General features: G+C 63.2%; 50 protein-coding genes and 3 pseudogenes (1 of these 53 running past the window's edge). 30 read left to right on the forward strand and 23 right to left on the reverse strand.

Annotated elements, in window-relative coordinates; genetic code table 11:
- The first annotated feature begins 257 nt into the window (after nt 1–257).
- Entirely contained in the window at nt 258–2,303 is a 2,046-nt protein-coding gene (locus WS68_RS10795) for a TonB-dependent receptor (RefSeq protein WP_059570820.1), read from the forward strand.
- Between the two features lie 215 nt (nt 2,304–2,518).
- Here the strand turns inward: WS68_RS10795 and WS68_RS10800 are convergent, their stop codons facing one another.
- From WS68_RS10800 to WS68_RS10815, 4 genes are all read right to left on the reverse strand, one after another.
- A complete protein-coding gene (locus tag WS68_RS10800; RefSeq protein ID WP_059570822.1) occupies nt 2,519–3,577 on the reverse strand; it encodes an AI-2E family transporter in 1,059 nt (352 codons plus the stop codon).
- Nucleotides 3,578–3,818: 241 nt separating this feature from the next.
- The gene (locus WS68_RS10805) at nt 3,819–4,403 is read right to left on the reverse strand and encodes a BPSL1445 family SYLF domain-containing lipoprotein (protein ID WP_059570823.1); all 585 of its coding nucleotides are present in this window, start codon (nt 4,401–4,403) and stop codon (nt 3,819–3,821) included.
- A gap of 59 nt (nt 4,404–4,462) precedes the next feature.
- Nucleotides 4,463–4,849: a DUF883 family protein gene (locus WS68_RS10810; protein ID WP_059570824.1), complete on the reverse strand. Its 387-nt coding sequence runs from the start codon at nt 4,847–4,849 to the stop codon at nt 4,463–4,465.
- Between the two features lie 508 nt (nt 4,850–5,357).
- The gene (locus WS68_RS10815; protein WP_059570825.1) at nt 5,358–7,178 is read right to left on the reverse strand and encodes an ExeM/NucH family extracellular endonuclease; all 1,821 of its coding nucleotides are present in this window, start codon (nt 7,176–7,178) and stop codon (nt 5,358–5,360) included.
- Nucleotides 7,179–7,407: 229 nt separating this feature from the next.
- Here WS68_RS10815 and WS68_RS10820 point away from each other — a divergent pair, with 229 nt between their 5' ends.
- The 8 genes and pseudogenes from WS68_RS10820 (at nt 7,408) to WS68_RS10855 (ending at nt 14,625) form a co-directional block, all read left to right on the forward strand.
- On the forward strand, nt 7,408–7,761 hold the full coding sequence (locus WS68_RS10820; RefSeq protein WP_059570826.1) for a YciI family protein: 354 nt from the start codon (nt 7,408–7,410) through the stop codon (nt 7,759–7,761).
- 222 nt (nt 7,762–7,983) lie between these two features.
- A complete protein-coding gene (locus WS68_RS10825; protein WP_059570827.1) occupies nt 7,984–8,397 on the forward strand; it encodes a YciI family protein in 414 nt (137 codons plus the stop codon).
- A 199-nt stretch (nt 8,398–8,596) separates the two neighbouring features.
- Nucleotides 8,597–9,862 carry an RNA polymerase sigma factor gene (locus WS68_RS10830; protein ID WP_059570828.1) on the forward strand — a complete coding sequence of 422 codons (1,266 nt, stop codon included), beginning with the start codon at nt 8,597–8,599 and terminating at the stop codon, nt 9,860–9,862.
- Nucleotides 9,863–10,086: 224 nt separating this feature from the next.
- The gene (locus WS68_RS10835; RefSeq protein WP_059570829.1) at nt 10,087–11,124 is read left to right on the forward strand and encodes an N-acetylmuramoyl-L-alanine amidase; all 1,038 of its coding nucleotides are present in this window, start codon (nt 10,087–10,089) and stop codon (nt 11,122–11,124) included.
- 375 nt (nt 11,125–11,499) lie between these two features.
- Entirely contained in the window at nt 11,500–11,922 is a 423-nt protein-coding gene (locus WS68_RS10840) for a rubrerythrin family protein (RefSeq protein ID WP_059570830.1), read from the forward strand.
- A 145-nt stretch (nt 11,923–12,067) separates the two neighbouring features.
- A pseudogene (locus WS68_RS26030) lies at nt 12,068–12,878 on the forward strand (hypothetical protein); the annotation flags it as partial.
- A 17-nt stretch (nt 12,879–12,895) separates the two neighbouring features.
- Nucleotides 12,896–13,057, forward strand: a pseudogene (locus tag WS68_RS27575) (DUF3501 family protein); the annotation flags it as partial.
- A gap of 575 nt (nt 13,058–13,632) precedes the next feature.
- Nucleotides 13,633–14,625 carry a transposase gene (locus WS68_RS10855; RefSeq protein WP_059570833.1) on the forward strand — a complete coding sequence of 331 codons (993 nt, stop codon included), beginning with the start codon at nt 13,633–13,635 and terminating at the stop codon, nt 14,623–14,625.
- A gap of 164 nt (nt 14,626–14,789) precedes the next feature.
- Here the strand turns inward: WS68_RS10855 and WS68_RS26035 are convergent.
- Nucleotides 14,790–15,720, reverse strand: a pseudogene (locus WS68_RS26035) (hypothetical protein); the annotation flags it as partial.
- Nucleotides 15,721–16,169: 449 nt separating this feature from the next.
- Between WS68_RS26035 and WS68_RS10865 the strand changes: the two are divergent.
- The 9 genes from WS68_RS10865 (at nt 16,170) to WS68_RS10905 (ending at nt 28,670) form a co-directional block, all read left to right on the forward strand.
- A complete protein-coding gene (locus WS68_RS10865) occupies nt 16,170–17,573 on the forward strand; it encodes an undecaprenyl-phosphate glucose phosphotransferase (protein ID WP_059570924.1) in 1,404 nt (467 codons plus the stop codon).
- 42 nt (nt 17,574–17,615) lie between these two features.
- Complete coding sequence (locus WS68_RS10870) at nt 17,616–19,040, forward strand: UDP-glucose dehydrogenase family protein (protein ID WP_059570835.1); 1,425 nt, start codon at nt 17,616–17,618, stop codon at nt 19,038–19,040.
- Between the two features lie 150 nt (nt 19,041–19,190).
- Nucleotides 19,191–20,366 (forward strand): polysaccharide biosynthesis/export family protein, encoded by a 1,176-nt coding sequence (locus WS68_RS10875; protein ID WP_059570836.1) that lies wholly within the window; start codon nt 19,191–19,193, stop codon nt 20,364–20,366.
- Between the two features lie 49 nt (nt 20,367–20,415).
- Entirely contained in the window at nt 20,416–22,644 is a 2,229-nt protein-coding gene (locus tag WS68_RS10880) for a polysaccharide biosynthesis tyrosine autokinase (protein ID WP_059570837.1), read from the forward strand.
- A gap of 32 nt (nt 22,645–22,676) precedes the next feature.
- Nucleotides 22,677–23,621 carry a glycosyltransferase family 2 protein gene (locus tag WS68_RS10885; protein ID WP_059570838.1) on the forward strand — a complete coding sequence of 315 codons (945 nt, stop codon included), beginning with the start codon at nt 22,677–22,679 and terminating at the stop codon, nt 23,619–23,621.
- A 60-nt stretch (nt 23,622–23,681) separates the two neighbouring features.
- Nucleotides 23,682–24,821 carry a glycosyltransferase gene (locus WS68_RS10890; protein WP_059570839.1) on the forward strand — a complete coding sequence of 380 codons (1,140 nt, stop codon included), beginning with the start codon at nt 23,682–23,684 and terminating at the stop codon, nt 24,819–24,821.
- Between the two features lie 11 nt (nt 24,822–24,832).
- Complete coding sequence (locus WS68_RS10895; RefSeq protein ID WP_059570925.1) at nt 24,833–26,308, forward strand: glucose-6-phosphate isomerase; 1,476 nt, start codon at nt 24,833–24,835, stop codon at nt 26,306–26,308.
- The gene (locus WS68_RS10900; RefSeq protein WP_059570840.1) at nt 26,305–27,501 is read left to right on the forward strand and encodes a glycosyltransferase family 4 protein; all 1,197 of its coding nucleotides are present in this window, start codon (nt 26,305–26,307) and stop codon (nt 27,499–27,501) included. The genes WS68_RS10895 and WS68_RS10900 overlap by 4 nt, the downstream gene beginning before the upstream one ends.
- Entirely contained in the window at nt 27,498–28,670 is a 1,173-nt protein-coding gene (locus WS68_RS10905; protein ID WP_059570841.1) for a glycosyltransferase family 4 protein, read from the forward strand. Before WS68_RS10900 ends, WS68_RS10905 begins: the two co-directional genes overlap by 4 nt.
- Nucleotides 28,671–28,867: 197 nt before the next feature.
- On the opposite strand, the gene WS68_RS10910 is transcribed toward WS68_RS10905, so the two are convergent.
- Together WS68_RS10910 and WS68_RS10915 are read right to left on the reverse strand one after the other, a co-directional pair.
- Nucleotides 28,868–29,629 carry an AraC family transcriptional regulator gene (locus tag WS68_RS10910; RefSeq protein ID WP_059570842.1) on the reverse strand — a complete coding sequence of 254 codons (762 nt, stop codon included), beginning with the start codon at nt 29,627–29,629 and terminating at the stop codon, nt 28,868–28,870.
- A gap of 131 nt (nt 29,630–29,760) precedes the next feature.
- Complete coding sequence (locus WS68_RS10915) at nt 29,761–30,102, reverse strand: FKBP-type peptidyl-prolyl cis-trans isomerase (RefSeq protein WP_059570843.1); 342 nt, start codon at nt 30,100–30,102, stop codon at nt 29,761–29,763.
- Nucleotides 30,103–30,408: 306 nt separating this feature from the next.
- Here WS68_RS10915 and WS68_RS10920 point away from each other — a divergent pair, with 306 nt between their 5' ends.
- From WS68_RS10920 to WS68_RS10930, 3 genes are all read left to right on the forward strand, one after another.
- Nucleotides 30,409–31,323: a metal-dependent hydrolase gene (locus WS68_RS10920; protein WP_059570844.1), complete on the forward strand. Its 915-nt coding sequence runs from the start codon at nt 30,409–30,411 to the stop codon at nt 31,321–31,323.
- Nucleotides 31,324–31,550: 227 nt separating this feature from the next.
- The gene (locus WS68_RS10925) at nt 31,551–31,970 is read left to right on the forward strand and encodes an MbcA/ParS/Xre antitoxin family protein (RefSeq protein ID WP_059570845.1); all 420 of its coding nucleotides are present in this window, start codon (nt 31,551–31,553) and stop codon (nt 31,968–31,970) included.
- The gene (locus tag WS68_RS10930; protein WP_059570846.1) at nt 31,961–32,668 is read left to right on the forward strand and encodes an RES family NAD+ phosphorylase; all 708 of its coding nucleotides are present in this window, start codon (nt 31,961–31,963) and stop codon (nt 32,666–32,668) included. Before WS68_RS10925 ends, WS68_RS10930 begins: the two co-directional genes overlap by 10 nt.
- A gap of 25 nt (nt 32,669–32,693) precedes the next feature.
- On the opposite strand, the gene WS68_RS10935 is transcribed toward WS68_RS10930, so the two are convergent.
- Entirely contained in the window at nt 32,694–33,425 is a 732-nt protein-coding gene (locus WS68_RS10935) for a metallophosphoesterase (protein ID WP_059570847.1), read from the reverse strand.
- Nucleotides 33,426–33,548: 123 nt separating this feature from the next.
- Between WS68_RS10935 and WS68_RS10940 the strand changes: the two genes are divergently transcribed.
- Complete coding sequence (locus WS68_RS10940; protein WP_059570848.1) at nt 33,549–34,202, forward strand: DUF1345 domain-containing protein; 654 nt, start codon at nt 33,549–33,551, stop codon at nt 34,200–34,202.
- Here WS68_RS10940 and WS68_RS10945 read toward each other — a convergent pair.
- The gene (locus WS68_RS10945) at nt 34,142–34,954 is read right to left on the reverse strand and encodes an N-acetylmuramoyl-L-alanine amidase family protein (RefSeq protein WP_082709954.1); all 813 of its coding nucleotides are present in this window, start codon (nt 34,952–34,954) and stop codon (nt 34,142–34,144) included. The two genes, WS68_RS10940 and WS68_RS10945, sit on opposite strands and share 61 nt — an antisense overlap.
- Nucleotides 34,955–35,245: 291 nt before the next feature.
- Here WS68_RS10945 and WS68_RS10950 point away from each other — a divergent pair, with 291 nt between their 5' ends.
- On the forward strand, nt 35,246–36,895 hold the full coding sequence (locus WS68_RS10950; RefSeq protein ID WP_059570849.1) for a DUF3459 domain-containing protein: 1,650 nt from the start codon (nt 35,246–35,248) through the stop codon (nt 36,893–36,895).
- A gap of 30 nt (nt 36,896–36,925) precedes the next feature.
- On the opposite strand, the gene WS68_RS10955 is transcribed toward WS68_RS10950, so the two are convergent.
- From WS68_RS10955 to WS68_RS10980, 5 genes are all read right to left on the reverse strand, one after another.
- Nucleotides 36,926–37,516, reverse strand: a complete 591-nt coding sequence (locus WS68_RS10955; protein ID WP_059570850.1) for a thiamine phosphate synthase — start codon at nt 37,514–37,516, stop codon at nt 36,926–36,928.
- Between the two features lie 221 nt (nt 37,517–37,737).
- Nucleotides 37,738–39,078 (reverse strand): hemolysin family protein, encoded by a 1,341-nt coding sequence (locus WS68_RS10965; protein WP_059570852.1) that lies wholly within the window; start codon nt 39,076–39,078, stop codon nt 37,738–37,740.
- 102 nt (nt 39,079–39,180) lie between these two features.
- Entirely contained in the window at nt 39,181–39,969 is a 789-nt protein-coding gene (locus WS68_RS10970; RefSeq protein WP_059570853.1) for a sensor histidine kinase, read from the reverse strand.
- Between the two features lie 59 nt (nt 39,970–40,028).
- Entirely contained in the window at nt 40,029–40,961 is a 933-nt protein-coding gene (locus tag WS68_RS10975; RefSeq protein WP_059570854.1) for a DMT family transporter, read from the reverse strand.
- A 58-nt stretch (nt 40,962–41,019) separates the two neighbouring features.
- Complete coding sequence (locus tag WS68_RS10980; protein ID WP_059570855.1) at nt 41,020–41,895, reverse strand: LysR family transcriptional regulator; 876 nt, start codon at nt 41,893–41,895, stop codon at nt 41,020–41,022.
- 96 nt (nt 41,896–41,991) lie between these two features.
- Between WS68_RS10980 and WS68_RS10985 the strand changes: the two genes are divergently transcribed.
- From WS68_RS10985 to WS68_RS10995, 3 genes are all read left to right on the forward strand, one after another.
- Nucleotides 41,992–42,375, forward strand: coding sequence for a tautomerase family protein (locus tag WS68_RS10985; RefSeq protein ID WP_059570856.1), 384 nt, complete (start codon nt 41,992–41,994; stop codon nt 42,373–42,375).
- Nucleotides 42,376–42,663: 288 nt separating this feature from the next.
- Nucleotides 42,664–44,751: a CHAD domain-containing protein gene (locus WS68_RS10990; RefSeq protein WP_059570857.1), complete on the forward strand. Its 2,088-nt coding sequence runs from the start codon at nt 42,664–42,666 to the stop codon at nt 44,749–44,751.
- A gap of 43 nt (nt 44,752–44,794) precedes the next feature.
- Nucleotides 44,795–45,676, forward strand: coding sequence for a TOBE domain-containing protein (locus WS68_RS10995; RefSeq protein WP_059570858.1), 882 nt, complete (start codon nt 44,795–44,797; stop codon nt 45,674–45,676).
- Nucleotides 45,677–45,732: 56 nt separating this feature from the next.
- Here WS68_RS10995 and WS68_RS11000 read toward each other — a convergent pair whose 3' ends face one another.
- The 4 genes from WS68_RS11000 to WS68_RS11015 all read right to left on the reverse strand — a co-directional run bounded on the left by WS68_RS11000 (nt 45,733) and on the right by WS68_RS11015 (nt 49,114).
- A complete protein-coding gene (locus WS68_RS11000) occupies nt 45,733–46,434 on the reverse strand; it encodes a sulfate/molybdate ABC transporter ATP-binding protein (protein WP_059570859.1) in 702 nt (233 codons plus the stop codon).
- Nucleotides 46,435–46,612: 178 nt separating this feature from the next.
- Nucleotides 46,613–47,287 (reverse strand): molybdate ABC transporter permease subunit, encoded by a 675-nt coding sequence (gene modB / locus WS68_RS11005; protein ID WP_059570860.1) that lies wholly within the window; start codon nt 47,285–47,287, stop codon nt 46,613–46,615.
- A gap of 54 nt (nt 47,288–47,341) precedes the next feature.
- The gene (gene modA / locus WS68_RS11010; RefSeq protein ID WP_059570861.1) at nt 47,342–48,157 is read right to left on the reverse strand and encodes a molybdate ABC transporter substrate-binding protein; all 816 of its coding nucleotides are present in this window, start codon (nt 48,155–48,157) and stop codon (nt 47,342–47,344) included.
- A 252-nt stretch (nt 48,158–48,409) separates the two neighbouring features.
- Nucleotides 48,410–49,114, reverse strand: a complete 705-nt coding sequence (locus tag WS68_RS11015; RefSeq protein WP_059570862.1) for a phosphatase PAP2 family protein — start codon at nt 49,112–49,114, stop codon at nt 48,410–48,412.
- A 300-nt stretch (nt 49,115–49,414) separates the two neighbouring features.
- Here WS68_RS11015 and WS68_RS11020 point away from each other — a divergent pair, with 300 nt between their 5' ends.
- Nucleotides 49,415–50,467, forward strand: coding sequence for an extracellular catalytic domain type 1 short-chain-length polyhydroxyalkanoate depolymerase (locus WS68_RS11020; protein WP_442857161.1), 1,053 nt, complete (start codon nt 49,415–49,417; stop codon nt 50,465–50,467).
- Between the two features lie 95 nt (nt 50,468–50,562).
- The gene (locus WS68_RS26040) at nt 50,563–50,718 is read left to right on the forward strand and encodes a DUF3563 family protein (protein WP_082709966.1); all 156 of its coding nucleotides are present in this window, start codon (nt 50,563–50,565) and stop codon (nt 50,716–50,718) included.
- A 108-nt stretch (nt 50,719–50,826) separates the two neighbouring features.
- Here the strand turns inward: WS68_RS26040 and WS68_RS11025 are convergent, their stop codons facing one another.
- The 5 genes from WS68_RS11025 to WS68_RS11045 form a co-directional block, all read right to left on the reverse strand.
- A complete protein-coding gene (locus WS68_RS11025) occupies nt 50,827–51,246 on the reverse strand; it encodes an organic hydroperoxide resistance protein (RefSeq protein WP_059570864.1) in 420 nt (139 codons plus the stop codon).
- Nucleotides 51,247–51,387: 141 nt separating this feature from the next.
- Nucleotides 51,388–51,840 carry a MarR family winged helix-turn-helix transcriptional regulator gene (locus tag WS68_RS11030; protein WP_059570865.1) on the reverse strand — a complete coding sequence of 151 codons (453 nt, stop codon included), beginning with the start codon at nt 51,838–51,840 and terminating at the stop codon, nt 51,388–51,390.
- Between the two features lie 114 nt (nt 51,841–51,954).
- The gene (locus tag WS68_RS11035) at nt 51,955–52,761 is read right to left on the reverse strand and encodes a BPSS1780 family membrane protein (protein ID WP_059570866.1); all 807 of its coding nucleotides are present in this window, start codon (nt 52,759–52,761) and stop codon (nt 51,955–51,957) included.
- The gene (locus WS68_RS11040; protein ID WP_059570867.1) at nt 52,752–53,750 is read right to left on the reverse strand and encodes a homoserine kinase; all 999 of its coding nucleotides are present in this window, start codon (nt 53,748–53,750) and stop codon (nt 52,752–52,754) included. The genes WS68_RS11035 and WS68_RS11040 overlap by 10 nt, the downstream gene beginning before the upstream one ends.
- Nucleotides 53,751–53,847: 97 nt before the next feature.
- Entirely contained in the window at nt 53,848–54,237 is a 390-nt protein-coding gene (locus WS68_RS11045; protein WP_059570868.1) for a hypothetical protein, read from the reverse strand.
- A 181-nt stretch (nt 54,238–54,418) separates the two neighbouring features.
- On the opposite strand from WS68_RS11045, the gene WS68_RS11050 reads away from it, so the two are divergent.
- Together WS68_RS11050 and WS68_RS27580 are read left to right on the forward strand one after the other, a co-directional pair.
- Nucleotides 54,419–55,945: an AMP nucleosidase gene (locus tag WS68_RS11050; RefSeq protein WP_059570869.1), complete on the forward strand. Its 1,527-nt coding sequence runs from the start codon at nt 54,419–54,421 to the stop codon at nt 55,943–55,945.
- Nucleotides 55,946–56,501: 556 nt separating this feature from the next.
- Nucleotides 56,502–57,305, forward strand: partial view of a hypothetical protein gene (locus WS68_RS27580; protein ID WP_156429464.1) — the 5' portion only. It continues 456 nt past the right edge of the window; 804 of the gene's 1,260 nt are visible here — the first part of the coding sequence; its start codon is at nt 56,502–56,504; the stop codon falls past the right edge of the window.

A 57,305-nucleotide genomic window follows, 5' to 3' on the forward strand; every position in this document is an offset into this window, starting at 1 on the left:
CGTACGGCTCCTTTCATACTGAAAAAGTCCGCCGAAAACTCGACTACATCATGGCACTGTTTGCTGGGGGCCGATCAAATAGCCCATTGCGTTCAATGCTGTTATTACGACCTGGAATTGATACATTATATCATATCGTTTCCGGTGCGAGGCAGCCGGCGAATCTCTGTCTCACCTTCCACTCGCTATCGATGAATCCAGCAGACTCGTTCCATATCGTTCCACCCTTCGTGCGCAGGTTTTCGCCGCTTCATCCATTGCCGCTGCTGCTTGCCGCCGGCCTCGCGCACGGCCAGGACGCCGCGCCGGGCGCAGCCCTCGCGTCCACCGAGGCGCCCGCTGCGACACTGCCTCCAATCTTCGTGACCGCGAACCCGCTTGGCTCCGCCGCGCTGAGTTCGCCGACTGCGTCGCTGTCCGGCGACGCGCTGACCCTGCGCCGCACCGATTCGCTGGGCGATACGCTCAACGGTTTGCCCGGCGTGTCGACGACGACCTATGGGCCGATGGTCGGCCGCCCGATCATCCGCGGAATGGACGGCGACCGGATTCGTCTGCTGCGCAACGGCGTCGCGGCGTATGACGCATCGTCGCTGTCATACGATCACGCTGTTCCGGAGGACCCGTTGTCGATCGAGCGCATCGAGATCGTGCGCGGGCCGGCCGCGCTGCTGTATGGCGGCAATGCGGTCGGCGGCGTCGTCAACACGATCGATAACCGGATTCCGCGCGAACCGGTCAAAGGCGTGTCGGGCGCGCTCGACGCCAGCTATGGCGGCGCGAACAACGCGCGTTCGGGCGCGGCGCTCGTCGAAGGCGGCAACGGCCGCTTCGCGTTTCACGCGGACGCGTTCGATCGCCAGACGAGCGACCTGCGCATTCCCGGCTTCGCACATTCGGCCCGCCTGCGCGCGCTCGACGGCACGGACGCGGACGAGCCGTCAGGCCGCCTGCCGAATAGCGACGCCCGGCGTTATGGCGGCGCGGCGGGCGGCTCGTACACGTGGGCCGACGGTTACGTCGGCGCGTCATATAGCGGCTACGAGTCGAACTACGGCTCGGTCGCGGAAAGCGACGTGCGGCTCAAGATGCGCCAGCAGCGCGTGGCGATAGCATCGCAGGTGCGCAACCTGAGCGGCCCGTTCTCTCAATTGAAATTCGATTTCGCGTATACCGACTACGAGCACAAGGAAATCGAGGGCGGCGTGACTGGCACGACGTTCAAGAATCACGGCTACGAGGCGCGCATCGAGGCACGGCATCGTAAGCTCGGTCCGTTCGAGGGCGCGCTCGGCGTGCAGGTCGGCCAGAACACGTTCTCGGCGCTCGGCGACGAGGCGCTCGCGCCGACCACGCGCACGACGAGCGTCGCGCTGTTCGGCCTCGAGCAATGGCAGGCAACGAGCGCGCTGAAATTCTCCGCCGGCGTGCGTTACGAACACGTGAGCCTCGATCCCGCCGTAATCGACGGCACCCGGTTCGCATCTGCGCGCTCGCGTTCGTTCAATGCGGGCAGCGTATCGGCGGGCGCGCTGTATCAACTCGCGCCGGCGTGGGTGCTTGCGGGCAACGTCTCATATACGGAGCGCGCGCCCACGTTCTACGAGCTGTACTCGAACGGTCCGCACGGCGCGACGGGGCAGTTCCTGATCGGCAATCCGGATGCGCAGAAGGAAAAAGCGATCTCGACCGACCTATCGCTGCGCTATGCGAGCGGTCCAAACAAAGGCAGCATTGGCGTGTTCTATAGCCGCTTCAAAAATTATCTGACCGAATACAACACGGGCCGCGTCGTCGACGACAGCGACGAGCCAGTGCCGCCCAGCGCAGACGGCGCGTTGAACGAAGCCGTCTATCGCGGCGTGCGCGCGGAATTTTACGGCGTCGAACTGGACGGCAAGTGGCGCGTGTTCGATAAGCGCGGGCATCGCGTCGATATCGAGGCGACGGCCGACTACACGCGCGCGCGCAACGCCGATACCGGCGAGCCGCTGCCGCGTATCGCGCCGCTGCGCGCGACGCTCGCGGCCGATTATGGTTACGGGCCGTTCGGCGCGCGCGCGCAGCTTACGCACGCGTGGGCGCAGCATCGCGTGCCGCAGAACGATTTGCCGACCGACGGCTATACGTCGTTGGGCGTGGTGCTGACGTATAAATTCCGTGTCGGCGCGACGAACTGGCTTGCGTACTTGCGTGGCGACAACCTGACCAATCAGGACATTCGCTACGCGAGTTCGGTCGTGCGCGATATCGCGCCGCAAGGCGGGCGCAGCGTGATGGTCGGGATACGCTCGACGTTCTGAGCGGCGGCGTGCGTGCGGGGGCTGTCTGGCGGGCACGGCGAAGACGGCGGGTGGGCCGGGGCCGAAGGGCGTGCGTTGCGGGCCGTGCGTCGTGGGCCGTGCGTCGCGCCGGTGCCGTGCATCCGGCTTTTTGCCGCCGCTCGCGCGACGCGCGATTGCGCGATTTCATGCGGCGCGCGTTGCACGCGGCGCTCGCCGCAGGCCGGCGGCAGTGCTTACGATTCGTCGCCCTGTTCGGTGCGCGCGTAGATGTCCCAGCTTGCCATGAACAGCGCGGCAACGAGCGGGCCGATCACGAAGCCGTTGATGCCGAAGAGCGCCATGCCGCCGAGCGTTGAGATCAGCACGACCCAATCGGGCATTTTCGTGTCCTTGCCAACCAGGATCGGCCGCAGCAGATTGTCGACGAGTCCGATCACGCCGACGCAGAACGCAACGAGGATCACGCATTTCCAGATTTGCCCCGTCACTGCGAAATAAGCAGCGGCCGGCAGCCAAACGAGCCCCGCGCCGATAGCGGGCAGCAGCGACAGGAACGCCATCAGCGAGCCCCACAAAATCACGCCCTGGATTCCAAGAATCCAGAAGATGAGACCGCCGAGCGCGCCTTGCACGGCCGCGACCGCGATATTGCCTTTCACGGTCGCGCGCACGACGGTCGTGAACTTCGTCAGCAGATGCTGCTTGTGCTCGTCGTTGAGCGGCAGCGCGCGCCGCACGCGGCGGCCGATCTCGCCGCCGTCGCGCAGCAGGAAGAAAACGAGATAAAGCATCACGCCGAAGCTGACGACGAATTGAAACGTGTTCTGCCCGATGCTGAGCGCCTGCGATGCGACGAACTGGCTGATTGCCGCCGCGCCGTCGGTGAGTTTTTTCTGGATGCCTGCAATGTCGGTCAGCCCATAATTGCGCAGTACGCGCTGAACGGAGTTCGGCAGCGCGTGCATGATGTCGTGGAAATACTGCGTCATGTTCGGCTGCATCGCCTTGATCTGCTGATACGCATACGCGATTTCCTGCACGAGTGTGCCCGTGACGAACACGAGCGGCAGAATGACGATCAGGATGATCAGCGAAAGTGTGATGAGCGCCGCGAGGTTGCGCCGCTTGCCAAGGCGTGCTGCGAGCCAGCGCTGCACCGGCTGGAACAGGATCGCGAGAATGGTGCCCCAGAAGATCGCACCAAAAAACGGCATCAGGATCCAGCAGAGGCCGGCGGTGACGACGAACAGCAGCAGATGGAAGAATTTTTGATGATCGTTCCCGCTATCCATGGTGTGCTCGGGGAGGAAGGTTGATCGGATGGGCAAAGCCGCGCCGCCCCGATTATGCCTGCGACTGGGTTCGCACGGCATTAGGAATGCCGCGCGCCGAACGTGCATCGTTCGGGCTCCGATGGAAAAAAGGGAAAAGGTGCGCCGCCGCGTCGTGGCGGGCCGTGCATGAGGCGGCGTGATGCCAAGCGGCTGCCGCGCCTGCCCGGCGCATTGGCAGCCGTTTGGTAATGGTTCGACGTCAGAGTTTCAGCCGCGTCACTTTAGTGCCGTTTACCGACAGATCGCCCATCAGGCCGGCGTTCGTCAGCACGATCACTTCGACGGGCGAGGTCGCGCTCGACGAATCGACCGCGCCGTTCGCGCCCATCTTCACGAGCGCGACCGATGCATCGGCGCCGGCGGCCCAGCCGTCCGAGCTGCGGAATTTGTCGAGCGCGTCCTGCGTCATGAATAGAAATATGATCGCTTTCGACTGCGCGCCCGCCTGCAAGCCGACCGATACCGACGACGTATTGTAGTAGCCGACTGTTGCGCCGCCGACGCGCAACGCGCCATTGCCGCTCTGGCCGCCGACGATGAAGCCGGCTTGCAGCACGCTCGGGAACACAAGTACGCCGCGTGCTTTCGCGACCAGCTCGCGCGAGCCGGGCACGGTCGAGTACAGGCGCGAGAGCGTCGCGTTCACGCGTGCGTCGATCGCTTCGCGCGTCGATGCGTCGGATGCCGACGTCGACGGCTTGTCGGGCGTGGTGGTGCAGCCGGCGAGCGCCAAGCTGCCGAGCATGACCGCTGTGACCGCTTTTATCGCAAGTGTTTTACGCATTGCCTCGTCTCCGATAATACAAACGAAATGAAATGCCGGATGCGTTTGCCGACATCAGGTCAACGCCGGGCGAGCAGCAGTCCCGCGACGAACGCGACGCCCGCGAGGATGCCGGCGGTTTGCCACGGGTTGTCGCGCACGGCTTGCGCGGCGCGCTCGGTCGATGCCCGCAGGCGGTCGAGTGCGTCGTCGGACGCATCCTCGAGCGCGCTGCGCGCGGCGTCGATGCGCTGATGAAGGCGCTCGCGCAGTGCCGCGATGTCGCCGTCGTCCTTTTCCTTCAGCAAGTGCTCAAGCTCGTCGATCAACGAGCGCAGATCGTCGTTGACATCGGCATGCAGATCGCGCACCGCCGAACGGGTGCGGCGCGCTACGCGGCGTCCGGTGCGGCGCGCCTCGGAGAAACCGCGGTCCAGTTTATGCTCGATGTGATCGGTCAGTGCCATAAAAATCGTTCTCCTGAGTGATGAATGAACAGTCGAGACAACCAAGCCTTGCAATCAATGCGATCGGCTTTGGCAGGCAGAGTTCCGCAAATCCTGTGCCCGTAACCGTGGCAGATCGTCCCGCTGCGTTGCCGGGTAAAGGCGCGCGGGGATTTCAGGCGAATGGCCTTCGACGAGGAAATGGAAAATTTTCCGGATTATTTGCTTGAGCCGGTAAAAGTGGCGTGGCGCAAATGGGCCGCAGCGTCGGCAGGATGGGTATAGGATTTATCGGTGCTGTTTGATGGCGCGTTGCGTGGCGCTGAGAACGAAGCGCCCTCGTGCGCGCGGCGATGCGGGCCTGAGCGGGGCGGCGCGGCTGCGCGCGCGTGTCATGGTGCTCTGCGTTGCCGGAGTGCGCGGAGGCAATCCGGCAACGAACGTGCGGAGCATGGCTTGAGCCGAAAACGCAGGCGCCACGTTGACTTGCATGCCGCCGCACGATTGAACACGTTCGCTCGACAATCAATCAGCGGCCGCCCGGCAGCGCGATGTCGACCAGCACCGGATCGTGATCCGAAGAGCGATATGCGTCGGGGGCGTAATACGTGCGTTGCTGCTCGGCTGTCTTGTACGCGAGCGGGTACTGCAACGCGATCGGCTCGTCTGCGTTGATGTGCCACTCGTGCACGGCCTTCACGTGCGCCGCGAGCGGCAGCGTCGCGAGCGCGTGGTCGATATAGCCTGCCTCGCCGTTGTACGCGTAGCTATACGCGTCGGCGCCTATCCAGCGCGACACGAGATTCCGGTAGCCGCGCGATTCGAGCAGGCGGACCGGGTCTTCATACGTGTAGCTGTTGAGATCGCCGATCAGCAGCACGCCTTGGCCGGATACACCGGTAGGCGTGTTGGCGAGCCAGTCGGCGAGCTTCGCTGCCGCGCGCGTGCGCGTCGCGTTCCAGCAGCCTTGACCGTCGCCTTGATCGAGATCGTCGGCTGCCGCGCCCGGGCAGTTCTTCGATTTCAGATGATTGACCACGACCGTCAGCGCTTGCTTGCCGCCAACGCGCCGGAATGTTTGCGCAAGCGGCTGGCGGTTCTTGTCGTCGATCGCAAGCGTGGCTGCGCGGCCGATCGGCTCGACCTTGTGGCTGTCGTAGATCAGCGCGACTGCAATTGCGTCGCCGCCGAGTCTGGCCGTGCCCGGATCGACGACGCGCCAGTTGGCGCCAAGCTTCGCCGCGAGCTGGCGCACGGCGCTCAATTCTCCGTAGCCGTTGTTCTGGATTTCCATCAGGCCGATCACATCGGCGTCGAGCGCCTTCAGCGCGCTGACGATCTTTGCATCCTGGCGGAGGAATTCCTGATAGGTCTTCGCGCCGCGATTGGCAGGATCGTCGAAGCCGCCGCCCAGACCGTTGCCGTTGAAATAATTGAGCACGTTGAACGACGCGACCCGCAGGTTCGAATGCGGATCGCGTGCGGGCGCCGCGGTGCGCGGATTGCCGCGTGCGTTGAATGCCGGCGCGCTCGCGCCGGGCACGGGCTGCAGACGCCATGCGCCGTAGCGCATTTCGAGCACGCCTTCGACGTTGCTGACCGTGTAGCCCGTGCGTAGCGTATTGGCGGCGGAGAGCGCGGGCGCCGGATACGGCACGGCTGGCGGGTTTTGCTTGTTCGAGCCGTCGTCGAGGATCAGCCGGTTGCGAGCGTTCGCGTCGGCTTGCGCCTGCGCTTGAGCGGGCGGCGCAACGCTCGTCGGCGTGCGCAGGCGGCCGTTGCTGAGCAGCATGCTGCCGTAGCGGCCGAGTTCGTAGACGTCGGTGACGGTTAGCGTTTGCGGCAGTCGCACCAGCATCCCTTCATACGCGGCGAACGTGTTCGGGTTGTCGACCGGCAGCGTGAGTGTCGCGGGCATGACCGACTGGCCGCTCGCGCAGACCGCGATGCCGCCCGCGAGCGTGAGCTGCGTTTGTCCGTACTTCTCCTCGACCTTGCCTGTCACATGAACGAGATCGCCGGCCTGCGCGCGTGCTTTCGGCGCATAGACGAAGAGCCCCTCGGAGACGCCGGGCTGGTTGCGCCGTTGTGGATCGGCTTGCTGGACGAAGAAGCCGCCGAAACCGTCGGGGCCGCCGAAATCGGCGGTGACCACGGCTTCGATCGACACGTTCTGGCCAGCGAGCGGTGATGGCGTACCGGGGCCTTGAATTTCGGCGATTGGCGTTGCGCTGCCGCCGCAGGTCGAACTGACGGGCGCGGCGGTGGCCGCGACCGCCGGTGAGCACGCGATGGCCGCGACGGCGGGCAGAAGCGACAGGGTGGAGAACAAAGGAATTGGAATGCGCATGACGGATGGTCCGGGTGGTGAGGATTACGAAAGCTTAGCGGCGTATGTTGACAGTTTTTGGTAAAAATTGGACAGGATTGTGTAATTTGGCCGATTTTCATGGATGGACCGATATGCGTCGACCGATCAGAATAGGCGGGTGACAGATTGCACGCGCTGCTGGCCTGGGTTGGCGCGTGTCGCCCCGGCCAGTGCGATACGTTGTCGGATCGTTAGGAGGAGGACGCTGATGAGTTATCTGCTATTGATCGTCGAGCCGCGCGGCCAGCGCGCGGCGCGCACGCGCGAGGAAGGCGAGGCGTTATATGCGCGGATGCGCCACTGGGCGGACGCGCTAAGCTCGCGTGGGGTGTTGCGCTTGGCGGAATCGCTGGTATCGGATGACGATTCGCCGCGCGTGCAGACGCGTAACGGCGAGGTGCATGTCGTTGATGGGCCGTTTGCCGAAGCCAAGGAAATGATCGGCGGCTTCTTTTTGCTCGATGTTCAAACGCAAGGCGAAGCGCTTGCGATTGCGAAGGAGTGCCCGGCTGCCGAATGGTGCACGGTCGAGGTGCGGGAGATCGGGCCGTGCTTTTTGTGACTGACACGGCGGGCGACGTTTGCCGCGACAGACATTCGCCGTGCGTTTGTCGTGGCCAAACGGTGTGATCCCTTCTTTACGCTGCGTTCGTTTGCCGCTGAGGTGGGCAAAATCCGGGTTTCCCCTGATTCGGCGCGCCGCGTGTCGATCTGGCATTGCCTCGTTCGTCGTAGCGATAGGACGCCGCTTCCGGCGTCCGTTCACGATACCAAGGAGAGTGCGATGCGTTTCATGATCATGGTGAAAGCCAATGCGACGAGTGAATCCGGCGTGGTGCCCGACGAATCGCTGATCGCGACGATGGCGGACTATCACGAGGAGTTGGCGAAGGCGGGCGTGCTGCTTGACGCATCGGGGTTGCAGCCGTCGTCCAAGGGTTGGCGTATCCGCTATTCAGACGGCAAGCGCTCGGTCATCGACGGGCCGTTCGCCGAAACAAAGGAACTGATCGCAGGCTATACGTTGATCCAGGTGCGCTCGCGCGACGAGGCGCTCGAATGGACGCGCCGCTTTCCCGCGCCGTTCGGCGACGGCGAAGACGGCGAGATCGAGGTGCGGCAGATTTTCGAACTAGACGATTTCGAGCCGAGCGCCGCGCTCGAACGGTGCCGTGAACTCGAAAGCAAGCTCGGCTGACGTGAGCGCAATACAAATTCGATGGGCGGGGGAGCGAGGTGATGAGCATGGTTGCGTTCGTTGAAGCGTTACCGCGTTGCTCGGTGGTGCGCTCAGGCGCCTTTGGCCGCAGGCGGGCCGTGCTGGGCGGCGCGCGGCGTGTGCCGGCCCTGCCGTACACCGGGCCGGTGAGTGCAAAGGGGCTCGCCGAAGGGCGCACATGACCGAGGCCGCCGTTCACCGTGCCATCGACGCTGTCTGGCGGATCGAGTCCGCGCGGATCATCGCGCATGTCGCGCGGCTCGTGCGTGACGTTGGTGTTGCCGAGGAGCTTGCGCAGGATGCGCTGGTCGCGGCGCTGGAGCATTGGCCCCGCGAGGGCGTGCCCGACAAGCCGGGGGCATGGCTGATGACGGCCGCGAAGCGCCGCGCGCTCGACCATTTGCGGCAAAGCGCGCTGCATGCGCGCAAGCATGAGCAACTCGGCCTCGAACTCGATGCGCTCGGCGCGCACGTCGCACCCGACGTGGCCGACGTGTTCGAGGCCATGCGCGATGACGACATCGGCGACGACCTGCTGCGGCTCGTGTTCACGTCGTGCCATCCGGTGCTATCCACCGACGCGCGCGTGGCGCTGACGCTGCGCCTGCTCGGCGGGCTGACGACGGGCGAGATTGCACGCGCCTTCCTGGTGCCTGAGCCGACGATCGCGCAGCGCATCGTGCGCGCCAAGCGAACGTTGGCCGCGGCGAAGGTGCCGTTCGAGGTGCCGCGGGCGCCCGAGCGCGTGGCGCGGCTTGCTTCGGTACTCGAAGTGATTTATCTCATCTTTAACGAAGGCTATTCGGCGACGGCGGGCGACGACTGGATGCGGCCCGCGTTGACCGACGAGGCGCTGCGGCTCGCTCGCGTGCTGGCCGAACTCGCGCCGCAGGAGAGCGAGGTTCACGCGCTTGTTGCGTTGATGGAGCTTCAGGCGTCGCGCATGCACGCGCGTACCGATGCGCAAGGGCGCCCGGTGCTGCTGCTCGATCAGGATCGCAGCCGCTGGGACCCGCTGCTGATCCGGCGCGGCCTTGCCGCGCTCGCGCGTGCCGAAGCGCTGGGCGGCGCACGCGGCCGCTATGCGTTGCAGGCGGCGCTGGCCGCATGCCATGCACGGGCGCGTAGCGCGGCGCAAACCGATTGGATGGAGATCGTCGCGCTCTACGACGCACTCGCGCAAGTTGCGCCTTCGCCGGTCGTCGAATTGAATCGGGCCGTGGCGCTCAGCATGGCTTTCGGGCCGGCCGCGGGGCTCGAGATTGTCGACGCGCTCGTTGCGGACCCGGCGCTCGCGCGCTATCACTGGTTGCCGAGCGTGCGCGGCGATCTGCTTGCGAAGCTCGGCCGCCGCGATGAGGCGCAAGCGGAATTTCGCCGCGCAGCCGAGCTGACGCGCAATGCGCGCGAGCGCGAGCTGTTGCTTGCACGCGCGGCAGAATGACGGCGCGCATCGCGCGGGATTTCGCGCCGGCCGGCACAGGGGCATCCTCCGTTATCCGTCCTATCCCTCGATGTATCTGCGATGCGTAAACGAGCCGCGCAACGAACTTGAACTTACGTTGAGCTAACGACTCAGAGAGTCGCGCGACACTTTCTTGCGCATGTCATTCGCCCGGCGCAATGCGCCGACCATCAATCGCAGGTGACGACTTGAACGGAAAGGGTATGGCCGAAGAGGAAACGAAAATCATCAATGAAGGCAGGCGCGGGTTTCTCGCGCGTTCGTCGGCATTGCCGGCGGGAGTATTGGCATTGCCGTCGCTCGTGGGATGTGGCGACGGCGTGATCTCGAATGCACATGCAGAGAATTCTGCGTCGGCGGGCGGGGCTACCAGCAACGCTAGCTACACGATCGACAAGTCGATCAAATCGCCGAATCAGGATTCGCGTGTTCGGACGCTGGTGCTGCACTATACCGCACAGACATTGGCGGATTCGTTGGCATCCTTGACGGATCAGAACAAGCAGGTCAGCGCGCACTATCTCGTGCCCGACGCGCCGGACAACGGCCGGCGTTTCAAGGTATTCGAACTCGTGCCCGAAGCGTGCCGCGCATGGCATGCGGGGCTCAGTTACTGGCAAGGCGACCGGATGCTCAACGCGGGCTCGGTTGGCATCGAGATCGTCAATCTTGGCTTTCCGCCGGAGGATGAAACGCTGCCGCTGATGAACCGGCGCTGGTATCCGTATCCGGATGCACAGGTGGCCGTGTTCGGCAGGCTTGCCGCGGACGTGGTCGCGCGGCACCAGATTTTGCCGCACAAGGTCGTCGGTCATTCGGACGTCGCGCCTGGCCGCAAGACCGATCCGGGCCCGCTGTTTCCGTGGAAGCGGCTTTACGACGAATTCCGTATCGGTGCGTGGCCGCAGGCCGAGGCCGTCGCATATTACCGGAGCAGCAGGCCGTTCGCGGGCGATATCGCGAGCTTGCAATCGAAGCTGCTTGCATACGGCTACGACACGCCGCAAACCGGCCTGCTCGATGCGCAAACGGTCAACGTCGTGTCGGCGTTCCAGATGCACTTCCGGCCGTCTCGCTACGACGGCGTGCCCGATGTCGAGACCGTAGCCATTCTCGATGCATTGCTCGAGAAATACTTCAACCGGCCGCGCTCGCTCAGTATCAATCGGCAACTGCTGCCGAGCGTGCCGGCAGGCGAAAAGGGCGGCGATGTGTGGCCGCTTCCTGCCGCGCCGCGCTGACCCGCTGCCGATAGGGCGCGCGCCGCATGACAGCGGCGCGCGTCGTGCGATCCGGCGGCACGAATCGGCAGCGCGGCCGATGCTCGCGCGAGCGCCACCAGGTTGCCGTTGCGCGCCAAAGCCCGCGAATTCGTTCGTTTTTGACACGGCCATTTCCGCCGTTGCGCGGATATCGCAGCCATCGCCGCGGCTTTGCCGTTTCAAGCTACCTCCACCACTATTGCCGCGCTATCACCGGCATTAAAAGTGCCTATTGGGAACGCGCGTGCGACCGTCTAGATTGGAATGCACGATGGCGGACGCGCATTGATCGTTCTCCGCAATAATCGTTCCCGTCCGGTGTCGCCTGCGCGGGTGCTCGATTCGTAGGCTTAAATGGCACCGCTCAAGGGCAGCAAGACCGGGCAGAACTTGAAGCACGCATTCGTGGGCGAGTCGCAGGCGATTCGCCGCGACCTGTATTTCGCGGCCAAAGCGGACGTCGAGGGGCAGAACGATGTCGCTATGTTGTTTCGTTCGACTGCCGAAGGCGAGACCGGCCATGCGCACGGCCATCTTGAATATCTGGAGGCGGTCGGCGATCCGGTAACGGGTTTGCCGTTCGGCACGTCGCGGTTGAACCAGCAATCGGCAATCGCCGGAAAAACACGCGAATACACTGCTATGTATCCGGGCGTAGCGAAGAGCGCACGCGAAGAAGGTTTCGATGAAATCGCCCACTGGTTCGAAACGCTGGCGAAGGCGGAGCGTAGTTATGCGAACCGGTATGCGAAGGCGTTGGATGCTTTGGTCGACTGATAGCCGACCGCTCTCACGCGCGAGCCGGCGCGCGAACATGCTGGTTAACCAGATTTTGCATAGGCGGGAGTGAACCGGCGCTGGGTTGCCGCGCTCAAAGTGGCCGCGGTCCGGCCGAGGCGGCTGCGACACGATGGAGCCTGCGATGTCTCACCGAGAAGGCTGTCTGGAGGCCCCACCCGGCATCCGCTCGATTGGCGCTCGGATGCGTTCTGCAATCAAGCCGCGATCGACACCGAACTCGCGTGAGTGTTCGATATTTGCGCCGGCTGCTGGCGTTGAGTGTCGCTATGCGGTGCGTTTCCGGCTTTGTTCGACCTCGTCGATGAAACCGATACGGGCGAAGCGCATGATATCGGTCCGAACTCATTCGGCAAGGTCGCCGATCAGTGTTATTTATGCGACCTTTGCTATATGACCAAATGCCCATACGTGCCGTCGCATCCATGGAACGTCGATTTTCCGCACCTGATGCTGCGTGTGAAGGCGGCGGGCCACAAACGCAATGCAGTCCGGTTGTGCGATAAGGTAATGCCGAACACCGATGCGCTCGGTTATTTCGCGGGCATTCCGATTGTCACGCGGGCGGTCAATGCCGCCAATCGCACAAGCACTGTGCGCGGTGGGCCCGACGCAACGCTCGGTGTCGATCGACGCATAGCTGCCGGAATCCGCGCGACATGAGTTTCGGCGCGCCGCTCGCCGAATACGCCGCCGTGCGACGGTGCGTGCACGGCCTGGCGCGTCGCGGTCTATGCGACTTATTGCGTGAACTGCAACGCGCCCGCCATCGGTCACGATTTGCTTTCCATACTCGAACACAAGTGCGCACGGTTGCCGATGCGCTCTGGGACCCGTTCGAATACGTGGTTGCGCGCCATTGAGACGGCTTGTTGAAAGCCGATTTCAAGAATGGGCTTGGCACTGTGTCGCATCACGTGTCGTTCCATGCGCGTGGGCGAACGAGAAAACGTTTGCCGTGCATTTCGTACGATTCGAGTTCAGCGGCGCAATGAAAGTGAAGCTCAAGGCGGGAACGCTGCTTTTGATCGGTTGCGATCATCCCGACTATCCGTTTCAAGCCGAACCGATCGACTCAGAAGTCGCCGTGTCGCTCGCGAGCGGTCTCGACTGAGCGTCAAAATTCCATCCTGCGCGGCCAGCGCGACATTTCATTGGTCGAAGTTAAGTGTCTCTGATATTGCATGAAGCGGAGATAATGGGACTGTGGAAATTATTCGGTTGCTGATCTGTAAAAAACATCGTCTGATTTTATGAGTTTACCGCTGTTGTATAAATCGGAAAATTGATTCCGAGTGAGGCTGGGGTTTGTGTCTGATGCTATTTCCAGTGCAGTATTTAGTTTCGTCTTTATTTTTTGTGAGCGGTACTCTTTAGGAGTGTTTGTAAAAAATAAAAATATTAATCAACTCCTTCTTCATGAATTTGATTGTTGTTTTGGCGGGGAATATCGAGCAGGCTATATATTGCTATAAAACTTGGTGATGATATGCTCCATGCATAAAAAGAATTGCATCGAGTGAGACAGAGGTTTGTGCATCGACGGTGAGAATGCCGGCATTGTGCTAGTGCTTGATGTGTCGGCGTGCACAACCCTGGTGTTCATGTGCAACCTGGCTGCAGCCGCAGGCGCGGTGTGCTTGCGGTCTGCCGCCAATCGCAGCCCGGCCTGGCTGCGTGGAGAAACCTATGTTCTTCGATGAGCTAAATGATGCTGAGTGGGCCCGTCTCTCGACATTGATTGTGGATGAACCCGTCCGGCTGAATCGGCGAGGCAGGCCGCGTGCTGAGAATCGAATCGTCGCGAATGCCGTATTGTGGATTCTCACGACTGGCGAACCGTGGTCGAAATTGCCTAGCCGCTATCCGTCCGGCCCGACGTGCCGGCGGCGCTTCGAGGATTGGCTCGCCAGCGGTTTGCTTGCAGAGATGGTGAAGGTGCTCTCCGACGAGAGCGGCCGTAGGTTCGCCTATGTGCCGCCGCCCGCGCCGGATGCGGCGGCGCGCCGGGCGCCCGAGGCGGCGGCCGATTGCGACCGTCTGCGCGGGGTGTTTTGGCAAAATCCGCAGTCGTGGCGTTTGCCGCTCGCTCAACCGAGCATGGCGGCCACTGAGGTAGCCGTGAGAGACGACGATCGCGACACCGACGCACGAAATGGCCGCAGCCTTGCCGCCACAGGTGCGACGGCAATGCGCGACGGCCGGCCTGGACATGGCAGAACCTACCTGACATCGTTCAACGACGCGACGCGCGTTTCGCATCAGACCGAAACTTATCGCGGCTATACCGTGTACGGAGGCGCACGGCCAGTGCGAAACCTGATGTATCGCGCGTGGGCCGAGATCGTGCAGGAAGACCGCCGAGTCGAGCGCTCGGGGCTCATTGGGCCGCGCTTTACCGACGCGGAATCGGCGGAGCATTATGCACTCGATTGGGCGCGCTGTTGGATCGACCGGCATTGCCCGTCGGCCAACATTACGTCGATCGAGAAAGCGGCGCCCGAAGCCGTGTGTGCTGCGGACCAGACGATGGCGACGATTGCGGAGTTATCCGCGATCGCATCGGCCGAATCCAAGATCACACACCTTGCGGCCGAGAGGTGCCGCACGGCGGATAATCGTGACGATGCGTCGAAAAACCAGCTTGATCGGCATGAATATGCCGAATATCGGATCGGTTGAAAATCGTACTGGCGGGCCAGGCGCCATCCGGTTCTCGCAGGGGTGACGGGCGGGCTTGCCGGACCCCGAGCGGTGGTTCCGGAATCAAAGCGTGGCGGACTGAATGAGCGCGCTGCATCGCGGCCTGATGGGGGCGATGCAGTTTCATGTTCGACACCGTGTCGATGGCGTCTGCAGGCATCGTCGAAACGGACGTTGTTGTCTTTGCCAGGGTACGGGTCCGATTGCACTTCGATCCATTCGAGTGACATCTTGCCGGGGTTTTCGAGCCGGTTCGTCGTACCAAGCGGGATGTATGTCGATTCGTTCTCCGAACGCAGGAACATTTCATCGCCACGCGTGATGTGCGCGGCGCCGCGCACGGCGATCCAGTGTTCGGTGCGAGGATGATGCATTTGCAACGACAGTCGCGCACCCGGCTTGACGGCGATTCGCTTGCCCTGAAAACGTCAGGCGCTATCGACCGAATCGTAGTATCCCCACGGACAATGCGCCGTGCGGTGGGCTAATGCTTCCGCGCCAGACTCGCTCTTCAGGCGGCCGGCGGTTTTCTTGACTTCCTGCAGGTGTGTGCGACCGGTGACGAGAATCGCGTCGGAGATTTCGACCATGACGCGATTGTGTGTGCAGACACATGCGAACAGGTGTTCTTCCGAATGCGCGAACGTCGATGAGGCATGCCCGATGCACACACGGCCGCGTGCGACGTTGCCATCCCGGGCGAATGGTTGCGCAGACAACGGCCCCATGACCGCACGGTCGGCCAGTATGACAGCCGGCGACTGTGTCGCCGCCGCCAGTGCTAGCACGCAGTGCGGTGGTCGTTGGCGCGGGTGCGGTATCGCGGCTGCCCGGTTCGGGTACAAGCGTCGCATTCTTGCTGGCGAGCCGAAATTGCTCAGCAGTCGTGAAGCTGTGCTCTTCGCCACACTCGACGAGAATTCGTTCGAATAGCGGAAGACCCGCCGATCGACCATCGAGGCAGCACACAGTCGATTGCAGCATCGATTCATTGCCGAGCAGATTAAACAGTTGTATCGAATGATGCTCGCGCGGCATCTGCCAGGGTCGCATATCTGAACAAGCGGCCAACATGAACCGGTGCGAGCATTGTCTCAATGAATGTCGGTGGCGAACGCCGTGTTCATAGTGACGCTCTTTGAATGGAAGCAAAAAGGCAGTGCCAATGTTGTAGCGTGACGTAAATTGACGATAAGTGCACGGTATTGGTACATAAAGCCGATGGCATGCCGCAAATAGATAGAAAAATATGATGCTGCGAAAAGCAACGTATAAAAATAAAAAATAATTGATTTAAAGAAAATGAAAGCTATGATGATTTGGTACTCGTTCGGAATCTAGGATTCGATCGAATTTGCCAAAATAAAAATATAAAAACTGCTGTCAGAAAAAAATTCGGGATCGGAAAGTGATGACTTTTTTTGGAAATAATTCTGTCCTTGCGGCAGGAATTTTATTGAAGGTTCAATAGCGTCATGCACTGTTTTGACCAGATGCTGTTCTGGCAGCACGAGGACGCAACCATGTTGAGCGTACAGGCTAGGGTGATTGATATCGCGATGGTGGTTGTGGGCACGCTGATCGCCGCGCTGCTGCACCAGGGGGGGCGCATGTGGCTCGATGATCTCCAGCAAACGATGCTGGTGTTCGACTGCATGCTCGTCGTCGTGTTTTTTCCAGCGTTCGGCATTTATCAATCCTGGCGCGGCATGCCGATGTTCGGCCTGATGTGGCGCGTGTCGGTTGCTTGGCTCGTCGTCGAGGGAGCAGGCATCTTGATGAGTTTCGGCGTGCATCACGCAAGCGAATTTTCGTATTTATGGCTCGGCTATTGGGCAGTTGCGACGATTACATTGCTGATTACATCAAAGGCGTGCGCGCATGCAGTGCTGCGGCAGTTGCGGCGCGGCGGCTACAACCACAAGGCGGTGGCGATCGTTGGCAGCGTGCATGCGGTGGCGGCGAGGCGTCTCGTCGCGCATATGCGTGCGCGTCCGGATGCGGGCTTCAACCCTGTCTGTATCTATGACGCATCTGGCGGCGCCGTCGATGCGAAAACCCGTCCGATGCCGCTTGGCCTGGACGGCATCGTGATCGAGCGCTGCTTTGCCGAGCTGGTGCGGCGCGTGCGGGGCCGCGAGATTCGCGAGCTATGGCTCGTGCTACCACTGTCGGAGGAGCCGCAGATTCACCGGATCGTGACCGAGTTTCGCCACGATTTCGTCAACATTCGTTTCATTCCTGATGTGCGTAGCGTGTCGCTTTTCAATCAGGACGTGGTTGAGTTGCTTGGCGTGCCGGCGATCAACCTTGCCGCATCACCGATCACCGACATGAGGATTTTGCCGAAGTTCGTGTTCGACCGGATGTTCGCGCTCGCGGCGCTCGTGTTGCTCGCACCAGCGATGCTGACGATCGCCGCGCTCGTCAAATCGACTTCGCCCGGCCCCGTGTTTTTCAAGCAAAAGCGCAAGGGAGTCGACGGAGGCGAGTTCGAAATCTATAAGTTTCGCTCGATGAAGGTTCATCAGGAAAGGGCCGGGCAGATCACGCAGGCCACGAAGGACGATTCGCGCGTGACGCCCGTTGGCCGCTTCCTGCGCCGCACGAGCCTCGATGAGTTGCCGCAGTTCATCAACGTGCTGAAGGGCGAGATGTCGGTGGTCGGCCCGCGCCCGCACGCGTTGGAGCACGACGATATCTACAAGGATCTCGTGAACGGCTACATGTTCCGCTACCGGATCAAGCCGGGCATCACGGGTTGGGCGCAGATCAACGGCTTTCGCGGCGAAACGGCCCGCATCGAGCAGATGGCTGCCCGCGTGAAGCTGGATTTGTACTACATGCAGAACTGGTCGTTCTGGCTGGACATCAAGATCGTCGCGCTGACGTTATGGAAGGGCTTTACCTGCAGTAACGCGTATTGAGCACGACAAATTTTACGGCTCACTGGCTAAAAGGTTCGACAGATGAATTTGACAATCGTCGGCAGCGGATATGTTGGGCTCGTCACGGGTGCGTGTTTTGCTGATATCGGCCATGATGTTTTTTGTCTCGATGTCGATCAGTGCAAGATCGGCATCCTAAATAGCGGCGGCGTGCCGATCCACGAACCGGGGCTCGCACAGATCATTGCACGCAATCGCGCGGCGGGCCGCCTGCAGTTTTCGACTGACATCGAGGCGGCAGTTGGGCATGGCGACGTGCTGTTCATCGCGGTCGGCACGCCTGCCGACGAAGACGGTTCGGCCGATCTTCAATACGTGCTGGCTGCCGCGCGCAACATCGGCCGCCATATGACGGGCTTCAAGGTCATTGTCGACAAGTCGACGGTGCCTGTTGGCACCGCCGAGCGTGTGCATGCCGTGGTTGCGGAGGAACTGCGCAAACGTGGCGAGGACAGTGCAATGTTCTCGGTGGTGTCGAATCCGGAGTTTCTGAAGGAAGGTGTGGCACTCGAGGATTTTACGCGGCCGCAGCGGATCGTGATTGGCGTGGACGACGATGTGCCCGGCGAATTCGCACGTGAGCTGATGAAAAAACTCTATGCGCCGTTTAATCGCAATCATGAGCGCACGCTGTACATGAGCGTGCGTTCGGCCGAGTTCACGAAGTATGCGGCGAACGCGATGCTTGCGGCACGCATCTCGTTGATCAACGAGATGGCGAATCTCGCGGACCATTTCGGCGTGGATATCGAAGCGGTTCGGCGAGGAATCGGTTCAGATCCACGGATCGGCTATCACTTCCTGTATGCGGGTTGTGGCTATGGCGGTTCGTGCTTTCCGAAGGATATCGAAGCATTGATTCGCGCCGCGGATGAGCATGGGCAGCCGTTGCGTGTGCTGGAGGCGGTATCGAAGGTCAATGACGAGCAGAAGCGCAGGCTCGCGAAGATGGTGATTGCGCGCTTCGGCGAAGACTTGGCGGGCCGCCGCTTCGGCGTTTGGGGACTCGCGTTCAAGCCGGACACCGATGATATGCGGGAAGCGCCGAGCCGCGTGCTGATTGCCGAGTTGCTTGCGCATGGTGCGCATGTCGCCGCCTATGATCCGGTTGCGCGAGCCGAAGCCGAGCGCGTGCTCGCGCTCGATCTGCATGCGTGGCCGCAAGCGCTCTCTCGTCTTGCGTTCGTCGACGATGAGAGCGAGGCCGCGCAGGACGCGGACGCGCTCGTGATCGTCACCGAGTGGAAGGCGTTCAAGAGCCCGGATTTCGATGTGCTCCGCAAGCGTTGGAAAATGCCGGTGATTTTCGACGGTCGCAATCTGTATGAACCGCTCGCGATGCGCGAACTGGGCATCGAATATCACGCGATCGGGCGCACTGGCGCGATGCCGCATGCCGGCGCGACGGGCACGGGATTTTCACTGACTGCGCGCATCGGAGTTTGAACACATGGCTTGCGCCATGTCCCGCTATTTCGAATCGGCGCAACCGTTGGCAGGCGGAAAATTAACCTTGCCGGCAAAGGGGAGCGAAGATCGCCTGCCGCGAGCGCGGCCATTGATCGAACGCCTGGCCCAAGGATAACTGCAAAAACTATGCTGAATCGCCCGCTTAGACTGATGGTGCTTGTTGTCGCGCTCGCGTTGCTGTTGCAGGCATGCTCGACTGCGCCAGGTCATTACCTGAATACGTCGCGGCTGGACGACAACGACAAGCAACCGGACATGCGTTACCGTGTGAGGCTCGTCACCGCCGAACTGATCGTTTCGCAGGTCGAAACGCAACACAACGAGCGGCCGCTGCCGCCGGCGCGCTACACCGATGCATCGCAATACGTGTACCGAATCCAGCCACAGGACATTCTCGGCGTTACTGTCTGGGATCATCCCGAACTGACGACGCCGCAAGGCCAGTCGTTCTCCAGCGGCGGCAATACCACGCAGACGATTGCAGGCGCGCTGCAGCAGCCTTATACGACTGCGCTTCCGGGTCAGGCCGATCCTTACGGGCAAACGGTCGGTTCCGACGGCACGATCTATTTTCCGTTCGTTGGCCGTCTGATGGTCGCGGGCAAGCCGGTCGGCCGGGTGCGCGACGAACTGGCCGCTAGGCTTGCCCACTATGTGAGGAATCCTCAGGTTGATGTGCGCGTGCTGTCGTATCGCAGCCAAAAAATACAGGTGACGGGAGAGGTGAAAACCCCCGGGCCTCTCGCGATGACGGATGTGCCGCTCACGCTGGTCGATGCGCTCACGCGCTCGGGCGGCACGACTGCCGAAGCGGATCTGCAGCGCGTGCGTCTCACGCGCGGCGGTAAGTTCTATCAGCTCGACGCGAATGCAATGCTCGATCGCGGCGATGTCACGCAGAACGTGATGTTGCAAGCGGGCGATGTCGTCAACGTGCCGGATCGCGCCGACAGCCGTGTGTTCGTGATGGGCGAAGTGAGAACGCCCGCTACGGTGCCGATGCTCAAAGGCCGTTTGACGATTGCCGATGCGCTGACGGCGGGTGGCGGGATTCTCGATACCGATGCAAACCCGCGTCAGATATACGTGTTGCGCGATCTGAAGGATAAGCCCAATACGCCGGACATTTTCCGTCTCGACATGACACAGCCTGATGCGCTGATGCTCTCGAGCCGCTTTCAGTTGCAGCCGCTCGATGTCGTTTATGTCGGCACGGCCGGATCGGCGCACTTCAACCGCATCTTGCAGCAGATCTTCCCAACGATCCAATCGATTTATTACATGAAGCAGATCACGCACTGATCGGCTCCCGGGCCGCCGCGCGGTCCGCGTCAACCTCAAGCGGAAAAGCATGGTGAATACGCAAGCGCCACATCCGTATGCCGGCCTCGCGGTGAAGACCGATGAGGAGGATGTCGTACTCGGTCATCTGCTCCAGGTGATCATAGACGATATCTGGCTGCTGCTCGGCATCGCGCTCGTTGTCGTCGCGTTTGCCAGCTTCTACTGCTATGTCGCGAAGCCTATGTATTCAGCGGATGCGCACGTGCGGGTGGAGTCGGGCGACAGCACTTCTCAGGCGCTTACGCAAACGCAGACGGGCGCCGTGATCAATAGCGGCCCGCCGACGCCGCAGACCGATGCCGAAATCGAGATCATCAAGAGCCGCGGCGTCGTCGCACCGGTCGTCGAGCAGTTCAAGTTGAATGTATCGGTGATGCCGAAGACGTTCCCGATCCTCGGCGCGATCGCTGCGCGGCTTGCGGCGCCGGGGCATCCGGCCGAGCCGTGGCTGGATATGCCGTCATACGGATGGGGCGGCGAAGAGGCCGTGATCGATTCAATCATGGTGGCGCCCGCGTTCGAGGGCAGGAAGCTAACGCTGACGGCAGGGACGGCAGACGATTTTACGCTTACCGATCCGGACGGCAGGCTGCTGCTGAGAGGCAAGCTCGGCAAAATCGAACGCGGCGCGGAGGTGACGATGAAGGTGACGAAGCTTATCGCGCGGCCCGGCACGCAGTTCGTCGTGGTTCGGCTGAACGATCTCGATGCAATCACCGGATTTCAGTCCGGTATTCAGGTAAGCGAACAGGGCAAGCAGACAGGAGTGATTCAGATCTCGCTCGAAGGAAACGACCCCGAACAGACTGCACAGATCGCGAACGCGCTCGCACAGTCGTATCTGCATCAGCACGTGACGAGCAAACAGGCGGAGGCGACCAAGATGCTCGAGTTTCTGAAAAGCGAGGAGCCACGCCTGAAGGCGGATCTTGAACGAACGGAAGCGCAGCTGACCGAATATCAACGCACGTCCGGGTCGATCAATGCGAGTGACGAGGCGAGAGTCTATCTCGAAGGCAGCGTTCTGTACGAGCAGCAGATCGCCGCGCAGCGGCTACAGCTCGCGTCGCTCGCGCAGCGTTATACGGACGAGCATCCGCTCGTCGTTGCAGCGCGCCGGCAACTCGGTCAACTCGAAGCCGAGCGCTCGAGGTACGAGCGAAAATTTCGCGGTCTGCCCTTGACGGAAGCGAAGGCGGTGGCATTGCAACGCAATGCGAAAGTCGCTGAGGATATCTACGTGCTACTGCTAAACCGTGTGCAGGAGCTGTCGGTGCAAAAAGCGGGCATGGGAGGCAATATCCGGCTCGTCGATGCCGCGCTGCGCCCCGGCCAGCCGATCAAGCCGAAGAAGGCGCTGATCCTGTCGGCGGCGATGCTGCTTGGTTTGATTGTCGGCACGGGTGCCGTGTTCCTGCGCCGCAATTTGTTGCGTGGTATCGAGGATCCGGATCGCATCGAGCGCATGTTCAATTTGCCGCTCTACGGTCTCGTGCCGCATAGCGACGAACAGGCGCGTCTCGATGCATCGGCGCGCAACGCGGCTGGGCGTGCGCCGCAGCCGATTCTCGCGTGTGTGAAGCCGAAGGATATGAGCGTTGAAAGTCTGCGCAGCCTGCGCACGGCGATGCAGTTCGTCATAACGGAGACGAAGAACCGCGTGGTTTTGCTGACCGGTCCGATGCCCCGCATCGGCAAGAGTTTTCTCGCTGTTAATCTTGCCGCACTCGTCGCGCATTCGGGTAAGCGGGTTTTGCTGATCGACGCCGACATGCGGCGCGGCATGCTCGAGCGCCATTTCGATGCCGAGCCGGCAAGCGGCTTATCGGAACTGCTGAGTGGTCAGGCTGCGTTGGAGGAGGCGATTCGCGAAACGACGGTGCCGGGGCTGTCGTTCATTTCGTCCGGCGCCTGTCCGCCGAATCCGTCCGAGCTTCTGATGTCGCCACGGCTGTCTCAATATCTCGACGGTATCGCGAAGCGATACGACTTGGTGCTCGTCGATTCACCGCCAATCCTTACCGTCACCGATGCTGCGATCCTTGGCGAACTCGCCGGCGCGACCTTCCTGGTGCTGCGCTCCGGCATGCATACCGAAGCCGAAATCAGCGATGCGATCAAGCGGCTGCGCACCGCGGGTGTGTATCTGCAAGGTGGAATCTTCAACGGCGTGCCGCCGCACACGCGCGGCTATGGCCGAGGCTGTGCGGCCATGCACGAATACCTGGGCGCGTGACACCGGCCTGTTCCTCAATCGACCAGATAACGATGAAACTCTCCGTACTCGTGCCGACTTATCGACGTCCCGCGGATCTTGCGCGTTGCCTGATCGCGTTACAACGGCAGCGCGTGGCGCCTGACGAGGTGATCGTCGTCGCGCGTTCCGACGACGCCGCAACCCACGAGCGGCTCGCCGATCCGCTCGTGCGCGGCGCGCTCGCGCTGCGCGTCGTCGCGATCGACGTGCCGGGGCAGGTGGCGGCGTTGAATCGCGGACTCGACGCCGTAAATGGCGACGTAGTCGCGATCACCGACGACGACGCTGTGCCCCGCGCCGATTGGCTTGAGCGAATCGGCGCGGCGTTTGCCGCCGATGCGCGGCTCGGCGCGATTGGCGGCCGGGATTGGGTGTATGAGAACGGGCGTTTGCTAGATGGAAAGCATACGCTGGTGGGCCGGGTGACCATGCTGGGCAAGATTGTCGGCAATCACCATCTCGGCGTCGGGCAGGCGCGTGAAGCCGATACGCTAAAAGGGGCCAACATGAGCTATCGCGTTGCGGCAATCGGCGGGCTGCGCTTCGATACACGTTTGCGTGGAGCCGGTGCGCAGACGTATAACGACACGTTGTTCAGCATGTGCGTGAAGCGTGCGGGCTGGAAGCTCGTCTACGATCCGGCCATTGCCGTGGATCATTACCCGGCTGAGCGCTTCGACGACGACCGGCGCGGCGTCGCGTCGATGACGGCGCTATCGAACGCGGCTTACAACTTGCATTTGACCTTGCGCGAGCATTTGTCGCCTGTGCGGTGCGAGATCGCGTGGTGGTGGTGGACGTTCGTCGGCACGCGCTTATATCCGGGCCTCGTGCATGTCGCGCTGACACTGGCGGCGAGCAACGGCGCGATCACGCGCGAGCACTGGCGCGCAGTGCGGCGGGGCGCGCGCGACGCGCGGCGCGCGGCGCCGTCTACGCATCGGCGCAATGCATGACCGGATGCCTGTCGATGTGCTTTGCATGTCGAACCGATTTGAACTGGTTGGAGTCCGCGTATGACCGCTACAAGGGTTCACATTCATTTATTCTATGGTGCCGATCCGCACACATATCGCCACGGCGACGGCATCGGCTGCCTGTATGGCTATCACCACGCGGAATCGGACGAATTCGCGCTGACGTATTCGCGCGATGCGCAGGAAAGGTGGTTCGCCAGCATCGGCCGGCGTGCGCTGAAGTTCGCACTTGGCTTTGATTTGGTCCACGCGTGGCGCAATCGCGCGTTTCTTCTCAATAGCGATGTCATCTGGACGCATACCGAACATGAGCATCTTGCAGCGGCGTTGATGCTTCGGCTTTCGGGGGAGTGCGGCGCGAGGCCGCTGTTGCTTGCGCAGAGCATCTGGTTGCTCGACAGATGGCCAGATTACAGCTGCGCCCGCCGTTGGCTGTATCGAGCACTGCTGAGCCGTGCGGACGTGCTGACGACGCTTGCGCGCGATAACGCCGGATTGTGCCGCCGTTATCTCCACCGCAACGCAGTACACGTGTATTACGGGCTCGATACGCAGGACTTTCCGGTGTGCGTGCCCGGCGCGTGGACACCGCATTGGCCGCTGCGGATTGCGGCGATCGGCAACGATCGGGATCGCGATTGGAAAACCTTCGTCACGGCGTTTCGCGACGATGACAAATACGAGGTGCGTCTTGCAACACGGCGCCGGATATCGCGTGCGCTACATGCGCCGAATGTCATGATCGCGCCGGTGTCGGGGATCGCCAGGCAGCGCGAGCTTTATGACTGGGCGGATCTGATCGTCGTGCCGCTGCGGCCGAATTTCCATGCGTCGGGCATCACGGTGATGCTCGAAGCAGCGGCGGTGGGCAAGCCGATGATCGTCGCAGATGTCGGCGGATTGCGTGATTATTTTCCCGATGACACCGCGGCCTATGTACCGCCGTTCGATGTGCTCGCTCTGCGGCGCGCGGCCGACGCGTTCGCCGCGTGGCCCGAGCAGGCGCTCGCATGTGCGCAAGCTGCCGCGCGACGGATCATGCAGCGGAATCTGACCACTCGGCAATTTGCTGCGCAACATGTGCAGATCACGCGCGACTTGATGAAGCGTCGTCGCGCGCATGCGGCTGACGAAGCGGCGTTTGCGTCGACGAAACCAAGTACGCGTTCGAATGGATGAGGGCGCAATCGATGCATGCAAGCGCAATTTCCGTCCATGCCGGCGACAGCGGCTTAGAGTCGCGGAAATTTTTGGGCGATCCTGAGCATTGGGCCGCACAGACGGGTTTATGGATGATCACGGCATTGCTGATTGCGATCAGGCAGGGCACGCTGCTCACATACGCCTTTCCATGCATCGCGGCGGCGGCTGGCCTGTGGCTGTATTTCAGGAGTCCCGTGCGTTATGTCGGTTTCATGTGGTGGATATGGTTCCTGAGCCCAGAGGTGCGGCGGCTCGCTGACTGGTCACGAGGTGCGTATGCGCCGACGAGCTTGATTCAGATCGCGCCGCTCGCGGTCACGATGATCGCGTGCTTCGGATTGCTTCGCCACTATCGGGTGTTGGCCGAGCGGCGTGGCTTGCCGGTGCTGCTGATCCTCTTGGGTATCGCCTATGCGTATTTTGTCGGCATCGTGTCAAGCGGTCTGCTTGCCGCGAGCTACGATCTCGCGAGCTGGCTTTACCCGGTGCTGATCGGATTTCACATCACCGTGCATGTGCGGAATTATCCGCGGTATCGCGCGACGATTTTGTCGACATTCGTTTGGGGCATGCTCGTGATGGGCATTTATGGCGCCGTGCAATTCTTTGTGATGCCGAAGTGGGATGCGTTATGGATGATCGGCTCGCAGATGAACTCGCAGGGCGATCCAGTGCCGTATGGTGTGCGCGTGTTCAGCACGATGAATTCGTCGGGTCCATTCGCGTTCGTCATGATGGGGGCGCTTGTATTCATGTTTGCCGCAACCGAGCGTGTGCGTTGGATCGCGGGCGCGGCCGGATTTGTTTCGTTCATGCTTTGCCTTGTGCGCTCGGCGTGGGGCGGCTGGGTAATCGCGCTGCTGATCCAACTCGTGAAGTCGAGCAATCGCGCGCGCATGCGGATCGTTGGCAGCGCGATCGTGCTAGGCGCGCTGTGCTTGCCGTTTCTGACGGCGGGCCCGATCGGCGATCGGCTCGGGCAGCGTCTGCAATCGATCTCGAGTCTGAAGGACGATCGCAGCTACGACGATCGAAACAAGTTCTTTGCAGCGTTCGCGCAAACTGCGTTTACCGACGTCGCGGGTGAAGGGCTCGGCGCGACCGGCGCGTCGACGAAGCTGTCGAGCGACAGCGGCGGTCTCGGCAAGTACGGCAGCTTCGACAGCGGCGTGATGAATGTGCCGTTCGTGCTCGGCTGGCCCGGCACGCTGCTCTATCTGTGTGGCTTGGTATGGCTGATCGTCCGAGCGGTGCGGGCGTCGTTCAGGCTGCGCGGCGACAAGTTCGCCGCCGCGTGTCTGAGTCTGTGCTTATCGGTCTTCGCGATGCTTGTCTTCACCAACTCGTTTATCGGAACGGGCGGCTTGTTGCTGTACATGAGTATTTTTTCGATCTTGTCGGCGGCGCATTGGCAAAAACTACAGCAGATAGGCGCCGCGCATTTTACGGGAAATCGTCAGTGAGAATCGCGATCGTCACGCATGTGGTGCGCCACAACGATGGGCAGGGGCGCGTCAATTACGAAATCGCGCGGGCAGCGCTCGCGCAGAATTGCGAGGTAACGCTCGTGGCGTCGCACGTCGCGCCTGAGTTGCTTGCTGACGCACGTGTGCGTTGGATTCCGGTCAGCGCGGGCCGCTTCTGCCTGTCGAAACTCGTCGAGCAGCAGGTGTTCGCGCTCAAGAGCGCGTGGTGGCTGCGCAATCATCGCAACGCCTATGACGTTTTACACGTGAACGGCTTCATTTCATGGATACGCGCGGATGTGAATACCGCGCACTTCGTACATGCAGGCTGGTTCGCAAGCCGCTACTACCCATTTGGATTGACGAAGGGATGGTGGTCCGCATATCAGTACGTCTATACGTGTGTGAACACGAGGCTCGAGCGTTGGGCGTACCGGCGTTCGAGTGCGGTCGTCGCGGTTTCGCGCAAGGTTGCTGGCGAGATCGAGCGGATCGGTATCGACGGCGAGCGGATCGCCGTGATCTACAACGGCGTCGATACCTGCGCTTTCGCGAGCGGGGTGCCCAAGCGCGCGGTACTCGGATTGCCGGATGATGCGTTCATGCTGTTGTTCGTCGGCGATTTGCGCACCCCGCGCAAGAATCTTGGCACCGTGCTGAAGGCGCTCACGCAATTGCCTTCGAACGTGCATCTGGCCGTTGCTGGCCATTTGCCAGGTAGTCCGTATCCGGGCGAGGCGAGCGTGTTGAAGCTCGATTCGCGCGTGCATTTTCTCGGACTCGTGAAAGACATGCCGACGCTGATGTCGTCGGTAGACGCATACGTGTTTCCTTCGCGCTATGAAGCAATGAGCTTGTCGCTGCTGGAGGCGATGGCCGCGGGGCTGCCTGTCGTGACCGCGCGTACCGCGGGCGGCGCGGAAATCATCACACCGGAATGCGGGATCGTGCTCGACGATCCCGATGATCCGCACGCGCTTGCCGGCGCGATCGCCCGCCTCGTCGGCAGGCGCGACGTCTGCCGCGCGATGGGCCGTGCCGCGCGCACGTTGATGGAAGGATTCGGCTGGGCACACATGGGTGCGCAGTACGTCGCGCTGTACCGGCGGTTATATCAGTCGTCGCGGCCGCGATCTCGGCCGTCGCTTGGCAATACCGAACATGCAGAGACACAGGAGCCGTCACGATGAACGGAATCCGCAAGCTCACCCCGATCAAGTCATTGCAGATTGGCATGCATTGGTTTCCCGAGCGAGCGGGTGGGCTCGACCGGATGTATTACTCGCTCATCGGCGCGCTGCCGGCTGCGGGTGTCGCCGTGTGCGGCGTCGTCGCGGGTTCGCCGCGCGTTGTGGCCGACACGGGCGGTGCGATCCGTGGTTTCGGGCTGGCGACGCAGTCGCTGCCACGCCGGATGGTTGCGGCTCGCCGTGCGTTGCGCGACGTGATTCGCGTGGAGCGGCCCGATATCGTGTCGTCGCACTTTGCGTTGTATACGTTTCCCGGTCTCGACGTGACGCGCGGCATTCCACAGGTGTCGCACTTTCAGGGGCCATGGGCCGACGAGAGCCGCGTCGAGGGCGCGCATAGGATCGGGCGAAAACTCAAGCACCGGCTCGAGCGGGCGGTCTATGCGCGCTCGTCGCATCTGATCGTGTTGTCGCGCGCGTTCGGAGAGATCCTGACGTCGCGCTACGGGATCGATCCGGCGCGCGTGCGCGTCGTGCCGGGGTGCGTGGACGCTGCGCAGTTCGACTTGGCGATGACGCGAGCCGATGCGCGCCACATGTTGCAATTGCCGCAAGACCGGCCGATCGTGCTCGCGGTGCGAAGGCTCGTGCGGCGCATGGGGCTCGAGGATTTGATCGATGCGATGCGAATTGTCAAGCGTCGCCATCCGGACGTGTTGCTATTGATCGCAGGCAGAGGGCTGCTTGCAGGCGAGCTTCAGGCGCGTATCGACGAGGCTGGCGTCAACCGCAATGTGAAGCTGCTCGGCTTCGTCCCAGATAACCATCTGGCGACGCTGTATCGCGCGGCAATGCTCAGCATCGTGCCGACTGTCGCGCTCGAAGGGTTTGGTCTCATCACGGTCGAATCGCTCGCATCCGGTACGCCGGTGCTCGTCACGCCCGTCGGCGGGTTGCCGGAGGCGGTGGCCGGGCTGTCCGAGTCGCTCGTGTTGCCGCAGACCGGCGCCGGCGCGATCGCGAGCGGGCTGATCGACGTGTTGTCCGGTTCGCTCGCATTGCCGGATGCCGATGCTTGCCGGCGCTATGCGATCGATCATTTCGACAATGCAGTGATTGCGCAGCGGGTGGCGGAGGTTTATCAGGAAGCGATTCGCTCCGGGGGCTGATGCATCGGCGGGGCGGTATGGAAGATGCGGGTTGCTAACGATGATGAGCAGCGTGACCGGCCGGTGCATGCTCATTCGCACGGAAGGCATTTGAAGTGTTGATGGTGCGCGGAGAGGGAGATTCGGCTTCCGAAGCGGTTACGCTGGCACATCCCGCGCGCCCAACTTGGCCAGCGCGCCGGCATCTGCAGGCATGCTCATCGGCCGCCGCGCCACTGTCCCGGCGCGAGTCCGAACCGTTTGGTGAACGCGTGCGTGAATGCGCTTTGGTCGGCAAAGCCGACTTCACCGGCAATTTCGCTAAGTGAATATTGGGGATTGCCTAACAATACGATTGCGACGTCGAGCCTCAGCCGTTGTAGATACCGATGCGGCGTTTCGCCGAACGCGTCGCAGAAGAGCTGGTGAAAGCGCCGCATGCCGAAGCCGCAATGCGCGGCGAGATCGGCGACGCGCAGCGGCTCAGCCAAGCGTGCTCGCAGCCAGCGGTCGATTCGGGCGAAATCGAGGCCGGTGGCAGGCGGAAGCGGCACGCGGTTGTTGTTGACGAGCGCGCCGCATAGTTGCGCGGCCGCTTGCCAGTGCGAGCGCCGCACGCATATCGCATCGGCTTGCGAATCGAGCGCAGTGCGTGAAGCAAGTTCGGCGACGAGCAATGTGAGTTCCGGTTCGATCGATACGGTTTTCGCTCGCTCGAACAGCCGCTCAGGTATTGCGAGCGAGCCGGGCGGCAGATCGAGCACAAGCTGGCGGTTTTCGCCGAGCCCCGCATATTCGTGCCGTGAGCCGGCTGGGATCAGCCATGCGCGGCAGCGGTCGATTTGCGCATGCCCGCCGTCGACGGTCATCGTCATCGCGCCTTCGACGCCCAGCACGATCTGATGGAAGTCGTGTACGTCCGATTCCTGTACCGCGCCGTAACGGCGCAGCGACAAGGTCGGAGAGGCAGGGCAGGTCATGATCTGGCGAACAGTACAGGGCAGCAGGATGGGCGATGACGGGGCCGGCGGCGTGGGCGAGCGCTTGCGCGGCTTTGTATCAGCGGCCCGGCGCCGTATCGTTTGGGCTGGGCCGCTTGGTCACGCCGGGGTCAGACGTCGAGCAATTCGACTTCGAACACCAGCGTCGCGTTCGGCGGAATCACGCCGCCGGCGCCGCGCGCGCCGTAGCCAAGTTGCGGCGGAATCGTCAGACGCCGCACACCGCCCACCTTCATCCCCTGCACGCCTTCATCCCAGCCCTTGATGACCATTCCGCCACCCAGTACGAACGCGAACGGATCGTTGCGGTCCTTGCTCGAGTCGAATTTTTGCCCATCGGTGAGCCAGCCTGTGTAATGGACGCTCACCGTTTGACCCGCTTGGGCTTCTGCGCCGGAGCCTTCGGTCAGGTCTTCGTACTTGAGGCCCGATGCGGTGGTGACGACTGCCATGAGATGCTCCTGAATTGAATGAAATGACCCGCTATTGTAGGGGAGCCGCGGCGAGCCGGCCGGATTTCCCGATGCGTCGTGCCGGCGGCGGCGTTTGGAAGACAGCTACTAACGAGTGTCTTGCGGATTCGCGCTTTCACGCCATATTGTTACATCTAATGATGTAATGATTGCCGTGTTTGCTGTAAATTGCGGTTGTGCTGCCGCGCTGCGATGAAGCCGCGCATGGGCAGACGATCGCCGGACGTAGGGCCGAATCCGGCGCGTCCATTCTGTTGAAGAGAGCAAGCAAAATAGGAGACAGCGATGGAGCATCCTGCAACTTCCACGGACGCCGTGTTCGCGATGCCTGTTCGCCGCGATCTGCACTTCAATTTGCCCGTCGAGCGTGCGAAGAATTGGCACGGACAGGGCCCGCAAGTCTCGCACTTCTTCAATGCGTTGTCGCTGCTGTTCCCGGCGGGCGAGCGCTTCTTCATGGATTCCGTGCGCAATTACCGCGATCGCATCGAAGATCCGGTGCTGAAAAAACAGGTGCTCGGCTTTATCGGCCAAGAGGCCATGCATACGCGCGAGCATGTCGAGTACAACGAACTGATGCAGGCGAACCGGTTGCCGGCGCGGCGCATCGACAAGCGCGTGTGGAAAGTGACTGGCTGGATGAAGAAGGTGCTGCCGCATTCGGTGCAACTTGCTCATACGGTCGCGGCCGAGCACTATACGGCGATGTTGGCCAACTGGCTGTTGACTCAACCGTCTGCGCTGGCTGGTTCGCACGAAAGCTACGCACAGATGTGGCTGTGGCACGCGCTTGAGGAGACCGAGCATAAGGCAGTGTCGTTCGATGTCTGGAATGCCGTGATGAAGCCGGGGCCGGCGCGCTATTTGATTCGCGTCGGCATGTATTTGGTGACGACGCTGACGTTCTGGCCAAACGTGTTCCTGATACATTCGCAGCTGATTCGCTGGGATCTCACCTCGGACAAAAGTGTGCGCGGTCTGTGGCGCGTGGTCAGGCTGTTGTACGGCCCGCGCCACGGGATGTTTCCGAATATTGCACGCGAGTGGCTGAGTTTCTTCAGGCCCGATTTCCATCCGTGGGATTTCGACAACCGTCACCAGTTGTCGCGCGTCGACGAGATCGCATCGGTGGTGCGAGCACGCGATGCACGGAGCTTTTCGCCGCCGGTCGCCGCTATTGATGCGGCGCGGCCGGCTTGATCGGCTCTGCATATCTGTCCAATTTCGTCTTATTCAATTTCGCGCAGGCGGTTCAGGCGGTTTGCCTGCGCGAACCGTCTGCGCGATCGCAATAGCGGTCGCGTATCCCGTTCCCGAAACGACTCTATTTTCCTCCCTCCGATTCTGAAGGGGTGGCGACCATTTTTCTTGCAAAGATCTCAAAATGGACTAATCTTGTTAGTGAATCCTTTTTGAGACTAACTGTCATGCCCCGTTCCGCTGCGAATCCGCTTCCGAATCCTCCCGAGGCAACGGTCGCGCAAATGTCGGCAGCCGGTTTGCGCGCATTTTTCAATATTGCGCGAGACTGGGATCTGTCGACCGACGAGCAGATCGTGCTGCTCGGCTCGCCTGGCCGCTCGACGTTCTTCAAATGGAAGGCGTCGCCGCACACCGCCCGTCTTACGCACGATACGCTCGAGCGCCTGTCACTCGTGCTCGGCATCTACAAGGCGCTGCAGATCCTGCTGCCGCAATCCGCTGCGGCTGACGCGTGGGTCAAGCGGCCGAACGACGCCGCGCCATTCCACGGCAAGCGTGCGCTCGACCGGATGCTCGCGGGGAACATCAGCGATCTCGTCGCGGTTCGGCAATATCTCGATGCGGCGCGAGGCGGATGGGCGTGACTGTCTCCGGAGTGCAGCCCCCTTGGCCCACCACGCTGCTGAGCTGGACGCCCGCCTACCGCGTGATTCCCACGCGCTTTCCCGCGATCAATCTGTTCGACCGCGTTGCATCGGCCGAGGATTTCGACGCGCTCTACGCGCTGGAGGCGTTGACTAACGACCGCGTGCGCGCCGAAGTCGGCACACTCGAACTCGTGCCGCCTGGCGAGCGTCGCTTCGGTCCCGGTTACGGGCCGATCATGGCAGCGTTTACGCACTTGAACCCGGGCGGCAGCCGTTTCTCGGATGGCAGCTACGGCGTGTTCTATTGTGCGCGCTCGCGGACTACCGCAATTGCCGAGACGCGCTACCACACGTCATTATTTCTTGCGGCGACCAGGGAGCCGCCGATGCGCCAGCAGATGCGGCTCTATACGGTGGCCGTGCAAGGCGACGTGGCCGACGTACGGGCCTGGCGCGCACGCGATCCGGCGCTGCTCGATCCGGACGACTATGCCGCAGGCCGGGCGCTTGGCCGCGCGGTGCGAAACGCGGGCGGCGCGGGCATCGTCTATCCGTCGGTGCGCGATCCCGGCGGCGAATGTCTGGCGGCGTTCAGGACAACGCTGCTGCGCGATTGCCATCACGCCGCATACCTCGAATACAACTGGAACGGCGCGGCCATCGATGCCGTGTTCGAGCTGAATCAGGTCGGCTGACGGCATCGCGCAGCTTGCCGCCGCGCTACGGCAGCGCAATTTCGGCTGCGCGCTGACGTCGCGCGGCCGCGACCGACAGCGACCAATGCTCGCCACTTTTCGTGTCGAGCAGCGTGAGCCGGCCCGACGGGTCGAACGCACCCGTATCGATAAACGTTTGCGCGCCGATGCGCACGACGTCGTGCATGGGCGTATGTCCGCAATAGGTAGTGGACAGCCCTGCTTGCCGCGCCGGATCTGCGCGTCCGTATGCAAGCTCGCGGCCCCACAGCAGCCGCGTCGCCACGTCCGGGGCGTATTCGCCGCGATCGAGTTCGGCGTCGCTGCCGAGAAATTCCGCGTGCAGCACATTGAAGCGCGCGTCGCCTTCGCCAACGGTGCGCACGAGCGGCAATTCGCGCAGCCGCCGCTGATAGCGCGCGAGCGTGGCCTCGGGCAACTGGGCCGCCCAATTGCCGCCAATGCGCTGCCAGACGCTCATCGGCAGTGAGCCAGCTGCGACCGAGCACAGCACGTCCTCATGATTGCCGAGCACGCAAAAAAACCACGGGCGCTCGAGCAGCGCGAGCGCTTGCTCGGACTGCTCGCCGCGATCGATGAGATCGCCGACCGAGAACAGCCGGTCATGCACCGGATCGAAACGCACGTTGTGCAGCAGCACGCGCAATGGATCGACACAGCCGTGTAGATCGCCGACGACGAAATCGCGGCCGGCGCGGTTTGCTTCGTGATGCAAAATCAGGGGGGCGGTATCCATCCGCCCATCTTAGGGCACAGTCGCGCTTGGCGCAGCCGTTGCGATGACACAATAATCACAGCCTCGTGCGACGCGGCAGACACTGTCTTTCATCCTACTTTCGAACGCTAATTCTCCACGACTATGACGCTCTACCCGCAAGTGTTGCGCAACCGTCCGCGCATGATGCTCGCGCTTGCTGCGGGCATTGCGGTTGGCCTGCTGCTGCCGGGGCCCTTGCGGCCTTTCGTGCGCGCGCTGATCGGCTGGGACTGTACGGTCTGGCTGTATCTCGCGCTGATCTGGACGCAGATGACCCGCGCGCATCACGATCAGGTGCGCAAGATCGCCATGCTCGACGACGAGAAAGCGACGATCTTGCTGACCATCATTTGCGTCGCGACGGTCGCGAGCATCGCGGCGATCGTGGTCGAACTCGTCAGCGTGAAGGGCATTGGCTTTCGCTCGGGGCTCGTGCATTACGCGGTGACGGGCGCGACGATGTTCGGCGCGTGGTTCCTGATTCCGACGATCTTCACGCTGCACTACGCGCGGCTCTACTATCAATCGCCGCAAGACGAGCGGGCGCTGTCATTTCCTGACAGTCATCACGAGCCGGATTATTGGGATTTCCTGTATTTCTCGTTCACGATCGCAGTCGCGTCGCAGACGTCGGACGTGTCGCTGCGCGGCCGGTCGATTCGGCGCGCGGCGCTCGCGCAGTCCATCTTGTCGTTCTATTTCAATATGGCGGTGCTGGGTTTGTCGGTGAACGTCGCGGCGGGGCTGCTCGGCTGATCGGGTGCAGGCTGATGCGCGCTGCACGCGTCGATACCCTTGGCGATCGCGTCGGCCAGGCGGCGGATCGTGCCGGGGCGCGCGAGCCGCGCCTCTTCATCGGGGTTGACGATTACGCCCGCTTCGACGAGCACGGCCGGGACTGGCGCGGTGCGCAGCACGACGAGATCGTCGAAGCGGTGAATGCCGAGGCGTGCGTCGATCAGCGGGCGGTTTTCGCCGCGAATCGGTTGCGCGTGATACAGCGACGGCGTCTCTGCCGCGTCGACGAGCTGTCGCGCGATCGATTTTGCACACCGCAGGCTTTGCGCGTAATGCGGATTGCGTTCGGAGACGAATACGGCGAAACCGCGGAAGTTACGTTGGCGGCCGGCATCGATGAACGGTTGCTGAATCGAGTCGTGATGGATCGACACGAACAGATCCGCGTCGGGCGCTTGCGTCGCGCGCTCGTTCAGCGCGATTTCGCGGCCATCCGCCGATATGCGCAGCACGCGGCCGCCATGCGCGCGCAGACGCTCGGCCACGGCAGCCGATAAATCCAGGTTATACCGGTATTCGGCGCGCCCGCTGGCTGCGTTCGCGCCCGGATGGGCCGGCGTATGCCCGGTGTCGACGGCCACATATGACGCAGCGCGCGCCATATCCGGCGCAAGCGGCGCTGCGAACAGCGCTGCGCACAACGCCGGGGCGGCGAGTGCGCGGTGAGCGGCGCGCACGAGCACACGCAGGTTCCCGATAGATTTTTGCATGGTCGTTTTCGTTCTGATTCGTCGGCTTCGCGATGCGAGAGCCTGGCGAGGCGGCTAACGGCCGGTTTGCCCGGTTCGCGAATGCCGCCTGTCGGGTACGATTATAGACAGCGTGCCAAGCCGATTCCGCGTTTTTCGGGGTCGCTCCATGTTTAAAACAGCGCTCCGGCGCTCGCTTCGGTGTTCGAATCGGCGCATACTGAATTCCCTTCTTCGTCGGACTGAAGCGTTACATGCATGCGCGCCGCACGCGGCGTTTCGTCATGCCTCTGAACGCAGGAGGAGTGCGTCGTGTCCGAATGCCCTCACGATCCGTATGCGCGTCATTATTCGCACTGCCTGCCATTCGGCGCGCAGCCGTGCGGCGCGGCCTGCGCCACCACTCGCACGCATTTCCGTATCTGGGCGCCCGCACATGCGGCCGTCACACTGTTGATCGAAACCCCTGACGGCGATGCCGGCGAGCAGCCGATGGCGCTTGCGGGCAACGGCTGGTTCGAGACGTTCGCCGATTGCGGCGCACATGCGCGCTATCGCTACCGGCTCGACGATACGCTGATCATTCCCGATCCCGCGTCGCGCTCGCAGCCGGACGGCATCGAAGGCCCGAGCGAGGTGATCGACCCGCGCGCGTTCACGTGGCGTCACACGTTCTGGCGTGGCCGGCCCTGGGAGGAGATCGCGCTTTACGCAGTTCAACCCGGCGCGGCGGGCGGCTACGACGGTATACGCCGCCGCTTGCCGCAGCTCGCGCAGCTTGGCGTGACGGCGCTGGAGCTGCTCGCCGCGCCCCACGCGCGCGACGGCAGTTTGCCGTTCGCACCGTGCGCCGCGCATGGCGGCCCCGACGCGCTGAAGCGCCTGATCGACGATGCGCACGGCTATGGCCTCGCGGTGCTGCTCGATCTCGATTACGCGCGCCTTGGCTGCGGCACCGCCGCGTTGCGCGAATACGCGCAGCCGTTTTTCCATACGCGTGACGATCCGCTGCAAGCGCCGCTGCTCGCGCTCGATCATCCTCAGGTGTGCGATTTTTTTTGCGATAACGCGTTGTTCTGGCTCGACGAATATCGATTCGATGGACTGCGCATTCGCGAGGCGGATCGTATCGGCAACGTCTGGCTGCGCGAAATTGCCGACCGGGTGCGCGCGGCATTGCCGGCTGACCGGATCGTGCATCTCGTGCTCGGCAGCGAACGGCATCCGTCGCATCTTGCCGATACGCATTTCGATGCGCAATGGAATGGCTGCGGCGAACGCGCGCTGTACCGGCTCACGGGCCGCCGCGAGCGCGCGCTTGGCGACGGCGTATCGACGCATCAGTCGATCCATGCGCTCGCGCGTGCGCTGACGGCAGGCGGCGCGGTGTTTCAGCGCACGCGCGCGGCCGGCGGCGACGGCGCAATGGCGGACATCGCGTTGCCGCTGACGTCGCTCGTGTTGTCCGACGGCATCGTGCGCAGTGTGCGCGAGGTGGATCTCGCCGCGCTTGCGTTGTCGTTGCTGACGCCGCAGATTCCGCTGATCTTCGATGGCGTGGCAGGCGACCCGTCACGCCGCCACTTCGTGCAATCGGCGCTTGCGGTGCGCGCGAAGCTGATCGCGCCGCGGCTCGTCGACGTGCGCCCGCGCAGCACCGACATGCTGCACACGGCTGACGGCGCCGAGGCCGATGCGCTGATCGCGTCTTGGCGGCTTGGCGACGGCGAGACGCTCAGCATTGCGCTGAACCTGTCGCAGCGGCCGCTGCCGTTTCGCAACGCGCCGGCAGGGCGGATCGTGTTCGAGACGCCTGCGCGGGCGCGGGATCGGGTCGCGAACGGCGAATTGCCGCCTTATGCGCTCGTCGCGTGGCTGACGGGCGACGTCAACCGTTACGCGCTGACGCACGATGCGCGGCAGTACGCGGACGGCGCGCCCGACTTACTGCGCGGCATGTGATGAGCAGCTCCGCCGACGCGGCCGGTTCGATCACCAAAACCCGCGAATTCCTGCGATACCGTGTGCGTGATGCGCGCGGGCCAAAGGCAAATGTTCGCGCGTCATGCCGCCGAGCGCGTAGACCGGCACGCGCGTTTGTGCCGCATAGTCTGCGAAACGAGTCCAGCCGAGCGTTGGTGCGCCAGGATGCGTGAGCGTCGGCAGGACCGGCGACAGCGTCGCGAAATCCACGCCGATACGCTGCGCGTGCTGCAAATCGTCGAGCGAATGGCACGCGGCCGACAGCAAACCGGTTGGCGCGATGGGGCGTGCACGCGCCGCGCGCAATGCGACGCTGCCCAGGTGCACGCCGCTTGCACCGAGCGCGAGCGCGGCATCGCCATCGAGCGGCCCGTTGGCGATCAACCGCGCGCCGCTCGTGCGGCATCGTGCAATCACCTCGACGGCGAGCGCCGCGTAAGCGGCGGCATCGAGCGTTTTCGCGCGTAGCTGGACAAGCGAGCAACCCGCCGCGAGCGCGGCCGACAGCCGCTCGACGAATGTTGCGAGATCCGCGTCCGAATCAGATGCAGGTTCGGGCGTGATCAGATAGTGCGGCGGCAGCGCGAGCGGGGAGGGCATCGCGTCATCCCCTGGCCGGTTCGTCGCGGTAACCGGCTTGCGCGGGCCGCCACGCTTCGCGGCGCGGCGAAGCGGCTTCGACGCGAAACCGCCAGGTTTGGCGAACCGGATATAACGAATTCGTCATACATCCGGCAAGCGCCCGCGATGCGCACGGCGCGCTCATACGGCCCGCGACCGGCCCAAGCGCGAGGGCGCGGCGTCGCGTCGAGCCCGCCCGTTCATTCGTCCGCATCCTTGAGCACCTTCGGATACACGCGCACGAGCACGATTCGCGGTCCGCTCATTTTCTTCACGACGATATCGAAGCGTTCGAACGACACGCGCTGGCCTTCGGCCGGCAGATCGTTGAGCGCCTGGATCACGAGCCCGCCGACCGATTCGGCGCGGCCCTCGTCGATGTCGATGCCGAGCGCCTGCTCGAGCGACACGACGGGCAGGCTGCCCTTGCCGATCAAGGTGCCGTCGTCGAGGCGGTTCCATTCGGCGTCGCCTTGGCGGAATTCGTCGTGAATTTGCCCGACGAGCGCGCCGAGCAGATTGTCGAGCGTCAGAAAGCCAATCGGCTTCGAGTGCCGCTCGCCGACCAGCGCGAAGTGCGGCGCGCCCTTGCGGAAGCGCCGGAACAGGTCGAGCGCGGGCGTATCGGGCTTCACGTACTGGACAGGGCGCACGTAGGCGGACAGATCGTCTAGCGACGCGTTCGCGTGCCGCGCAAGCAGCAGATCCTTCAGATGAATGAGGCCGCTCACGCGTTCGCGCGCGCCGTCGTCGAACAGCGGATAGCGGCTGAAGCGGTGCCGCGCGACGACTTCCATGTTGGCCGCGAGCGGCACGTCGCGGCGCAGACCGATCATCTCGTGAGCCGGGCGCATCAGGTCCGATACGGTCATCGACGAAAAATCGAGCGAGTGCGCGAGCGTGTTCCATTCGTCGGAACTGTACGCAAGTTTCGGCGATTTCGAGGCGCCGCTCGCATTGCGGCGGCTCTTGAGGATCAGCTTCAGCTCGTCGGTCGAATAGTGCGTGTCGCTGTCATGGCTCGCGGACAGGCCCGCGAGCCGCAGCACCGCGTTCGCGCTGGCGTTGAGCACCCAGATTGCCGGATACATCGCCCAATAGAACGCATACAGCGGGAGCGCGACCCAGAGGCCGGTCTTCTCGGCCTGCCGGATCGCCATCGATTTCGGCGCGAGTTCGCCGACGACGATGTGCAGGAACGAGATCACCGAGAACGCGAAGACGAGCGAGATCAGGCTCACGATCCGCTCCGATTCGATGCCTGCAAGCCTGAGCACCGGTTCGAGCAATTGCGCGAACGCGGGCTCGCCGACCCAGCCGAGGCCTAGCGACGCGAGCGTGATGCCGAGCTGGCACGCGGACAGATACGCGTCGAGCCGCGAGTGGACGATTTTCAGGATGCGTCCGCGCATGCCGTGCTGGCGGGCAAGGGTTTTGACACGCGTGGCGCGCAGCTTCACGAGACCGAATTCGGCGGCGACGAAAAAGCCGTTGAGGGCCACAAGGAGCAGCGCGCCGGCAAGCGCGACGATCTGAATCAACGAAGCGACTCCAGAAATGAACGAAGCGTCAGTATAAGGCTGGAAAGGAAAATGTAATAATTGCCAGACAACATGCGGCGACTTCGTGCGCGGATGGCCTGATCATCTGTACGGTGCGGGCAGGGTCAGCGTGATGGCCGCTCGCTCGCCGCTCGCGAGCGCATCGGATGCGAACGCGCCGCCGTGCGCGCGCGCAACCCGGTCGCATAGCGCGAACACGGCCGCGGGACGCTTGCCGTGGCGCTCGGCGAGCGCGTCGCGCCGCGCGAACGTCTCGAACGCGTGCGGCAGCGTCGCGTCGGTCAGCGCGTGCGGATGGGCGGCAAACGTCACGGCGAAACGCATCACGTCCGCGCCGGTCTCCCATGAGAGCGCGACTTCGCCGCCGGGCGCGCTCGCGTCGATTGCGAAAGTCAGCATGGTCCACAGCGCCTGGGCGATCCGTTCGCGATCGCAGTCGAGCGCCTTATCCGGCTGGACGCGCGACGCGATCACGATCGCCGTACCACGCGCATCGCCGAGTGCGGCGCGCGCGAGCGCCACGCATTCGTCGACGAGCGCGTCGATCGGCGCGCTCGCGCGCTTGAGCGCGAGCGCGCGGGTTTCGGCGCGCGGCGCATCGACGATCGTTTCCAGCAGCGCCGTCTGCTGCTCGATGCCAGCCCGAATACCGGCGAGCGCGCGTTGCAGGCTGTCGTCGCCTGGCGCGAGCCGGCGTTCCAGCACATACGCCCAACTTTGCATCGCGTTGAGCGGACTGCGCAGATCGTGCGATGCGATCGACAGCGCATGATCGCGCACGAACAGAGCCACTTCGGCGGCAAAGCGCGCGGCTCGCTCGCGCAGCAGCGCGGCGCCCGGCTTGGCCGGGTCGACGACGGACGGAGTCACGGTGTTTCCCTTCGCGAAATAGTCAGGAAGACAGAGGAAACGACATTATAGGGAGCGGCTCAGGCGGCAAGTACGTCGTTGTCTTTGCCGCCAGCGCGGCGGCGCGCGTGATCGGGCAGCAATTGGCAGACGAGCAGCCCCCCAAGCATCAGCGCGCCGCCGAGCAGAGCACGCAGCGACAGCGTTTCGCCGAGCGCCGCCCAGCCGGCGATCGCGGCGAATACGCCTTCCATGCTGAAGATCACGGCCGCATGCGCGGGCGCCGCGTCGCGCTGCGCGACGACTTGCAGCGTATAACCGACGCCGACCGACAGCAGCCCGCCATACAGCACCGTCGGCAGCGCGTGCTTGAGCGCCGTGACGCTGACAGGCTCGATCGCGAGTCCGAGCAGCAGGCACAGCGTGCCGCATACGGCGAATTGCATGAACGACAGCACGAGCGGATCGTGCCGGCGCGCGAAGTGGCCGACCGCCATCACGTGCATCGCGATCACGATCGCGCTGCCGAGTTGGAACCAATCGCCGTACAAGATCGAGAAGCGCTCGTCGACGCTCAGGAAATAGAGGCCGATCGCGGCGAGTAGCGCGCCGAGCCAAGTGCCGATGCCCGTGCGGTGCTGAAAGAACACGCCGATGACCGGCACGAGCACGACATAGAGCGACGTGATGAAGCCTGCGTTTGCGATCCTCGTGTACTGCAGGCCGACCTGTTGCAACGAGATCGACACCGCGAGCAGCGCGCCGAGCACCAGCCCTGGCAACAGCAGCGTGCGATCGCGCGCGATCGCCGTGCAATGCGAGCGCGCCGCGCCGTTGAATTGCAAGAGCGGCACGAGTACCGCCGCGCCGAGCAAGAAGCGCAGCCCGGTAAACAGGAACGGGCCGATCACGTCGAGGCTCAGCCGTTGCGCGACGAACGCCGATCCCCAGATCGCGGCGGCGACGAGCATCAGCAGATTGGCGCGGAGATGTTTGCGGGTGTCGTGATTCATGCGGTCAACGGCGACAGGCGAATGACAGGCGTCGAACAGGTCGGCGAAATCTGACAGTCTACCGGTGTCCGGCTGTTTGCGCCGGGTTTGCGAGGCTGTCGGCAAAGCGGCGTAGCGTGTCGTTCGAACGGGCGTCGCGCACCCGCGAATAGAGTGCGACCTGCGAATCCGGCAGCGCGGGCAGCCCGAGGCGTGCGCCGACGTCGACCAGCTCGCGCGGCGCGACGCGGCGCGTGAGCGGGCACACGGCCAGACCCGCGGCGGCGGCCGCCGCAACAGCCGCGACGCCGCCGCCCGTGAAGCGCTCGCTCCACGCAATCCCGGCCCGTTCGAGCGCGCGCAACGCCGCGGCACGCACGCCGCATGGGCCAGCCAGCACCGCGAGCGGCAGAGGCTCGCCCGCGCGCGGCACCCAGCCCGGCGCGGCGAGCCAAGCGAGCGGCTCGGTGAAGAGCGTCGTCGCGTCGTCGCGCGGCGGATCTTCGCCGGGCTCGTGGCGCACGAACGCTGCGTCGAGGCGGCGCTCGTCGTATTGCGCAAGCAGCCCGGCCGACATGCCGACATGCATCGCCAGCACGAGCCCCGGATCGTGCCGGTGCAGGCCGCTGAGAACGGCCGGCAGATCGGGCACCGCGACGTGTTCGCTGACGCCGATCGACAGCCGCCGCAGGCCGGCCGACAGCGCGCCGAGCGCGCGCTCGTGCGCGTCGAGCAGATCGCGCGCGGCTGGCAGGAATGCCCCGCCTTCGGCCGACAGCATGACCCGCCGCGGCGTGCGCTCGACAAGCTGCCGGCCCAGCTGCGATTCGAGCCGTTTGAGCTTCAGGCTCACGGCCGATTGCGTGGTGCCGAGCGCATCGGCGGCGCGCGTGAAGCTGGCGAGATCGGCGACCAGCATGAATGCGCGGACGGCGTCGAGATCAAGCGGTTTCATTTAAAATGAAAATAGATGAAATATGGATTGATATCTGTTCATTATAGATGGCTGAGCCTAAGCTGCATGCATGTTCATTCCACCAGGAGAAAGACCATGCCGTTCACCCGGATCGCATTGCGCGAGGGCAAATCCGCCGAATATCGGCAGGCGTTGTCGGCCGGCGTTCATCGTGCGCTGCAACAGGCGTTCGACGTGCCCGTCGACGACATTTTCATGATCATCACTGAGTACGGCGCCGATAATTTCTTCTATGGCCGCGATTATCTCGGCATCGCGCGCAGCGACGATCTGGTGATGATCCAGATCACCGCGAACAATACGCGCACGCTCGCCCAGAAGCGCGAGCTGTACCGGCTGATTGCCGATCAGCTTGCCGAATCGCCCGGCGTGCGCCGTGAGGATGTGTTTATCAATCTTGTCGAGGTGCTGAAAGAAAACTGGTCGTTCGGAAACGGAATCGCGCAATACGCGATTTAAGGGCGGACGTCTGCCCGCTGAACGATCGGAAGGCGTCAGGCTGGACATCCGGAAATCCGGGCGCGGGGCTTGGCGTCAGCCCCGCGGCGCCGGCGGGCGCACTCGGCGGCCCGGCTGCGCCTTGTGTCGCCGATGCGCCCAACGCCGCAGGCATGCGGCGGACGGCCGCTGTTGAGCGGCGTTCAGCCACATCGGCTGTAAAAGGGGCCGTGTACTATGTAGAGCATCGGGGGCCACGGCGCGCACGCCATGCGCGGGGCCGCTCAGCCAACTCCGGAGCTTTACTTCATGGTGCATGTTCTGGAAATCGTCTTGCACTTCCAGCCTCAACACTGGCAAACCGGGCGTGACGTGCGCTCACGCGCCGCGCGGGATTTCGTCGCGGAGCTGGCAAAGGCGTGGCGGCTCTGTTCGACGGTAAAAATGCGCCGCGGCCACGAGCGCGTGACAATCGAGCCATGCTGTTTCGGCGAGGCCGAACCCGAATCTGGCGATGGCTGGTATTGGCAAACCTGGACCGAGACCACCGCGCAAGCGCGGCGCGTGCTTGCCGTCCGCAGTCATGCGTTCGCGCCTGGCGTGATGGTGCGCGAGCGATTCGATGGTGCTCGCAAGAACGTGCGCGTTGCCGCGCCCGCGATGCAGCCTGCGGAGACGGCTGGGCCGGCGGCGGATGCAGTGCGGGCCGAGTCATCGGCGAAGGCGCGCGACGTTCCCGCCGATGCACCGCCCGCTGCCGCATGCGGGCGGCAGCTTGTCGTCGATCGTCGGCGCGGACGCTGGCTCGACGCACAAGGCGTCGAAGTGGAGCTGACGCTCGACGACGTTACGTTGGTGAGCGCGCCCGGCGAGCCCGCCGCCGCTGCCGATGTGCGTGCGTTGCCGTTTGGCGGCCACGTTGCCGCTAGGGGGGAGGCCGCTGGCCTTCGCGCGGTTGACGGTGCGCAGACTGGGACGATTGCCGCCGCCCCAGGCGTGCCGCCCCGTGCGGCTACGTCGGCTGATGCCGCGAGTTTCGATGCCGGTGCGGCTGCCGCCCGCGCGACGATTGCCGCTGGCGGTTCATCGAGTAAAAAGGCGAAGGCTGATGGCGGCCGTAACGCCGGCGTGACCGCGAATGGGGGTGTGGGCCGTGGCACGGCTGGCAGCGCGACTGCCGCTCATCCCGTATCCTTGGCGGCCAACACCGCCAACACCGCCAACACCGCCAACACCGCCAACACCGCCAACACCGCCAACACCGCCAACACCGCCAATACCGCCAATACCGCCAATACCGCCAATACCGCCAACACCGCCCCCGCACTACACCGCATGTGCGAGCTGCGTCTTTCGGTCGCCGACGCGCACACGCCTGAGGCCCGCATCGCCGCATTGCGCGCGCTGTTCCGCGCGGCGCGCGAATTGAGCGGCGCGTGGCCGGCGTTTCCCGCACTCGCGAGCGTGTTCGACAGCGCATGCGCTGCCGAAGTGCCCAATGCCCTCAGTGCGCCGCTCAAAGCGAAACCAGTCGATTTGTCGAGAATGCGCGTGCAGCGTGCGGCGGTCTTCTCGCTTGGCTGCAACGTGACCGAACAATGGTTCGGAAACGAAGCGGGCGTGCGCACGGGCAGTGATCCCGAATACGTGCACCAGATGCGTGTCGCGCTGCGCCGGCTGCACACGCTTGCCCGGCTGTTCCCGCGTTATGCGGATGCTGGATGGAAGGAGGCGTTCTCCGCCGACCTGCGCTGGTTGGGCGGATTGCTCGGCGCGGTGCGCGATTGGGACGTCTGCGCGACGTCGACGCTTCCCAGGTTCGCCGATGCGGATGGTGACCCGGCTGGCTGGGCCGCGATGCTTGACGCGGCGAGCGCGCATGGCGAAGCGGCGCGTACCGAGTTGCGGCAGGCGCTCGGCACCGCGCGCTATGCGCGGCTCGCGCTCGCGTGGCTCGAATGGCTGTGCATGCTGGCACCTGACGATCCGTCGCGCGACGACGCGCCGTCGCTCAAGCGTCATGCGGCGAGGTGCGTGAGACGGCTGTTCGGCCGCCTACACGGCCGCGCGCGGTTGACGATGCTCGATGCGGCCGCGCGGCATCGGGTGCGCATCGAGGCGAAACGGCTTCGCTATGCGCTCGAATTCTTTTTGTCGCTTGCGTCGCGCCGCACGCGGGACGAGACGCTCAAGCACCTCGCGAGCATCCAGACCGTGCTCGGCGACGCGAACGATGCCGCTGTCGCGCTCGGCTTGCTTGAACGGCTGTCGGCGCCGCCGTATCAACTTGGCTTTGCGCGCGGCTACGGCGCGATGGCGCAACGCCATGCGGCAGAGACGGCCGAAGCGTTGTTGTGCCGGATGCGGGCGCCGAAAATCAGGGGCAAGCGAGCGTAATCGGCGTGACTATAATGAGTGTTTCCTGCGCCAAACGACGTCGATGACCGCTGCCGCCGATCCGGCCGATTCGCTTTCGCCTTCCCCCGTCTCCCGCACCGATGCGCCTCCGCGCGATAAGCGCGAGCCGCTCGCATTGCGCGGCGAGCTTTGGGTGCGCGCGGGCGCCGAGACGCTCGGCGGCGCGGCGCGGATCGCGCTGCTCGCGGCAATCGGAGAAACGGGCTCGATCACGCGCGCCGCGAAGGCGGTGGGCCTGAGCTACAAGGGCGCGTGGGACGCGGTCGATACGATGAACAACCTCGCCGGCGAGCCGCTCGTGCTGCGCTCGACGGGCGGCAAGGGCGGCGGCGGCACGACGCTGACGCCGCGCGCGATCGCGTTGATCGCCGCCTATCGGGCGATCGAACGCGAGCACCGCCGCTTCATCGATGCGGCGAGCGCGGCCGTCGAGGGTTTCGCGCTCAACTGGGAACTCATCGGGAGAATCGGCATGAAGACGAGCGCGCGCAATCAATGGTTCGGCAAGGTCGCGTCGGTCCAGCGCGGAGCGGTCAACGACGAAGTGTCGCTCGCGCTGCCGGGCGGGCAGACAATCGTCGCGGTGCTGACGCGTGAGAGCACCGACGCGCTCGAGCTCGCGCCCGGCGTCGATGCGTGCGCGCTCGTGAAGGCGTCGTGGGTCGTGCTGGCGGTCGACGACGGCGCGCCGCTCAAGCTGTCGGCGCGTAATCAGTTGCCCGGCGTCGTCGAGACGGTCACGCGTGGCGCGGTGAATAGCGAAGTACTGCTCGCGCTCGACGGCGGCACGACGCTTGCGGCGATCGTGACGAATGACGGCGCCGATGCGCTTGGGCTCGCGAAAGGCGTGCGCGCGATCGCGGCGTTCAAGGCGTCGAGCGTGATTCTGGCGGTCAGCGGCTGATAACGGATCGGCATGGCGGCACGCGGGCGCTGGACCGAGCGCAGCCGGCCGCGCCGTCACCGCACGCGCGACATCCACTGCGCGTGCGGCGCCTCGTGCAGCACGCGTCCGTCTTGAAGCCGCACAACCTGATCGCCGAACGCGGCGACATCGTCCGGATCGTGCGTGATCAGCACCATTGGAATGTCGAGCCGCGCCTGGAGATCCGTCAGCTCGCGCCGCATCCGTTCGCGCATCGCGATGTCGAGTGCGGAGAACGGCTCGTCGAGCAGGAGGATTCGCGGCCGCGCGATCAGCGCCCGGGCGAGCGCGACGCGCTGCTTCTGACCACCCGATAACTGCGCGGGATAATGCCCGGCCAGCTCATCGAGTTCGAAAGCCCGCAGCCAGTATGCCGCGTCGTCCGGCAACTCGTTCGCGCGCGGATTGCGCCAGCCGCGCTTCAGCCCGAACGCGAGGTTCTGTCGCACGTTCAGGTGCGGAAACAGCGCGTAGTCCTGAAACAGATATGCGACGCGGCGCGCCTGCGTCGGCAGATCGATGCCGCGTGCCGCGTCGAACAGCGTGTCGCCGGCGAGCGAGATCGTGCCGCGATCGGGCGTGAGCAACCCCGCGATGGCTTGCAGCGTCAGGCTCTTGCCCGCGCCGGACGGTCCGAACAAGACGATCCGCTGCGCATTCGACGAGAACGATATGTCGAGCGTGAAATGGCGCTCGGGCGTCGCATACGTCTTGTGGATATCGACGACGAGGCTCATCGCTGGCGTGCTCCGGCGGGGGCGGCATGAGCGATGGCGAGATCGTCGTGAACGGCGGGGTTGACTCGCAGCGGCTCGCTTCGGCCAAGCGGGGGCCGGCCGTGCGCGGCGCCGGCACGCGTGAGCGAAACGCGTGAAATAGGCGAAACGGCGGTAACAGGCGTCATCGCGCGCATCGTCAACGTGCTCCGGCAAGCGCGCGCGGCGGAACGAGCCTTCCCGCGACCAGCAGAATCAGCACACAGACGGCCGACGTGACCAGCACGAGGAAGTTCGCGGTCGCGTCGTCACCCGCCTGCACGGCCGCGTAGACGGCGACCGACAAGGTCTGCGTGCGTCCCGGCAGGTTGCCCGCGATCATCAGCGTCGCGCCGAATTCGCCGAGCGCGCGTGCGAAAGCGAGCAATGCGCCGGCGAGAATGCCGCGTGCGGCGAGCGGCAGCGTCACGCGAAAAAAAATGCCGGTTTCGCTCACGCCGAGCGTACGCGCCGCGCGCTCGAGTTGCGGATCGACCGCCTCGAATGCCGCGCGCGCCGATTTCAGCACGAGCGGAAATGCCACGACCATCGACGCGATCACGGCTCCCTGCCACGTGAACACGAGTTGGACGCCGAGCGTGTCGAGCCACGCGCCGAATACGCCACGCCTGCCGAGCAGCACGAGCAGGTAATAGCCGAGCACGGTTGGCGGCAGCACGAGCGGCAGCGTGAGCAGCGAGTCGATCACGTCGCGTGCGCCCGAGCGCCAGCGCGCGAGCGCATAGCCTGCCGCGACGCCGAGCACGACGTCGAGCACCGTTGCCCAACCGGCAACCTTCAGCGATAGCAGCAGCGGAATCCAGGCGTCGTGCATCGGCAATCTCTGATTCGGTATTGGGCTGGACGATTGAGTCTGGCCCGGCGTTGCTCAGTGGGCCGCCGGCGCGGCAGCGGTGGCGGGCTTGAACCCGTATCGCGCGAGCACCGCCTGGCCGTCGGGCGAAAGCACGAACGCGATGAATCCTTGCGCTGCAGCCGGATGCCGGCTGCCCTGGACGACGGCGACCGGATAGGTGATAGGCGCTTGCGTCGGCACGTTCAGCGCGACCTTTACGCGGCCCGGCATCACGGCGGCATCCGTGCCGAACACGAAACCCGCGTCGACTTCGCCGCGCGCGACATAGTCGAGACTCTGGCGCACGTTCGCCGCAAGCACGCCTTTCGCGCTGACCTCGCTCCACACGCCCGCCGCTTTCAGCGCGCCTTCGGTGTAGCGGCCCACGGGCACCGACGCAGGATCTCCAAACGCCACGCGCTTGACCGCGGGCGCCGCCAGCTCACGTAGTGAGCCGAACGTTGCGCGGCTGTCGGCGGGCACGATCAGCACGAGCGAGTTCGCGGCGAAATCGCGCCGCGTTCCGTCCGCAATCACACGTTCGGCTACCGCGCGGTCCATGGCTTTCTGGTCCGCCGATGCGAACACGTCGACCGGCGCGCCTTTTGCGATTTGCTGCATCAGCACGTCGGATGCACCGAAGTTGAACAGGATCTTCGTGTCCGGGTGCCGCTTCTGATACGCGTCGCCGATCGCCTGGAACGCGTTGGTCAGGCTCGCGGCCGCGGAGACGACCAATTCGTCGTCGGCATGCGCAGCGGAGGTGACGCCGAAGCCGGCAGCGAGCGCGGACAGCGTTGCGGCGTGCAGGAACAAGCGCCGGACGGAAGAGCGAAACGAAGCGGACATGGCGGGTAGCGATCGCGTGGACGAAAGCTGTAATCGTAATATATACAGGGTTATAACGCGTGGCGGATCGGCAGCTATGCGGCAGGGGCGGCGGCGTGCGTATGCGCGTCCGGGCGGGGCAAAAAGGCGCCTTGGTGCTTATGCTCGACCTGCCGACCTGCCGACCTGCCGACCTGCCGACCTGCCGACCTGCCGACCTGCCGACCTGCCGACCTGCCGACCCGCCGACCCGCCGACCCGCCGACCCGCGCGCTACGCGTGCCGCAGCGTCGGCTGCATATCGAGCGTTTGCTGAGGCTGGGAAATCGGCCGCGACGCCGGCCGGTAGTTCGGATTCGCCTTCCAGCGTGCGCGCACATACGGGCGCTCGTGGCCGGACAGGTGCAGTGCCACCGCGGTCACCCAGCGGTGCGAGGGTACAGTGACGCCATGCAGCGCGATCGTGACGGCCGCCAGACTCGCCGCGACCGCCGGCGCTGACCAGCGGTGCGGCACCGCGTGCCACGAACCGACGATGAACGACAGCGCGGCAATCGCACCGATGATGCAGCCCGTGACGGCTTCGGATGGCGAATGGGCGTCGAGCGCGACGCGCGACAGCCCGACCGCGATCCCGGCCGCGAAGCCGGCCGTGACGCCGGCGATGCGAATGGCCGGCCGCGTGCGCGCGAGCGCGAGAAACAGCGCAACCGGGTAGACCGACGTCGATAGCATCGCGTGCCCGCTGAAGCCCGTGAAATCCCAGGCGCGCACGCCGATTCCCCAGCCGAGGAACGCGATCTTGGTGAGCGCGACAGCGCCGATCGCTGCGCCGAGCACCGCCAGCCACGCGGCGGCGCGGCGTACCGAATAGCCCAGCGCCAGCCACACGGCGATCGTGACGGCAAGGGGAAGGGTCAGTCCGGCACCGCCTAGAGCGGTGACCGACATCCACAATCGGGGCGGCAAATCGAACATCAGAGCGCTGCGGGCAGGTAGGCGGAGAAATGGAATACTTGTTTAACGCACGAGTCGGTAATAGCGACTACAACGAAGACAAGCGGCGAACCTCCCCAGTATACCGACAGCGCGCGCCGGTTGCGGATCGGTCGGCGGCCGGGCATTGGGCCGGGCGGTGGGTAGGATCGGGAAAATAATGCTATTGTGCATTGCACAAAGCTGAACGGAGCCGCTTAGATGGCGCCCCTAATTTTGACTGCGAGCCCCCGACCCATGACAAAAAGTCTGACGAAATTATGGCTGGGCAGTATGAAGCGCATGTTGCATGCACAAACCCAGCCGATCCGGGAGTCCGCTTCCCGATCTATCCGCCGGGCGAGCCGGGCGGCCGCGTCGGCTGCCAAAGCCGGGGCGGTCACGGCGCAAGAGTCGCGAGTGCGTCCGCGGGCGGCCGCATGGGTGAATGGCGAATGGAGCCGCGCCGATCATCCGCTGCAGCCATCGTTTGGGCGCTTTGTCAAGCATCTCGAATACGGTCTTTATGTGCCGCCCGTCAAGTACACCGGCAACCTGCCGCTCGTCGTGATGCTGCATGGATGCAAGCAGAGCATCGAGCAGTTCGCGCAAGGCACCCGGATGAATCTGCTGGCCGACCGGTATGGTTTCGCGGTGCTATATCCTGAGCAATCGCACCGGGCGCACGCGCACGGTTGCTGGCATTGGTATGAGGATACGGCGCGCGCCGGCGGGGGGGAAGCGCAGGCGATCGCCGATCTCGTCGATACGCTGGTTGCCGAGCGCGGATTCGACGCATCGCGTGTCTATGCGGCCGGGATGTCGGCGGGCGCAGGGCTCGTGTCATTGCTTGCGCTGCATTTTCCGCAGCGCTTCGCGGCGGTCGCGTTCCATTCCGGGCCGGCGTTCGGCGATGCGAATTCCGGCGTCACTGCGATGGACGTGATGCGTCGAGGTCTGCACCGCAATCCTGCCGCTATCGTCGATGCATTGGTCGAGCCCGGCGCGTACCCTGGAATGCCGGCGATCATCGTGCATGGCGACGACGATCGCGTCGTTGCGCCGAAGAACGCGGAGCAACTGGCGGTCGAATTTTTGCGGCTCAACGGCATGGCGAATGCGCAAGGGCAGCCGGTGAACGCCGAGCATTTCGAGACGAGTTCAGCCGGCATGCATATGCTTGATTATCGGCGGGATGGCGAATTCGTCGTGCGTCTTTGCCGGATCGAGGGGCTTGCGCACGCGTGGGCCGGCGGCGACGACAGCGTACCGTTCCATTCGTCGGTTGGGCCTGATGCGAGCGAACTGATTTGGTCGTTTTTTGCATCTCACGTGCGGGCTGGCGTCGCGTCGTAACGACGCTTGGTTAGGACGGCTGGCACAGGATCAGGGTTTTCCCTATAATTGGGGTTAATGCTTAAGAGAAAACCCTTGGATTGGAGTTGCCGATCATGTACCTGCTGAGCCGTTTATTCTTGTTTCTGACGAAATCGCCCGAGCAACGGGCGAAAGAACGTGCCGATGCCTATCTTGCCGGCGCATCCGATTTGTACGACCTCGAGTTTCGGATGCGCAAACTCGACCGCGAAGTGGCATTCGATCGTTGAAGCCTGAGTATTAAGTACTTACAGAATTTATACGCATAAAGATAAAGGGCGCGCTGGCTATTTAGCCGCGCGCCCTTTCGTTTATCTGCGCGCGGCGCAATCTGCGGCTTATACGATGACGAGCCGCACCGCGATGTTATTACGCGTTGCGTTCGAGTACGGGCATACCTGATGTGCGCGGTCGACGAGCGCTTGCGCGGCTGAGGTATCAAAGCCAGGCAGCGACACGCGCAATTCCACATCGAGCGCAAATCCCCCTTGTTCGTTCGGGCCGATGCCGACTTGCGCCGTGACGGTGGCGTCGGCAGGCAAAGCCTGCTTGTTTTGCCCGGCGACGTATTTCATCGCACTCAGAAAGCATGCTGAATAGCCGGCGGCGAACAGTTGCTCGGGATTCGTACCTTCGGCACCCGTGCCGCCCAACTCACGTGGCGTGGCGAGTTTCACGTCGAGTTTCTGATCGGGGGTCGTCGCGCGGCCGTCGCGGCCGCCGGTACTGGTTGCGGACGTTTGGTACAGGAGGTGCATGTTGGGCTCCTATCGATTGAGAAATGGGCTCGGCGAATCGCGAAGCGCGGGCCACGGGATAAATATATCACGCTAATCATTAGTGTACAAATTAATTTGTTTGAAGCAACACGCTCACGCAGACGTACTCTGTTCGGTTGGTTATCCTTGGTTGGCGTCGGCGAGCGCTTGCCGCAGGTGGGTCAGGTCCTGCCGCAGCCGGATCAGGAAATCGGGTGTTTGCCGCATCGCGCAGAACAGTTCGGCGGGCACCGCTTGGGCTTTCTGCTTGAGCGCGGCGCCGCTTGCGGTCAGCCGCGCACGCACGATCCGCTCGTCGGCTGCATCGCGCGTCCGCTCGATGTAGCCAAGTGCTTCCAGACGCTTGAGAAGCGGCGTGACTGTGGCCGGATCGAGACTGAGGCGCGCGGCGATGTCCTTGACTTGCATGTCGTCGGTTTCCCACAGCACGAGCATTGCGAGGTACTGCGGGTAGGTCAGCGCGAGTTTGTCGAGCAGCGGCTTGTACGCTTTCGTCATCGCGAGCGACGTCGAATAGAGTGCGAAGCAGAGTTGATCGTCGAGCGTGAGCGGAAATACGGGCGAGTCATTCATGGTGGTGGACTCATCGCGATGCAAAATATTTGTGTGCAAATGATTGTGCGCGCAATTCTGCCGATTGGCGAGAGCGGCCGGCGCCGGACGGCGCGGCCCGCCGATTTTGATGCGTTATCGCGATTGGGGCTGTGTCGGCGTCCCAGGCTCTTGGATGCCGTAGCAGCCGCGATAAGTTGCGTAGAACGAGCAATAGAGCATGGCCGTGATCACGACCGACGCAGGCATCATCACCGTCAACGCATAGGCGCCGGCACCGAGCGCCTGCATCAGCGCGGCGAGGCCGAACGACACGCCTAACGCGACTGCGAACCACAGCAGCCCGTAGACCGTGAATGCCCCCTTGTTGCGCCAGCAACTCACGATGCTGAAAAAGAGTGCCTTGACAGGCGGGATGCCGTGCCAGGCGATCAGTGTTGGTGCGAACCAGAACATCATCGCGACCGGCAGGTACAGCGTGGCGGCGATCATCATCGCGACGAGCACGCCCGGCGTGGCCAGCGCTTCGGGTTCCGATGCGTCGATGCCGAGGCCGAACATGATCTTCAGCAGCGTGCCGCCGTCGCCGAGCGACGAGCAGGCGAACACGAGCGCGATCGACGCGATGTAAATCCCGCCGAGCGCGAAAAGCCTTTGCGTGACGACTGGCCCATACGAGCGGAATCCGTCAATGAGGATCGTCGGCAGCACCTGCTTGCCGGCGATCGTATCGCGGCACGCTGCCATGAAGCCCACCGCGATGCCCGGGATGAACAGCAGCGGCAGCGCCGGGCCGATCAACGGCACGAGCGATATCAGCATCATCGCGAGCAGGTATGTGAAGAACAGCGTGATGAACGCGAGCGGGTTGCGCCGGAACAGCCAGATGCCCTGGCGGAACCACACATAGCCGGTCTTGGCGGGAACTTCGATCAGTTGCATGAGATGTGGGTCTTGGGGAGCGCACCCGCGCGGGCGATGCGCTCGCGCAGGATGCGTTCGAAATGGCCCGGGTCGTGCGGCTTGAGCACGTGCGCGGCGCGGGGCAGGTGGAAATCATACAGGCGCGACACCCAGAAGCGATACGCGCCCGCGCGCAGCATGTCGTTCCAATGGCGGCTTTCGCCCGCCGTGAAGGGGCGCACGGTCTGATAGGCGCGCAGCAGCGCGTCGGCGCGCGCGCCGTCGAGCGCGCCCGTGTCGAGATCGACGCACCAGTCGTTGACGGTCACCGCGACATCGAACAGCCATTTGTCGCAGCCAGCGAAATAGAAATCGAAGAAACCGCCGAGCCGCACGGTATGTCCGCTATCTGGGGCCGCATGCGCGAACAGCGCGTTGTCGCGGAACAGGTCGCAATGGCACGGGCCTTCCGGCAGCGCCGCGTAGCCGGCCGACGCGAAGAAATCGGCCTGGTGCGCGAGTTCGCTTTCCAGCAGCGCGCGTTGCGCCTCATCGACGATCGGCGTGAGCACCGGCACGGTTTCGCGCCACCACGGCAGACCGCGCAGATTCGGCTGGCGGCGTGGATAGTCGCGGCCCGCGAGGTGCATCCGTGCGAGCATCTGGCCTACCTCGACACAATGCTCGACGCGCGGCGCAAGCTCGGCCGTGCCTTCCAGTTTCGTGACGATCGCGCTCGGCTTGCCGTGCAACTCGCCGAACAGCGTGCCGTCTGCGCGCACGACCGGCGCCGGCACAGGTATTCCGTGCCGCGCAAGATGGCTCATCAAATCGATATAGAACGGCAGTTGCTCGGCCGTCAGATTCTCGAAGATGGTGAGCACATACTCACCGCGCGTCGTCGTCAGGAAGAAGTTGCTGTTCTCGATACCCGACGCAATGCCGCGGAATGCGACGACGTCGCCGAGATCGTAGTGGCGCATCCAGTGTGCGAGGTCAGCATCGGAAACAGCAGTGAAAACGGCCATGCAAGAAAAACGTCGGTTCGGGTTGGCGTGCCGGCGGCGCGGCCGGTGTCGCGAAAGGGCGTGGGAGGCGCGGCGCCGTGCCGGCGCCGCAGCAGTGTCAATAGTGCAGATTGACCGACGGCAGGCGGGTGATCGGCACGCTTGCATCATGCGGCCGCGGCGACGTGTCGGGCGATGCGCTCATCTGATAGCGGGTGCCGAAATTCGACTTCACGTTGATTTCGACCGGCTTGCCGCGATCACGGTATTCGGTGACCTCGGTGCCGTTCTTGCTTTTTTCGTAAAAGCTCGGCGTGCGCCGCACGTCGTTGAGATCGACCTTCGACGTGACTTCCGCAGCTGGACGGTTGATCTTCGCGAGATCGGGCAGCCCGGCCGCCTCGTTGGCAGCCGCCTGGGCCTGCGCGTCGACGCTTGCGTCGGCGGCGTAAGCCGGGCCGCCGAGCGCGACGGCGGCGAAGGTTGCGGCGAGAAGGTGCGGCTTCATCGTGTTTCTCCCATTGAACCATTCGATTCTAGCAAATACCCGCGCCGTGCCGATGCGTGTTCGCGGACCGGCGGGCAGCGTTGTTGTCTTCTCGCCCGCTCGGCTTCGTTGCCGGAATCGGGATCGGCCGCACGGGCAGGTTCCATGGTAATGTCGAAACGATCTGAAGAGGCCCTGATAAATGAAGAACGATCACGATCACCGCATTCGTACACTCACGCCGGGTACGCCACCCGTCGAGGTGCTCGACGACCCGGTCGCCGCCGTCGCGCGGCTTTCCGCACTCTACGAGACGAACACAGCGTTCTTGCGCGACGCATTCGCGCGCTACCGCCGCAACGACACGTTCGACACGCGCGTGCGCGCATGCTATCCATTCGTGCGGATTCGCACCGACATCAATACGCACATCGACTCGCGCCGCTCCTACGGTTTCGTCGCCGGCCCAGGCGTGTTCGAGACGACGCTCACGCGCCCCGATTTGTTCGCGAGCTACTATCGCGAGCAATTGCGCCTGCTCGCGAAGAACCACCACGTGCGCATCGAGGTGGGCGTGTCGTCGCAACCTATTCCGATTCATTTCGCGTTTCCCGAGGGAATCCATCTGGAGGGTGATCTCGATCGCGACCGTCTCGTCGCGATGCGAGACGTGTTCGACACGCCAGACCTCGCCTACCTCGACGACCGGATCGTCAACGGCACATACGAACCCGCGCCGGGGGAGCCGCAGCCGCTCGCGCTGTTTACGGCCGCGCGCGTCGATTTTTCGCTGCACCGGCTGCGCCACTACACGGCGACGTCGCCCACGCATTTTCAGAACTACGTGCTGTACACGAACTACCAGTTCTATATCGACGAATTCGTGAAGCTCGGCCGCACGCTGATGTCGGCCACGGACGATGCGCAAGAGCGCGCGTATCGCAGCGAGTACACGGCATTCGTCGAGCCGGGTGACGTGATCACATACAACGCGAATCTCGGCGACGCGTCGACGGAAGGTATGCCGCCTGCGCGTCTGCCGCAGATGCCCGCATATCACCTGAAGCGCGCGGACGGCAGCGGGATCACGATGGTCAATATCGGCGTCGGGCCGTCGAACGCGAAGACGATCACCGATCACATCGCGGTGCTGCGCCCGCATGCGTGGGTGATGCTCGGCCACTGCGCCGGGTTGCGCAACACCCAGCGTCTTGGCGATTACGTGCTGGCGCACGGCTATGTGCGCGAAGACCATGTGCTCGACGACGACTTGCCGCTCTGGGTGCCGATTCCGGCGCTTGCCGAAGTGCAGGTGGCGCTCGAGCGTGCGGTGGCACAAGTCACGCAGCTCGACGGAGTTGAATTGAAGCGCGTGATGCGTACCGGCACGGTGGCGAGCGTCGACAATCGCAACTGGGAATTGCGCGATCATCGCGAGCCGGTGCAGCGGCTGTCGCAGAGTCGTGCGATTGCGCTCGACATGGAAAGCGCGACGATCGCCGCGAATGGTTTTCGCTTTCGTGTGCCATACGGTACGCTTCTGTGCGTATCGGACAAGCCGTTGCACGGCGAGCTGAAACTTCCTGGGATGGCCGATCAGTTCTATCGCGCGCAGGTCGATCAGCATTTGCAGATCGGTGTGAAGGCGATGGAAATCCTGCGCACGAACGGGCTCGACCGGTTGCATAGTCGCAAACTGCGGAGTTTTGCGGAAGTGGCGTTTCAGTAACGGATTGGATCGTGACGTGACAAGGGTTTCCGGCGCGCCCGCGAAACCCTTGTGTCTGCAAATCTTTATGCAACAGCACTTCCCGGTGCGTCTTGCCGTGGCTGTCATCCGGCTCGATTCATGACGCACGTTGGCGGTGATTCAGCCGCAGTCTCCCTATTTATCGATTTCGTCTGAATAAAGCGCATTTCGTAACCGCACCTAAACTTTGTTATGCATTGACTAACTTTGATTAGGGGCGCATTGAGATTTCAAAAAATTGCGCGTTCGAAAATTCTATGGCGATGGCTTGCGAGTGGAAAGATCGAATAAATCGATGCTTATTCATTTCTCGGGCCAAGCAAATTTCATTTGCTTAATGCGTGCCTTTGCTTGTGCAATTGCGGGAATTTGGTTGAATTTCAATGGTTTGCCGCGCTGTCAATATATATTCGCATGCTCGATAATGATGCGAATTCTGTGTTGAATTAACTTTCAATCATGCTCTCAGGGGAATTGAGTTCGGGAAGTGAGCTTGCATATGATGCGAGTGTGAAATCGTCTTGAGAGGTGTTGAATGTCGATGGCAGTGGATTTAAATAATATTAGTGCGGTCAATTGGCTGGATTATTGGGAAAATCAAGGTGCCGATAAAAATGAGAATGCATTAAATCAAGCGCCTAAAGGCATGAGGCAAGAAATGGTGTGGCAAATCAAGCAGAGTGCTTTGGCGGCCTCACTCGGAACAAAAGCCGATCACGTTGCGGGCATTTCCAATTCCTCAAATAATCCATTTTTTGCTTCTTCTATGGAAAGACCGTTGGCAGAGCGGCAAGAGAATGAGCCTCGAATCCGACGGAAGATTGAAGAGGATCAGTACGCGTCTACGACTACGGCGGCCACTTCATCGCCGCCGAAAATCATGGCTGGCGCCAATGACATTGCTCCTCAGATCACCGGGCACGGTGTGCAGGGAGGATGGGGAGCGGCTTCGGATACAAGACCGAATGCGCCGCTGTTAAGCCCAAGCGAATTTACGCATCAGATTGTTGAGCCAAGAACAAGTGGCCGCACGAGGAAAATCGATTTGCAGGTATGTCATTCTGCCGAGGGGCGCTATCCTCTTGCCCAAGTGGTAGCGAACATAACAGGAATCCCCACTATCGGTTATAAGGGGGAAATGCGTGCGATGCCCAATGCTCAGAAAATCTATAACTCGAAGCTATTTGAGCCGGAAACGGGTGACAAGGCACAAAAAACTATTGACGCGGCCAATCGTCAATTCATGAAGAATCGGATGAATTCCAATAACGCCAATATCCGGCAAACGATGATGTCGATGTGCTGGCCTTGTCGATTCAATGATCGGCAAAACGAAGAG

Origin of the sequence: Burkholderia sp. TSV86 (genome assembly GCF_001522865.1) — a bacterium.
Lineage (GTDB): Bacteria > Pseudomonadota > Gammaproteobacteria > Burkholderiales > Burkholderiaceae > Burkholderia.

Excerpts from the sequence above, each read along its gene's own strand:
- WS68_RS10800 (WP_059570822.1), bottom strand. The coding sequence starts at position 3,577 with ATGGATAGCGGGAACGATCATCAAAAATTCTTCCATCTGCTGCTGTTC.
- WS68_RS10805 (WP_059570823.1), bottom strand. The coding sequence starts at position 4,403 with ATGCGTAAAACACTTGCGATAAAAGCGGTCACAGCGGTCATGCTCGGC.
- WS68_RS10810 (WP_059570824.1), bottom strand. The coding sequence starts at position 4,849 with ATGGCACTGACCGATCACATCGAGCATAAACTGGACCGCGGTTTCTCC.
- WS68_RS10815 (WP_059570825.1), bottom strand. The coding sequence starts at position 7,178 with ATGCGCATTCCAATTCCTTTGTTCTCCACCCTGTCGCTTCTGCCCGCC.
- WS68_RS10820 (WP_059570826.1), top strand. The coding sequence starts at position 7,408 with ATGAGTTATCTGCTATTGATCGTCGAGCCGCGCGGCCAGCGCGCGGCG.
- WS68_RS10825 (WP_059570827.1), top strand. The coding sequence starts at position 7,984 with ATGCGTTTCATGATCATGGTGAAAGCCAATGCGACGAGTGAATCCGGC.
- WS68_RS10830 (WP_059570828.1), top strand. The coding sequence starts at position 8,597 with ATGACCGAGGCCGCCGTTCACCGTGCCATCGACGCTGTCTGGCGGATC.
- WS68_RS10835 (WP_059570829.1), top strand. The coding sequence starts at position 10,087 with ATGGCCGAAGAGGAAACGAAAATCATCAATGAAGGCAGGCGCGGGTTT.
- WS68_RS10840 (WP_059570830.1), top strand. The coding sequence starts at position 11,500 with ATGGCACCGCTCAAGGGCAGCAAGACCGGGCAGAACTTGAAGCACGCA.
- WS68_RS10855 (WP_059570833.1), top strand. The coding sequence starts at position 13,633 with ATGTTCTTCGATGAGCTAAATGATGCTGAGTGGGCCCGTCTCTCGACA.
- WS68_RS10865 (WP_059570924.1), top strand. The coding sequence starts at position 16,170 with ATGTTGAGCGTACAGGCTAGGGTGATTGATATCGCGATGGTGGTTGTG.
- WS68_RS10870 (WP_059570835.1), top strand. The coding sequence starts at position 17,616 with ATGAATTTGACAATCGTCGGCAGCGGATATGTTGGGCTCGTCACGGGT.
- WS68_RS10875 (WP_059570836.1), top strand. The coding sequence starts at position 19,191 with ATGCTGAATCGCCCGCTTAGACTGATGGTGCTTGTTGTCGCGCTCGCG.
- WS68_RS10880 (WP_059570837.1), top strand. The coding sequence starts at position 20,416 with ATGGTGAATACGCAAGCGCCACATCCGTATGCCGGCCTCGCGGTGAAG.
- WS68_RS10885 (WP_059570838.1), top strand. The coding sequence starts at position 22,677 with ATGAAACTCTCCGTACTCGTGCCGACTTATCGACGTCCCGCGGATCTT.
- WS68_RS10890 (WP_059570839.1), top strand. The coding sequence starts at position 23,682 with ATGACCGCTACAAGGGTTCACATTCATTTATTCTATGGTGCCGATCCG.
- WS68_RS10895 (WP_059570925.1), top strand. The coding sequence starts at position 24,833 with ATGCATGCAAGCGCAATTTCCGTCCATGCCGGCGACAGCGGCTTAGAG.
- WS68_RS10905 (WP_059570841.1), top strand. The coding sequence starts at position 27,498 with ATGAACGGAATCCGCAAGCTCACCCCGATCAAGTCATTGCAGATTGGC.
- WS68_RS10910 (WP_059570842.1), bottom strand. The coding sequence starts at position 29,629 with ATGACCTGCCCTGCCTCTCCGACCTTGTCGCTGCGCCGTTACGGCGCG.
- WS68_RS10915 (WP_059570843.1), bottom strand. The coding sequence starts at position 30,102 with ATGGCAGTCGTCACCACCGCATCGGGCCTCAAGTACGAAGACCTGACC.
- WS68_RS10920 (WP_059570844.1), top strand. The coding sequence starts at position 30,409 with ATGGAGCATCCTGCAACTTCCACGGACGCCGTGTTCGCGATGCCTGTT.
- WS68_RS10925 (WP_059570845.1), top strand. The coding sequence starts at position 31,551 with ATGCCCCGTTCCGCTGCGAATCCGCTTCCGAATCCTCCCGAGGCAACG.
- WS68_RS10930 (WP_059570846.1), top strand. The coding sequence starts at position 31,961 with ATGGGCGTGACTGTCTCCGGAGTGCAGCCCCCTTGGCCCACCACGCTG.
- WS68_RS10935 (WP_059570847.1), bottom strand. The coding sequence starts at position 33,425 with ATGGATACCGCCCCCCTGATTTTGCATCACGAAGCAAACCGCGCCGGC.
- WS68_RS10940 (WP_059570848.1), top strand. The coding sequence starts at position 33,549 with ATGACGCTCTACCCGCAAGTGTTGCGCAACCGTCCGCGCATGATGCTC.
- WS68_RS10945 (WP_082709954.1), bottom strand. The coding sequence starts at position 34,954 with ATGCAAAAATCTATCGGGAACCTGCGTGTGCTCGTGCGCGCCGCTCAC.
- WS68_RS10955 (WP_059570850.1), bottom strand. The coding sequence starts at position 37,516 with ATGCCCTCCCCGCTCGCGCTGCCGCCGCACTATCTGATCACGCCCGAA.
- WS68_RS10975 (WP_059570854.1), bottom strand. The coding sequence starts at position 40,961 with ATGAATCACGACACCCGCAAACATCTCCGCGCCAATCTGCTGATGCTC.
- WS68_RS10980 (WP_059570855.1), bottom strand. The coding sequence starts at position 41,895 with ATGAAACCGCTTGATCTCGACGCCGTCCGCGCATTCATGCTGGTCGCC.
- WS68_RS10985 (WP_059570856.1), top strand. The coding sequence starts at position 41,992 with ATGCCGTTCACCCGGATCGCATTGCGCGAGGGCAAATCCGCCGAATAT.
- WS68_RS10990 (WP_059570857.1), top strand. The coding sequence starts at position 42,664 with ATGGTGCATGTTCTGGAAATCGTCTTGCACTTCCAGCCTCAACACTGG.
- WS68_RS10995 (WP_059570858.1), top strand. The coding sequence starts at position 44,795 with ATGACCGCTGCCGCCGATCCGGCCGATTCGCTTTCGCCTTCCCCCGTC.
- WS68_RS11000 (WP_059570859.1), bottom strand. The coding sequence starts at position 46,434 with ATGAGCCTCGTCGTCGATATCCACAAGACGTATGCGACGCCCGAGCGC.
- modB (WP_059570860.1), bottom strand. The coding sequence starts at position 47,287 with ATGCACGACGCCTGGATTCCGCTGCTGCTATCGCTGAAGGTTGCCGGT.
- modA (WP_059570861.1), bottom strand. The coding sequence starts at position 48,157 with ATGTCCGCTTCGTTTCGCTCTTCCGTCCGGCGCTTGTTCCTGCACGCC.
- WS68_RS11015 (WP_059570862.1), bottom strand. The coding sequence starts at position 49,114 with ATGTTCGATTTGCCGCCCCGATTGTGGATGTCGGTCACCGCTCTAGGC.
- WS68_RS11020 (WP_442857161.1), top strand. The coding sequence starts at position 49,415 with ATGTTGCATGCACAAACCCAGCCGATCCGGGAGTCCGCTTCCCGATCT.
- WS68_RS26040 (WP_082709966.1), top strand. The coding sequence starts at position 50,563 with ATGTACCTGCTGAGCCGTTTATTCTTGTTTCTGACGAAATCGCCCGAG.
- WS68_RS11025 (WP_059570864.1), bottom strand. The coding sequence starts at position 51,246 with ATGCACCTCCTGTACCAAACGTCCGCAACCAGTACCGGCGGCCGCGAC.
- WS68_RS11030 (WP_059570865.1), bottom strand. The coding sequence starts at position 51,840 with ATGAATGACTCGCCCGTATTTCCGCTCACGCTCGACGATCAACTCTGC.
- WS68_RS11035 (WP_059570866.1), bottom strand. The coding sequence starts at position 52,761 with ATGCAACTGATCGAAGTTCCCGCCAAGACCGGCTATGTGTGGTTCCGC.
- WS68_RS11040 (WP_059570867.1), bottom strand. The coding sequence starts at position 53,750 with ATGGCCGTTTTCACTGCTGTTTCCGATGCTGACCTCGCACACTGGATG.
- WS68_RS11045 (WP_059570868.1), bottom strand. The coding sequence starts at position 54,237 with ATGAAGCCGCACCTTCTCGCCGCAACCTTCGCCGCCGTCGCGCTCGGC.
- WS68_RS11050 (WP_059570869.1), top strand. The coding sequence starts at position 54,419 with ATGAAGAACGATCACGATCACCGCATTCGTACACTCACGCCGGGTACG.